The 40,527-nt window shown below is 70.8% G+C and carries 38 protein-coding genes, 3 tRNA genes and 3 pseudogenes; 19 read left to right on the plus strand and 25 right to left on the minus strand.

The features are described 5' to 3' along the window. Positions 1-121: 121 nt before the first annotated feature. From OTB16_RS36785 to OTB16_RS36810, 6 genes are all read right to left on the minus strand, one after another. The gene (locus OTB16_RS36785) at positions 122-466 is read right to left on the minus strand and encodes a rhodanese-like domain-containing protein (RefSeq protein WP_267726956.1); all 345 of its coding nucleotides are present in this window, start codon (positions 464-466) and stop codon (positions 122-124) included. Positions 467-607: 141 nt separating this feature from the next. Further along, positions 608-1,441: a J domain-containing protein gene (locus tag OTB16_RS36790; protein WP_267727002.1), complete on the minus strand. Its 834-nt coding sequence runs from the start codon at positions 1,439-1,441 to the stop codon at positions 608-610. Positions 1,442-1,632: 191 nt separating this feature from the next. Beyond that, entirely contained in the window at positions 1,633-3,033 is a 1,401-nt protein-coding gene (locus OTB16_RS36795) for a DUF2252 domain-containing protein (RefSeq protein ID WP_267726958.1), read from the minus strand. 114 nt (positions 3,034-3,147) lie between these two features. Next, positions 3,148-3,807 (minus strand): response regulator, encoded by a 660-nt coding sequence (locus OTB16_RS36800; RefSeq protein ID WP_269287785.1) that lies wholly within the window; start codon positions 3,805-3,807, stop codon positions 3,148-3,150. An 8-nt stretch (positions 3,808-3,815) separates the two neighbouring features. After that, a complete protein-coding gene (locus OTB16_RS36805; protein ID WP_267726960.1) occupies positions 3,816-5,489 on the minus strand; it encodes a sensor histidine kinase in 1,674 nt (557 codons plus the stop codon). Positions 5,490-5,683: 194 nt separating this feature from the next. Next, positions 5,684-5,766: transfer RNA gene (locus OTB16_RS36810), tRNA-Leu, on the minus strand. Between the two features lie 293 nt (positions 5,767-6,059). On the opposite strand from OTB16_RS36810, the gene OTB16_RS36815 reads away from it, so the two are divergent. The 6 genes from OTB16_RS36815 (at position 6,060) to pknB (ending at position 14,200) form a co-directional block, all read left to right on the plus strand. Further along, on the plus strand, positions 6,060-6,893 hold the full coding sequence (locus OTB16_RS36815; RefSeq protein ID WP_267726962.1) for an FhaA domain-containing protein: 834 nt from the start codon (positions 6,060-6,062) through the stop codon (positions 6,891-6,893). Between the two features lie 10 nt (positions 6,894-6,903). Then, complete coding sequence (locus OTB16_RS36820) at positions 6,904-7,404, plus strand: FHA domain-containing protein FhaB/FipA (RefSeq protein ID WP_267726964.1); 501 nt, start codon at positions 6,904-6,906, stop codon at positions 7,402-7,404. A 144-nt stretch (positions 7,405-7,548) separates the two neighbouring features. Next, positions 7,549-9,009, plus strand: coding sequence for a Stp1/IreP family PP2C-type Ser/Thr phosphatase (locus tag OTB16_RS36825; protein WP_267726965.1), 1,461 nt, complete (start codon positions 7,549-7,551; stop codon positions 9,007-9,009). A gap of 31 nt (positions 9,010-9,040) precedes the next feature. Then, complete coding sequence (locus OTB16_RS36830; RefSeq protein WP_267726967.1) at positions 9,041-10,465, plus strand: FtsW/RodA/SpoVE family cell cycle protein; 1,425 nt, start codon at positions 9,041-9,043, stop codon at positions 10,463-10,465. After that, positions 10,462-11,925, plus strand: a complete 1,464-nt coding sequence (locus OTB16_RS36835) for a peptidoglycan D,D-transpeptidase FtsI family protein (protein ID WP_267726968.1) — start codon at positions 10,462-10,464, stop codon at positions 11,923-11,925. The genes OTB16_RS36830 and OTB16_RS36835 overlap by 4 nt, the downstream gene beginning before the upstream one ends. 223 nt (positions 11,926-12,148) lie before the next feature. Further along, entirely contained in the window at positions 12,149-14,200 is a 2,052-nt protein-coding gene (pknB, locus tag OTB16_RS36840) for a Stk1 family PASTA domain-containing Ser/Thr kinase (RefSeq protein WP_267726969.1), read from the plus strand. A gap of 241 nt (positions 14,201-14,441) precedes the next feature. Here pknB and OTB16_RS36845 read toward each other — a convergent pair whose 3' ends face one another. From OTB16_RS36845 to OTB16_RS36870, 6 genes and pseudogenes are all read right to left on the minus strand, one after another. Then, positions 14,442-15,224, minus strand: a complete 783-nt coding sequence (locus OTB16_RS36845) for a class E sortase (RefSeq protein ID WP_420717876.1) — start codon at positions 15,222-15,224, stop codon at positions 14,442-14,444. 22 nt (positions 15,225-15,246) lie between these two features. Beyond that, positions 15,247-15,927: pseudogene (locus tag OTB16_RS36850) on the minus strand (class E sortase); the annotation flags it as partial. Between the two features lie 140 nt (positions 15,928-16,067). Then, positions 16,068-16,706, minus strand: coding sequence for an aminodeoxychorismate/anthranilate synthase component II (locus OTB16_RS36855; protein ID WP_267726970.1), 639 nt, complete (start codon positions 16,704-16,706; stop codon positions 16,068-16,070). Next, positions 16,703-16,903: a hypothetical protein gene (locus OTB16_RS36860; protein ID WP_267727009.1), complete on the minus strand. Its 201-nt coding sequence runs from the start codon at positions 16,901-16,903 to the stop codon at positions 16,703-16,705. The genes OTB16_RS36855 and OTB16_RS36860 overlap by 4 nt, the downstream gene beginning before the upstream one ends. 65 nt (positions 16,904-16,968) lie before the next feature. Then, a complete protein-coding gene (locus tag OTB16_RS36865) occupies positions 16,969-17,787 on the minus strand; it encodes a class E sortase (protein ID WP_267726971.1) in 819 nt (272 codons plus the stop codon). Next, on the minus strand, positions 17,759-18,532 hold the full coding sequence (locus OTB16_RS36870; protein WP_267726972.1) for a DUF881 domain-containing protein: 774 nt from the start codon (positions 18,530-18,532) through the stop codon (positions 17,759-17,761). The genes OTB16_RS36865 and OTB16_RS36870 overlap by 29 nt, the downstream gene beginning before the upstream one ends. A 91-nt stretch (positions 18,533-18,623) precedes the next feature. Here OTB16_RS36870 and crgA point away from each other — a divergent pair, with 91 nt between their 5' ends. Then, positions 18,624-18,878 (plus strand): cell division protein CrgA, encoded by a 255-nt coding sequence (crgA, locus tag OTB16_RS36875; RefSeq protein WP_267726974.1) that lies wholly within the window; start codon positions 18,624-18,626, stop codon positions 18,876-18,878. A gap of 115 nt (positions 18,879-18,993) precedes the next feature. Here crgA and OTB16_RS36880 read toward each other — a convergent pair whose 3' ends face one another. Further along, positions 18,994-19,866, minus strand: coding sequence for a rhomboid family intramembrane serine protease (locus tag OTB16_RS36880; RefSeq protein ID WP_267726976.1), 873 nt, complete (start codon positions 19,864-19,866; stop codon positions 18,994-18,996). Between the two features lie 179 nt (positions 19,867-20,045). Next, entirely contained in the window at positions 20,046-20,573 is a 528-nt protein-coding gene (locus OTB16_RS36885) for a peptidylprolyl isomerase (RefSeq protein ID WP_267726977.1), read from the minus strand. Between the two features lie 176 nt (positions 20,574-20,749). On the opposite strand from OTB16_RS36885, the gene OTB16_RS36890 reads away from it, so the two are divergent. Beyond that, entirely contained in the window at positions 20,750-21,448 is a 699-nt protein-coding gene (locus OTB16_RS36890; protein ID WP_267726978.1) for a DUF5324 family protein, read from the plus strand. A gap of 75 nt (positions 21,449-21,523) precedes the next feature. Here the strand turns inward: OTB16_RS36890 and OTB16_RS36895 are convergent, their stop codons facing one another. Together OTB16_RS36895 and OTB16_RS36900 are read right to left on the minus strand one after the other, a co-directional pair. Continuing rightward, the gene (locus tag OTB16_RS36895) at positions 21,524-22,078 is read right to left on the minus strand and encodes a LysM peptidoglycan-binding domain-containing protein (protein ID WP_267726980.1); all 555 of its coding nucleotides are present in this window, start codon (positions 22,076-22,078) and stop codon (positions 21,524-21,526) included. Positions 22,079-22,264: 186 nt separating this feature from the next. Then, a complete protein-coding gene (locus OTB16_RS36900) occupies positions 22,265-22,744 on the minus strand; it encodes a MarR family winged helix-turn-helix transcriptional regulator (RefSeq protein ID WP_267726981.1) in 480 nt (159 codons plus the stop codon). Positions 22,745-22,973: 229 nt separating this feature from the next. On the opposite strand from OTB16_RS36900, the gene OTB16_RS36905 reads away from it, so the two are divergent. From OTB16_RS36905 to OTB16_RS36915, 3 genes are all read left to right on the plus strand, one after another. Beyond that, the gene (locus tag OTB16_RS36905; protein WP_420717878.1) at positions 22,974-24,341 is read left to right on the plus strand and encodes a DHA2 family efflux MFS transporter permease subunit; all 1,368 of its coding nucleotides are present in this window, start codon (positions 22,974-22,976) and stop codon (positions 24,339-24,341) included. Between the two features lie 431 nt (positions 24,342-24,772). Beyond that, positions 24,773-25,342: a Uma2 family endonuclease gene (locus OTB16_RS36910; RefSeq protein WP_267727006.1), complete on the plus strand. Its 570-nt coding sequence runs from the start codon at positions 24,773-24,775 to the stop codon at positions 25,340-25,342. A gap of 613 nt (positions 25,343-25,955) precedes the next feature. Further along, the gene (locus tag OTB16_RS36915) at positions 25,956-26,405 is read left to right on the plus strand and encodes a Mu transposase domain-containing protein (protein WP_267726984.1); all 450 of its coding nucleotides are present in this window, start codon (positions 25,956-25,958) and stop codon (positions 26,403-26,405) included. A 248-nt stretch (positions 26,406-26,653) separates the two neighbouring features. Here OTB16_RS36915 and OTB16_RS36920 read toward each other — a convergent pair whose 3' ends face one another. Together OTB16_RS36920 and OTB16_RS36925 are read right to left on the minus strand one after the other, a co-directional pair. Next, positions 26,654-27,274, minus strand: coding sequence for a TIGR04282 family arsenosugar biosynthesis glycosyltransferase (locus OTB16_RS36920; RefSeq protein ID WP_267727007.1), 621 nt, complete (start codon positions 27,272-27,274; stop codon positions 26,654-26,656). Between the two features lie 5 nt (positions 27,275-27,279). After that, positions 27,280-28,014, minus strand: coding sequence for a glycosyltransferase family 2 protein (locus tag OTB16_RS36925; RefSeq protein WP_420717877.1), 735 nt, complete (start codon positions 28,012-28,014; stop codon positions 27,280-27,282). Positions 28,015-28,357: 343 nt separating this feature from the next. Here OTB16_RS36925 and OTB16_RS36930 point away from each other — a divergent pair, with 343 nt between their 5' ends. The 6 genes and pseudogenes from OTB16_RS36930 to OTB16_RS36955 all read left to right on the plus strand — a co-directional run. After that, a complete protein-coding gene (locus OTB16_RS36930) occupies positions 28,358-28,843 on the plus strand; it encodes a DoxX family protein (RefSeq protein WP_267726987.1) in 486 nt (161 codons plus the stop codon). Positions 28,844-28,861: 18 nt separating this feature from the next. Next, positions 28,862-29,263: an Rv1678 family membrane protein gene (locus OTB16_RS36935; protein ID WP_267726988.1), complete on the plus strand. Its 402-nt coding sequence runs from the start codon at positions 28,862-28,864 to the stop codon at positions 29,261-29,263. Beyond that, positions 29,260-30,384, plus strand: coding sequence for an Rv1679 family acyl-CoA dehydrogenase (gene fadE16 / locus OTB16_RS36940; protein WP_267726989.1), 1,125 nt, complete (start codon positions 29,260-29,262; stop codon positions 30,382-30,384). The genes OTB16_RS36935 and fadE16 overlap by 4 nt, the downstream gene beginning before the upstream one ends. A gap of 40 nt (positions 30,385-30,424) precedes the next feature. Continuing rightward, on the plus strand, positions 30,425-31,237 hold the full coding sequence (locus OTB16_RS36945) for an Rv1680 family SBP-like protein (protein ID WP_267726991.1): 813 nt from the start codon (positions 30,425-30,427) through the stop codon (positions 31,235-31,237). Then, positions 31,228-32,214 carry an Rv1681 family radical SAM protein gene (locus OTB16_RS36950; protein ID WP_267726992.1) on the plus strand — a complete coding sequence of 329 codons (987 nt, stop codon included), beginning with the start codon at positions 31,228-31,230 and terminating at the stop codon, positions 32,212-32,214. Before OTB16_RS36945 ends, OTB16_RS36950 begins: the two co-directional genes overlap by 10 nt. Further along, positions 32,192-32,543: pseudogene (locus OTB16_RS36955) on the plus strand (ISKra4 family transposase); the annotation flags it as partial. The gene OTB16_RS36950 and the pseudogene OTB16_RS36955, both read left to right, overlap by 23 nt. Before the next feature lie 318 nt (positions 32,544-32,861). Here the strand turns inward: OTB16_RS36955 and OTB16_RS36960 are convergent. After that, positions 32,862-32,934: transfer RNA gene (locus tag OTB16_RS36960), tRNA-Ala, on the minus strand. A 162-nt stretch (positions 32,935-33,096) separates the two neighbouring features. Here OTB16_RS36960 and OTB16_RS36965 point away from each other — a divergent pair. Both OTB16_RS36965 and OTB16_RS36970 read left to right on the plus strand, forming a co-directional pair. Further along, on the plus strand, positions 33,097-33,645 hold the full coding sequence (locus tag OTB16_RS36965) for a helix-turn-helix domain-containing protein (protein WP_267726993.1): 549 nt from the start codon (positions 33,097-33,099) through the stop codon (positions 33,643-33,645). A gap of 42 nt (positions 33,646-33,687) precedes the next feature. Beyond that, positions 33,688-35,025 carry a protein kinase domain-containing protein gene (locus tag OTB16_RS36970; RefSeq protein WP_267726995.1) on the plus strand — a complete coding sequence of 446 codons (1,338 nt, stop codon included), beginning with the start codon at positions 33,688-33,690 and terminating at the stop codon, positions 35,023-35,025. On the opposite strand, the gene OTB16_RS36975 is transcribed toward OTB16_RS36970, so the two are convergent. The 6 genes and pseudogenes from OTB16_RS36975 to OTB16_RS37000 all read right to left on the minus strand — a co-directional run. Then, positions 35,012-36,313: a hypothetical protein gene (locus OTB16_RS36975; RefSeq protein WP_267726996.1), complete on the minus strand. Its 1,302-nt coding sequence runs from the start codon at positions 36,311-36,313 to the stop codon at positions 35,012-35,014. The two genes, OTB16_RS36970 and OTB16_RS36975, sit on opposite strands and share 14 nt — an antisense overlap. A gap of 188 nt (positions 36,314-36,501) precedes the next feature. After that, a complete protein-coding gene (locus tag OTB16_RS36980; RefSeq protein WP_208809277.1) occupies positions 36,502-36,636 on the minus strand; it encodes a DLW-39 family protein in 135 nt (44 codons plus the stop codon). Between the two features lie 145 nt (positions 36,637-36,781). Next, a tRNA-Ile gene (locus OTB16_RS36985) sits at positions 36,782-36,855 on the minus strand. Positions 36,856-36,938: 83 nt separating this feature from the next. Continuing rightward, entirely contained in the window at positions 36,939-37,601 is a 663-nt protein-coding gene (locus OTB16_RS36990) for a DUF3566 domain-containing protein (RefSeq protein ID WP_267726999.1), read from the minus strand. Between the two features lie 3 nt (positions 37,602-37,604). Further along, positions 37,605-40,214, minus strand: coding sequence for a DNA gyrase subunit A (gene gyrA, locus OTB16_RS36995; protein ID WP_267727001.1), 2,610 nt, complete (start codon positions 40,212-40,214; stop codon positions 37,605-37,607). A gap of 40 nt (positions 40,215-40,254) precedes the next feature. Continuing rightward, positions 40,255-40,527 (minus strand): annotated as a pseudogene (locus OTB16_RS37000) (DNA topoisomerase IV subunit B); the annotation flags it as partial.

Below are 40,527 nucleotides of genomic sequence, written 5' to 3' on the forward strand. Positions count from 1 at the left end.
CCATCCACGACCCCACCCTCAACAGCGAACATGTTGCCATCGAGAGTGAGGCTGACAGAACCAGCATCCCGAACACCAACCGCCCGGTCACCCAGCCCGGCGAACGTTCGTGGACAACGCACTAGAGCACGAAGGCCGGGTTCCCGGTGTCCGTCACCATCGGGCGCCCGGCCCCGTCCCAGGCCTGCATCCCGCCGTCAATGTTGACGGCGTCGATGCCCTGGCGGACGAGGTACTGGGTGACCTGCGCGGAGCGCCCGCCCACGCGGCACATCACGTGCACGCGGGCACCGTCCGGGGCGGCCTCCGTAAGCTCGCCGAAACGGTTCACGAAGTCGCTCATCGGGATGTGCAGAGCGCCCTCGACGTGGCCGGCCGCCCATTCGTCGTCCTCGCGGACGTCGAGGACAAAGCCTTCGGAGGGCACCGCGGCGGCGTCCACCGAGGGAAGCGGTCCGAAGTTCATACGTCGCCTGCTCTCATCGCGGATGGGGATGGGAATGCCAACCTATCCGACCGGACCCCCCGCGCCCGCCGGTGCCGAGGCCCCCGCCGGAGCGGCGCCGGAACCCCACCGGCGACAAGCAGGGACGGCCCGCGGCGCCCCTCAGGGAGCGGCGAGACCGGCAAGCTCCGCCTCGCGCTCGGACACCTGCGCCAGCAGCTGTTCCGCGATCTCCTCAAGCAGCCGGTCCGGGTCCTCCGGGGCCATCCGGAGCATCGAGCCGATCGCGCTGTCCTCCAGGTCTTTGGCGACCAGCGACAGCAGCTCCTTGCGCCGCGAGAGCCACTCGAGCCGTGCGTACAGCTCCTCGCTCTCGCCCGGCACCGCCCGCTCGGGCGCCGGACCGGCCGCCCACTCCTCGGCCAGCTCGCGCAGCTGCTGCTCCTCGCCCCGCCCGTACGCGGCGTTCACCCGCGCGATGAACGCGTCCCGCCGCTCCCGCTCCACCTCGTCCTGGGCGAGGTCCGGGTGGGCCTGGCGAACCAGCTCGCGGTAGAGACGGCGCACCTCCTCCGAGGGACGCACCCGCTGCGGCGGCCGCACCGGCCGGTCGGTGAGCATCGCGCCGGCGTCGTCGGAGATCCCGTCGGAATCCATCCAGTCGTGGAACAGCTCGTCCACCCCCGGCATCGGCATCACCAGCGCGCGCGCCTCCCCGGCCCGCCGCAGGTCCTCCGGATCGCCGGTACGGGCCGCCTTCGCCTCGGCGATCAGCGCGTCCAGCTCGTCGAGCCGCGAGTACATCGGCCCGAGCTTCTGGTGGTGCAGGCGGGAGAAGTTCTCGACCTCCACCCGGAAGGTCTCCACCGCGATCTCGAACTCGATCAGGGCCTGCTCGGCGGCCCGCACGGCCCGCTCCAGGCGCGCCTCGGGACGGTCCGCGCCGGAATCACCGGAATCACCGGGGCCGCCGGACTCACCGGGGGCCGACGGCATGGGCTGCTCAGGCTGGTCGGTCTGTTCGGTCTGCTCGCTCACGCGGCCAGCCTACGGCCCGCCCGGCCGGGCGGTGTTTCACGTGAAACACCGCCCACCCCGCGAAGCCCCACCCCGCGAAACCCAACGACCCGAAGCCCCACCCCGCGAAGCCCCACCCCGTCGACCCCGCGCGGCGCGGCCCGCACCCGTCAGACCCCGGTCTCCGCCGCGATCCGCCCCGCCCGCACCGCCGCGACCAGGTCGGCATGGTCCGCCTCGGTCCGGTCGGCGTAGGCCACGGCGAAGGCGGCCACCGCCTCGTCCAGCTCCTCGTTCTTCCCGCAGTACCCGGCCAGCAGCCGCGGGTCGACGCTGTGCGCGTGGGCCCGCGCCAGGAGCGCCCCGGTCATCCGCCCGTAGTCGTCGAACTCCTCGGCGGCCAGCGCCGCCGGGTCCACACTGCCCTTGCGGTTGCGGAACTGCCGCACCTGGAAGGGCCGCCCCTCGACCGTGGTCCAGCCCAGCATGATGTCCGACACCACCTGCATCCGCTTCTGCCCGGTCACCACCCTGCGGCCTTCGTGCTCCTGCGGCGGGGCGGGGAAGCCCAGGGCCGGCAGGTGCGGCAGCAGGACCGAGGGCCGCGCCTCCTTCACCTGGAGCACCAGCGGTTCGCCCCGGTGGTCCATGAGCAGCACCACGTACGAACGCGTGCCGACGCTCCCGGTGCCCACCACCCGGAAGGCCACGTCGTGGATCGCGTACCGGGCCAGCAGCGGCAGCCGGTCGCCCGTCAGGGTCTCCAGGTACGGGCCCAGCGCGGCCGCGACGGCCGCCGCCTCCGCGTCCCCGACCCGGCGCAACACGGGCAGCGCGTCCACGAACCGGCAGCTGCCGTCCGCCGCGGCCGCGGTCGACTTCGCCGCGAACCGGGCGGAGGTGTTGTTGCGGGCCTTCTGCGACACCCGCTCCAGCGTCCCCAGCAGATCCCGGGCATCGGCGTGCGAGACCAGTTCCTCGTCCGCGATGGCGTTCCAGGCGTCCATGGCGGGCAGCTTGGCCAGCAGCCTCATGGTCCGCCGGTAGGCGCCCACGGTGTCCCGCGCCGCCGCCCGGCAGGTGTCCTCGTCGGCTCCGGCCACCCGGCCGGCCAGCACCAGCGAGGTCGCCAGCCGCTTCACGTCCCACTCCCACGGACCGAAGACGGTCTCGTCGAAGTCGTTCAGGTCGATGACCAGACGACCGTGAACGTCCCCGTACAGGCCGAAGTTCGCCGCGTGCGCGTCCCCGCAGATCTGTGCGCCGACTCCGGTGACCGGGCCTCCGGACAGGTCGTGCGCCATCAGCCCGGCCGCCCCGCGCAGGAACGCGAACGGGTTCGCGGCCATCCGCCCCACCCGTATGGGAGCCAGCTCGGCGACCCGGCCGGCGTTGGACTCCTCCACCGCCCGCACGGCGTCCGGGCGCCCGGCAGCCGCCTCGAAAGCGGCGTGCGCCGAGCGCGGCACCCGTCCGCGCAGTGCCTTGCCGTGCTCCTTCGGCGATCCGTCCGCCACCCTCGGCGCGAACCCCTCCACCTGCGGTATCCGCTGTCCCGCTGCCGCCGTCATGTGCGCCGCCCCACCAGTCCATTCGATCGCCAGAACGGGCTGACCGTACCGACAGCCCGGCGCCCCTGGCCAGCACGTCCAAGCCGACACCCCCGGCCGGGGCCGATCAGGCCCCTACAGCCCGGCGTCTCTGGCCAGCAGCGCCGCCTGCACCCGGTTCTCGCAGCCCAGCTTCGCCAGGATCCGGCTCACGTACGTCTTCACCGTGGCCTCGCTCATGTGCAGCCGCCGGCCTGCGTCCGCGTTCGACAGCCCCTCCCCGAGCAGCGCCAGCACCCCGCGTTCCCGTTCGCTCAGCTCCGCCACCTGGCGCCGGGCCTCCTCGCCCCGTACCGCCGCCCGCCCCGAGGACAGCTGGTCCACGACGTGCCGCGTCGCGCCCGGCGAGAGGTACGCGTCACCGGCCGCGGCCGCCCGCACCGCCCCGATCAGCTCGCCCGGCGCCGAGTCCTTCAGCAGGAACCCCGCGCCGCCCTGGCCCAGGGCCCGCAGCACGTTCTCCTTCTCCCCGAAGGTCGTCAGGATCAGCGCCCGCACCACCGGAACCGCCCGCTTCAGCTCGCCCAGCGCGGTCAGCCCGTCCATCACCGGCATCTGGATGTCCAGCAGCACCACGTCCGGCGCGTGCGCGCGGGCCAGGTCCACCGCCTCCCGCCCGTTCGACGCCTCCGCCACCACCTCGATGTCCGGAGCCGAGGTCAGGATCATCCTGATCCCGGCCCGGATCAACGGCTCGTCGTCCGCGATCACCACGCGGATCACTTCGGCTGTCACCCGAACTCCTACTGCTTGACCTGGTACGACTGCTTGTCGACGAGCTTGCCGTCCTTGAAGCAGAAGCGGAACGCGACGTCGGTGGTCAGATCCGGCGAATCCTCCGTCGACAGCAGCACCAGACAGTTCGACCCCTCCGGCCGCGGCGGCCCCTTCCGGTCCATGCCCCCGGTGAAGATGCTGTCCCCGTCGGGCAGCCGGTCGCGGACCGCCTGCTCCGTCTCGCCCAGCCGCACGGCGTCGTACTCGCCCCGGTCGATCATCGCGTTGTTCACCGACCCCACCAGCATCACCACACCCGCCACCAAGGCGATCAGCAGCACCACGACGGCCGCGGCCGTGATCCCGCAGCCCAGCGCTATGCCGCCGGTCCGGCTGTGGGCCCGTACGGCCAGCTCCCGGTCCACCACCGACCAGTCCATCGGGGAGTCGCCCTTCGGGCCCCCCACCAGGACCCCCTGCCCGAAGTCGTCGGCCACCTCCGCCACCCCGGCCGGCCCGGCACCGTACGGGAGCACTCCCGCGACCCGGAACCCGCCGCCCTCGACCGCGCCCGCGTGCACCATCCCGCCGACCAGCCGGGCCCGTTCGCGCAGCCCCGTCAGCCCCTGCCCACCGGACACGACCTCGCCGGCCCCCGGTCCGGCCGCGACGCCGTTGGCGATCTCCACCACCAGCGAGTCGTCCTCGTACCGCAGCTCCACCGCGATCGACGCGCCCGGAGCGTGCTTGTACGCGTTCGTCAGCGCCTCCTGCACGATCCGGTACGCCGCGTGGTCGCAGGCCGCGACGAGCTCCCTCGGCTGCCCCGACGTCGTCAGCCGTACGTCGGTCCCCGCGCCCCGCGCCGCCTCCACGACCCCCGCGATCCCGGCCACGCCGCGCGCCGGGGACTGCGCCTCCTCCAACGGCACCGGGGCCTCCACCCCGTCGCGCATGATGCCGACGACCTCGCGCAGCTCGTGCATCGCCGCCACCGAGGCCTGCCTCAGCACCCCCACCGCCTCGCGCTGTCGGTCGGTCAGCTTCGGATCGACCTCCAGCGCCCCGGTGTGCACCGAGATCAGCGCCAGCTGGTGGCCCAGGCTGTCGTGCATGTCCTGTGCGATCCGCTGCCGCTCCCGCAGCCTCGCCTGCCCCGCGACCATGGCCCGCTCCCGCAGCAGCTGCCCGTTGCGCTCCTGGAGTGCCCGCAGCAGCGTCCGGCGCTGGGACCAGTACCGGCTCGCCAGACCCGGCACCACCGTCGCCACGAGGAACATCAGCGTGGAAAAGACGATCACGAGCAGCGGCCGCATCCCGTCCCACTGGGACAGCACGCTGAAGCCGGCCGCGGCGAGGAAGGCGAGGGTGAAGGCGGCCAGCGCCCGGCCCACCCCGACGATCCGACGCCCCGCGGACCAGCCCAGCAGGATCGTGACCAGGAACACTCCGGGCAGCACGCCGCTCGCCGCCGAGCCGACGACGAGGGTGGTCCCGGGAAACCGCCGCCGCAGCAGGGTCAGCACCACGACGACCACGGCGCTCACCAGCATCCGGCGCCCGGAACCGTTGTCGAGTTCCTCGATGCCGAGCCCCAGCACGGCCAGGACACCGGCCAGCGCCAGGTCCCCGGCCAGCATCCGCCGGGTCCAGGGCTCCGGCCCCCTCAGCCGGTCCCAGCCGGCCCGCCTCTTCGCCATGACATCCACCCGACGACCCTAGACACCCCCGTCCGGCACCGACCGCCCTCTTTCGTCGCGGCCCCCACGACGAAAGTCTGAAGTCCGGCACGATGAAAGTCTGAAGTCCGGACAATGGGGGAAAGCAGTCCGAACGACGGGGGAAACACGAAACGGCCGCCACCGCTTTCGCGATGACGACCGTTTCGCCGATGTGGGCGAGGGGGGATTTGAACCCCCACGTCCCGAAGGACACTGGCACCTGAAGCCAGCGCGTCTGCCGTTCCGCCACTCGCCCGAGCAGCACTCCAGTGGATCTTCCCTTTCGGGCCGTTCCCCTGGCGACGTCGAAAGATTAGCACGTGGAACGGGGTGGATTCACATCCCTTTCCCGGGCCCCCGGGGCCCCGCCGGGGACGGCCCCTCCCGCACTCAGCCCCCGGTACGGGACACTGTCCCTGGCGCGCCCCTACGATCGCTTGTGAGGACCAACACTCGTCCACACAGGACCGATGGGGAACCAGCCGAATCCGCCACGCGTGGATACGATCAGTAAGCAGTACAGGGCGACAACGACGGAGGAGGTGCCCCATGGGAGTCCTGAAGCGGTTCGAGCAGCGACTCGAAGGTCTGGTGAACGGCACCTTCGCCAAAGTCTTCAAGTCCGAGGTCCAGCCGGTGGAGATCGCCGGCGCCCTCCAGCGGGAGTGCGACAACAACGCCACCATCTGGAACCGCGAGCGGACCGTCGTCCCCAACGATTTCATCGTGGAGCTCAGCGGCGGCGACTACGACCGCCTGAGCCCCTACTCGGGTCAGCTCGGCGACGAGCTCGCGGGCCTCGTCCGCGACTACGCCAAGCAGCAGCGCTACAGTTTCATGGGCCCCATCAAGGTCCAGCTGGAGAAGGCCGACGACCTCGACACCGGGCTCTACCGGGTCCGCAGTCGCACCCTCGCCTCCAGCACCTCGCAGCCGCAGGCCGCCCAGGGCGGCCCGGCAGCGCCCCAGAACCAGCAGCAGGGCGGCTACGGGTACCCCCCGGTCGCCGCCCCGCCCATGCCCGCGGGCCCGCCTCCGGGCGGCGCCGCAGGACGGCGGCCCGCCCCCGGCGGAGCCGCTCCCGCGCCCTCTCCGGGCGGCCCGCGACGGCACTGGATCGAGATCAACGGCACCCGCCACCAGATCTCGCGTCCCACGCTCGTACTCGGCCGAAGCACGGAAGCCGACGTGCGGATCGACGACCCCGGCGTCTCGCGCCGGCACTGTGAGATCCGGACCGGAACGCCCTCGACGATCCAGGATCTCGGGTCCACCAACGGCATCGTGGTGGACGGGCAGCACACCACCCGCGCTACGCTCCGCGACGGCTCGCGGATCGTCGTGGGCAGCACCACCATCATTTACCGGCAAGCCGAAGGGTGAAGCGGGGGCAATGTCAGAGCTGACCCTGACGGTCATGCGGTTGGGTTTCCTAGCCGTTCTGTGGCTGTTCGTCATCGTGGCCGTTCAGGTCATCCGCAGCGATCTCTTCGGTACGAGAGTGACGCAACGCGGCTCCCGCCGAGGCGGCGCGGCTGCCGGTGCCCCGCAGCAGGGGGGCCGCCAGGCGGCGCCACCTCAGCAGCGCCAGCGCCGTGGTGCGCCGACCAAACTCGTCGTCTCCGAGGGCACCCTCACGGGTACCACGGTGGCCCTCGCGGGCCAGACGATCACGCTGGGCCGCGCCCACGACTCGACGATCGTGCTGGACGACGACTACGCGTCCAGCCGTCATGCCAGGATCTACCCGGACCGTGACGGGCAGTGGATCGTCGAGGACCTCGGCTCCACCAACGGCACGTATCTCGACCGGAACCGGCTGACCACTCCGACGCCCATTCCGCCGGGAGCGCCGATCCGCATCGGCAAGACCGTCATCGAGCTGCGGAAGTAGTACGAGAATGAGCGAGCGGAGCGAGCGAGCCGCGGAGATCCGTCCCAGTGTGGAAACGGACCCGCGCGCGCTCCCGACCGGAGGGTGGGCAGTGTGGCTCGAGACCGGTTGTACCCGGAGGCAGCGTCGACAGGGCAGGTGCGCATGAGTCTGTCCCTGCGGTTCGCTGCCGGATCGCACAAGGGCATGATCCGCGAGGGGAACGAGGACTCCGGCTACGCCGGCCCCCGTCTCCTCGCGATCGCCGACGGCATGGGCGGCCAGGCCGCCGGCGAGGTCGCCAGCTCCGAGGTGATCTCGACCCTTGTGCAGCTCGACGACGACGTCCCGGGCTCCGACATCATCACCTCGCTCTCCACCGCCGTGCAGCGGGCCAACGACCAGCTGCGCGCGATGGTCGAGGAGGACCCCCAGCTCGAGGGCATGGGCACCACCCTGACCGCCCTGCTGTGGACCGGCCAGCGCCTCGGCCTCGTCCACGTCGGCGACTCCCGGGCCTACCTGCTGCGCGACGGCGTCCTCACGCAGATCACCCAGGACCACACCTGGGTGCAGCGTCTCGTCGACGAGGGCCGCATCACCGAGGAGGAGGCGACGACCCACCCGCAGCGCTCCCTCCTGATGCGCGCGCTCGGCAGCGGCGACATCGTCGAACCCGACCTCTCCATCCGCGAGGTCCGGGCCGGCGACCGCTACCTGATCTGCTCCGACGGGCTGTCCGGCGTGGTCTCCCACCAGACCCTGGAAGAGACCCTCGCCGACTACCACGGCCCCCGCGAGACCGTGCAGTCGCTGATCCAGCTCGCGCTGCGCGGCGGCGGTCCGGACAACATCACCTGCATCGTCGCCGACGTCCTCGACACCGACAGCGGCGACACGCTCGCCGCCCAGGTGAGCGACACCCCGGTCGTCGTCGGCGCGGTCGCCGAGAACCAGCACCAGCTCTTCGACGGCGGCAACGCCATGCACACCCCGGCCGGCCGCGCCTCCGGACTCGGCCGCCAGGCCCCCCCGCCCGCCGGCTCCTTCGGCCCGCCCGGCAGCGGCGAGGCCCCCGGCTACGGGTACGCGGACTCCGGCCAGGGCGGCGGCGGGTACGGCAGCTTCGGCGAAGCCGACGGCTACGACTCCGACTCCGGGTACGAGGACACGTACGACAAGCCCCGCAGGCGCCGCAGCAAAGGGCGCAAGTGGACCACCCGTACGCTGATGCTGCTGCTCGTCGCCGGAGTCATCGGCGGCGGCCTCTACGCCGGCTGGCGCTGGACGCAGACCCAGTACTACATCGGCGTCAAGGGCGACCACGTCGCGCTGTTCAAGGGCATCAGCCAGAAGCTCGGCCCGGTGGAGCTCTCCAAGGTGGAGACCGACCGGCCCGACATCGAACTGAAGTACCTGCCGCCCTTCAAGCTGAAGCTCGTCCAGGCCACCATCAGCGAGAGCAGCCTCGACGGCGCGCGCGAGAAGATCGACGACCTCGGTCTCCAGGTGTCCGCCTGCAAGAAGGACGAAGAGCGCCGCAACGCCGAGGCGCAGAACCAGACACCCGCCGCCGGCCTGACTCCCGCGGAGCAGCAGCTGGTCGGCCTGTGCGGAAAGCAGTAGACACACGCGGGCGCAGGGGGCCTGCCACACCATGAGCGTTGTCACCAACACGACCACCATCGGCGCCATCGAGCTGCCGAGCCGGCGGAACACCGAGCTGATGCTGCTCGGGTTCGCCGTGGTCATCCCGATGTTCGCCTACGCCAACGTGGGCCTCGCGATCAACGGCAAGCTGCCGCCCGGCATGCTGGTCTACGGCCTCGGCCTCGGCGCGCTCGCCGGGGTCGCGCACCTCGTCGTGCGCCGCTACGCGAAGTACGCCGATCCGCTGCTGCTGCCGCTGGCCACCCTGCTCAACGGACTCGGGCTCGTCTTCATCTGGCGCCTGGACCAGTCCGAGCGGCTGCAGAACCTCGCGAAGCGCTCCTTCGGCGCGTTCTCCCCCTCCGCGCCCAACCAGATGCTGTACACGGCCGTCGGCATCGCCCTGTTCGCCGCCGTCCTGCTGCTGCTCAAGGACCACCGCGTCCTGCAGCGGTTCACGTACATCTCGATGGCCGGCGCCCTGGTCCTGCTGATCCTGCCCGTCATCCCGGGTCTGGGCGCGGACGTCTTCGGCGCGAAGATCTGGATCAGCGTCGGCGGGTTCTCCATCCAGCCCGGCGAGTTCGCGAAGATCGTCATCGCGATCTTCTTCGCCGGCTACCTGATGGTGAAGCGCGACGCCCTGGCCCTGGCCAGCCGCCGCTTCATGGGCCTCTACCTGCCGCGCGGCCGCGACCTCGGCCCGATCCTGATGATCTGGGCGATGAGCCTGCTCGTCCTGATCTTCGAGAACGACCTCGGCACCTCGCTGCTCTTCTTCGGCATGTTCGTGATCATGCTGTACGTGGCCACCGAGCGCACCAGCTGGATCGTCATCGGCCTGCTGATGTCGGTGGGTGGCGCCGTCGTCGTCGCCTCCTTCGCCAGCCACGTCCAGGCCCGCGTCACCGCCTGGCTCGACCCCTTCGCCTGCTACACCACCTCGGGCGCCTGCGAGCAGGTCGGCCAGTCCCTGATGAGCTTCGGGTCCGGCGGTGTCCTCGGCACCGGCCTCGGGCAGGGCCACTCGGACCTGATCCTCTTCGCCGCGAACTCCGACTTCATCTTCTCCACCGTCGGAGAAGAGCTGGGCCTCGCCGGCGTGATGGCCTTCCTGCTGATCTACGGGCTCATCATCGAGCGGGGCGTCCGCACCGCCCTGGCCGCCCGCGACCCCTTCGGCAAGCTCTTCGCCATCGGACTGTCGGGCGCCTTCGCCATCCAGATCTTCGTCGTCGCCGGCGGGGTCATGGGCCTCATCCCCCTCACCGGCATGACGATGCCCTTCCTCGCGTCCGGCGGCTCCTCCGTCCTCGCCAACTGGGCCCTCATCGGGATCCTCATCCGGATCAGCGACACCGCACGCCGACCTGCCCCGGCTCCCGCTCCGTCCCCCGACTCCGAGATGACCCAGGTGGTCCGCCCGTCATGAACAAGCCCCTGCGCCGCATCTCTCTGTTCTGCGGGCTGCTCGTCCTCGCCCTGCTGATCCGGACCAACTGGCTTCAGTACGTGCAGGCCGAGGAGCTCAGCACGCGCAAGGAGAACCGCCGGGTCCAGATCGCCCAGTACGCGACCGAGCGCGGCAACATCATCGTGAAGGGCAAGCCGATCACCGGCTCGGTCGCGACGAACGGCAGCGACTTCGAGTTCAAGCGGACCTACGAGGAGGGGCCCCTGTGGGCCCCCGTGACGGGCTACGCCTCGCAGGCCTTCGGCGCCACCCAGCTCGAATCGCTCGAGGACGGCATCCTCACCGGCAACGACGACCGGCTCTTCTTCGACCGCACGGTCGGCATGTTCACCGGGGAGAAGAAGCAGGGCGGCAACGTCATCACGACGCTCAACCCCGACGCCCAGCGGGCCGCCTTCAAGCAGCTGGGCAAGAACAAGGGCGCGGTCGCGGCGATCGACCCGCGCACCGGCGCCATCCTCGCCCTGGTCTCCACCCCCTCGTACGACCCGTCGAGCTTCGCCGGCAACTCCAAGGACGACGAGAAGGCCTGGGTCTCGCTGAAGGACGCCGAGGACAAGAACCTCGTCAACCGCGCCCTGCGCGAGACCTACCCGCCCGGCTCCACCTTCAAGGTCGTCACCGCCGCCGCCGCCCTCGAGCACGGGGTCGTCACCGACATCAACGCGCCGACGGACACCCCGGAGCCGTACATCCTGCCGGGCACCAAGACGCCGATGGTCAACCACGCGAGCGGCTGCGAGAAGGCCCCGCTCAACGAGGCCATGCGCGTCTCCTGCAACTCCGTCTTCGCCAACCTCGGCAACAAGGTCACCCGCGACAAGATGGTGGAGACCGCGGAGAAGTTCGGCTTCAACAACGACAAGATCGACATCCCGGTCCGCGCCTTCGCCAGCGTCTACGACAAGAAGATGAGCCCGGACGGCAACGCCCTGAGCTCCATCGGGCAGTTCAACACCGCCGCGACCCCGCTCCAGATGGCCATGGTCACCGCCGCCATCGCCAACGACGGCAAGCTGATGAAGCCGTACATGGTGGACCAGCTGACCGCGCCCAACCTCGACCTCATCGAGAAGCACGACCCGCAGGAGATGAGCCGGCCCCTCTCCGCCGCCAACGCGCAGAAGGTCCGGGAGATGATGGTCAACGTCGTCGAGACCGGCACCGGCGCCCCGGCCAAGATCAACGGAACCACGGTCGGCGGCAAGACCGGCACCGCCCAGCACGGCGAGGGCAACAAGAAGCGCCCGTACGCCTGGTTCATCTCCTACGCCGAGAACCCGGACAAGAGCTCGCCCGTCGCCGTCGCCGTCGTCATCGAGGACAGCGGCGCGGACCGCGAGAACATCAGCGGCGGCGGCCTCGCCGCCCCGGTCGCCAAGGCCGTGATGGAAGCCGTGCTGAAGGGCCAGCGGTGAGCCGGTGCGAGCCGGACACGAACCGCGAACGGCGGGGCCCGCGGGGCCCCCACGGTGATCCGCGTCACTGAATCCGGGCGGATACGAGCGTACGGTACCGGTCCGGTATCAGCCTGTGGCCACGAACCGATCACCGACGATCGGCCGGTAGCCTTTGCGCGAACAGCACACCGCCGGACCACACACAGGTGCGGTCGGGACTGACGGAGAGGGCTGGAACGTTATGGAAGAGCCGCGGCGCCTCGGCGGCCGGTACGAGCTGAGCCACGTGCTCGGCCGTGGTGGCATGGCCGAGGTCTACCTCGCCCACGACACCCGGCTCGGCCGTACCGTCGCCGTCAAGACCCTGCGTGCCGACCTCGCCCGCGACCCGTCCTTCCAGGCCCGGTTCCGGCGCGAGGCCCAGTCGGCCGCGTCCCTGAACCACCCGGCGATCGTCGCCGTCTACGACACCGGCGAAGACTACGTCGACAACATCTCCATCCCGTACATCGTGATGGAGTACGTCGACGGGTCCACCCTGCGCGAGCTCCTGCACTCCGGCCGCAAGCTGCTGCCCGAGCGCACCCTGGAGATGTGCATCGGCATCCTCCAGGCGCTGGAGTACTCGCACCGCGCCGGCATCGTGCACCGCGACATCAAGCCCGCCAACGTGATGCTGACCCGCACCGGCCAGGTCAAGGTCATGGACTTCGGCATCGCGCGCGCCATGGGCGACTCCGGCATGACCATGACGCAGACCGCGGCGGTCATCGGCACGGCCCAGTACCTCTCGCCCGAGCAGGCCAAGGGCGAGCAGGTCGACGCGCGCTCCGACCTGTACTCGGCCGGCTGCCTGCTCTACGAACTCCTCAGCGTCCGGCCCCCGTTCGTCGGCGACTCCCCCGTGGCCGTCGCCTACCAGCACGTACGGGAAGAGCCCCAGCCACCCTCCAACTTCGACTCCGAGATCACGCCCGAGATGGACGCGATCGTGTTGAAGGCGCTGGTCAAGGACCCCGACTACCGCTACCAGTCCGCCGACGAGATGCGCGCGGACATCGAGGCCTGCCTCGACGGCCAGCCCGTCGCCGCCACCGCCTCGATGGGCGCGGGCGGCTACAGCTACCCCGACCAGGGCCACGGCTACGGCCACCAGGGCTACGACCAGCCCACCACCGCGTTGCGCTCCGCCGAACACGGGCAGACGGCGATGATGTCGCCCATGCCTCCGGGCGGGGGCGACGGCGGGTACGGGTACGGCGATCAGAGCGGCTACGACCAGGGCCCGAACCGCCGCCAGAAGAAGAGCAAGGCGTCCACGATCCTCCTCGTGGCGGCCGGCATCCTCGTCCTCGTCGGCGCGATCCTCATCGGCCGCTCCCTCTCGGGCGGCGGCGCCGACAACCGCCCCGCGGTGCCCAAGCTCGTCGGCCAGACGCTGGAGCAGGCGCAGAAGAGCGGCGCCAACGCCGGGGTCAAGGTCGAGAAGGGGGCCGACGAGCCCTGCGAGGGCCAGGCCAAGGGCAACGTCTGCTCGCAGAACCCGGAGGCCGGCTCCAAGGTCGACAAGGACTCCACGGTCACGGTGAAGATCTCCTCGGGCGCGCCCCCTGTGGCGGTGCCCGACGTGCTGCGGGTCCCGTTCGAGGAGGCGGAGACGGCGCTCAAGGCCAAGGGCTTCCAGGTCGAGCGCAAGACCCAGGAGTCCGACAGCACCCCGGGAGTCGTCCTCGAGCAGAACCCCAAGGCCGGCACCCAGGCCCAGAAGAACGACGTCATCACGCTGACGGTGGCCAAGGAGCAGTCCAAGGCCACGGTCCCGGACCTGCTGGGCAAGTCGCGGGAAGAGGCGGTCAAGCTCCTCACCGCCGCCAAGCTGAAGCTCGGCAGCACGACGGAGACCGAGTCACCCGGCGCCACCCCGAAGACGGTCATCGCGCAGCAGTTCGCGGCCGGCGAGGCGATCGATATCGGCAAGACGGTCAACATCACCGTCGCCAAGGCGGCGCAGACGGTGCAGGTGCCGAACCTGGCCGGCAAGACGGTCGACCAGGCCAAGGACGAGCTGAAGCGGGCCAATCTGGTGTTCGGCTCGGTCCTGTCGGGTCCGACCGACGACAAGGCGACGGTGATCCTCTCCGACCCGCCGGTGAACACCGCGCTCCCCAGCGGTTCCGCGGTCAACGTCCGCACCGTCCCGGGCCAGCAGGACGGCGGCAACAACGGCGGCGGTAACAACGGCAACAACGGCGGCGGTGGCGGCGGCTTCATCGGCGGTCTGGGCGGCCGCTAGCGACCAGCCGCGGGCCGTAGGCCCCGGCGCCGGTACGGAAAAGGTCCGGTTCCTCCTCAGGGAGGGGCCGGACCTTCGTCGTAGGGGCCTCCGTACGGGCCGTGGCGAGGCCGTGAAGGCGGCGTGGGGGCCTCCGGGCTCCCCGGTTCCTCCCTGGAGCCTCCCGGGTGCCCGTGAGGCTCCAGGGGCGCCCGGCGGGCACCGGGTCCGCGGCGGCCTCGGCCCGGGGCCGCCCGCTTCCTCAGCGCAGTTCCGCCGGGAGGCCGCGGTCGGCGTTCACCTTCTCCGTCCGGACCAGCTCGCCCCAGACGACGTAGCGGTACTTCGAGGTGTACACGGGCGTGCAGGTCGTCAGCGTGATGTAGCGGCCGGGTGCCGTGCGGCCCGACTCCTTCGGGACCGGGCTGATCACGTCCACGTTGTACTTCGAGGTCTGCCGCAGCTCCGCGAAGACCTTGTAGACGTACCAGGTGTCGCGCGTCTCGAAGACGATCGCGTCGCCGTCGCGGACCTTGTCGATGTTGTGGAACTTCGCCCCGTGGCCGTCCCGGTGCGCGGCGAGCGAGAAGTTCCCGGACGCGTCCCACGGCAGCGCCGACTTCACCGGTTCGGTGTAGTAGCCGGCCACGCCGTCGTTCAGTACGTCCGGCGCCGTGCCCCGTTTGACGAGCACCTCGCCGTTCTTCATCGCCGGCACGTGCAGGAAGCCGACGCCGCCCCCGGTGTCCAGCGCTCCCGGCTCCGCGGGCTCGGAGGGGCCGGGCGCGGGGGGAGCGAGCCACTGCTGGCGGATCTCGTCGCCCCGCACCGACGCCTGCCGGTCCGCGAGCACGTTCGTCCACCACAGGGAGTACGCGACGAACAGGCCCAGCACCAGGCCCACGGTGATCAGGAGTTCGCCCAGCAGGCTCAGGAAACCGGCGAGGACACTGCGGCGCCCGGCCGGCCGGCCGGTGTCGCAAGAGGCGTCGTGGGGGGCGGCGGCAGCGTCGGCAGGACGGCGGCGGTGGCTGGAAGGTGACACTGCGGATTCGTCCTTCGGGCGGCTACGAGCTGGTCAGCGCGGGTGGCGGGCCCTCGCTGCGGGGACGTTCTCCGGTCATCCTGCCCCATACGATCATCCGGTAGGTGCTGGTGAACTCCGGGGTGCAGGTGGTCAGCGTGATGTACCGGCCGGGAGAAGTGAACCCCGAGCCCTCCGGCACCGGCTTCAGCACCGCGACGTTCGTCGGCGGGGTCTGCGCCAGCGCCGAGGTCATCTCGTACGTGTAATAGGCGTCCCGGGTCTCGACCACGACCGGATCGCTCGGCACCAGCCGGTTGATGTAGCGGAACGGCTCGCCGTGCGTGTTCCGGTGGCCCGCCACCGCGAAGTTGCCCCGCGCGTCCGAGGGCATCGCCGTCTTCAGCGAGCCCTCGCCGTAGTGCCCGACCATGCCCCGGTCCAGCACCTTCGGCTTGCTGATCCCCTCCGCCACCGGCACCCTCACGTCCAGCTTCGGGATGTGCAGGATGGCGAAGCCCTGTCCCGGCTCGAACGCCGACACCGCCGGGACGCCGGCCCCGGTCTCGGGCGCCCGTTCCCAGGTCTGCCGGAGCGAGCCGGCGGCGCCGTTCGCCGTCCGCTGCGCGAGGAGGTTCGTGTACCAGAGCTGGTAGGCGACGAACAGCAGCATCACCAGGCCCAGCGTGATGAACAGCTCGCCGCCCAGCCGGCTCGCGACGATCAGCGGACCGCCCGACGCCGGCCGCCTGCGCCGCCGTCCGCCGCGCCGCCGTGTCTGCCTCGCGGACCGTTTCGCCGCCTCCTGTGCGGCCCTGCGTCGCGCGGCCCGGCCCTCCGTGGGCGCGGACGGCGCGAGCGTGGTCACGCGACGGCCTTGCCCACCACCGGGGCCAGCCCCACCGACCGCTCCACGGCGCCGGCGTCACCGCAGCGCACCAGCCAGTTCGCGAGCATCCGGTGCCCCCACTCGGTCAGCACCGACTCGGGGTGGAACTGCACGCCTTCCACGTCGTGCTCCCGGTGGCGCAGGCCCATGATGATCCCGTCCTCCGTTCGCGCCGTGACCTCCAGCGTGTCCGGGAGGGTCAGGGGCTCGGCGGCCAGCGAGTGGTAGCGGGTCGCGGTGAACGGCGACGGCAGCCCCTCGAACACCCCGAGGCCCTCGTGCACCACGGGCGAGGTCTTGCCGTGCAGCAGCTCCGGAGCCCGGTCCACGACCCCGCCGTACGCGACCGCCATCGACTGCATGCCCAGGCAGACGCCGAAGACCGGAACACCGGTGTCAGCGCAGTGCCGGACCATGTCGACGCAGATCCCGGCCTCCTCGGGGGTGCCCGGGCCGGGGGACAGCAGGACGCCGTCGAATCCGTCCTGCGCGTGCTTGAGGGCTACCTCGTCGTTGCGCAGCACCTCGCATTCGGCGCCGAGCTGGTAGAGGTACTGGACCAGGTTGAAGACAAAGCTGTCGTAGTTGTCGACAACCAGAATGCGCGCGTTCACGGAGTCGCTCCCGATCCCTCGTCCACCGTCACGTCGTTGAACGGAAGGAGCGGCTCGGCCCACGGGAAGACGTACTGGAACAGCACGAACACCACCGCGAGGACCAGTACGAGCGAGATCAGCGCGCGTACCCACGCGTTTCCCGGCAGATGCCGCCAGACCCAGCCGTACATGCCGTCTGATTCCTTTTCGTCCACGATCGTTCCACGCACCGCGGAGGCGGTACGCGAACAGCCTAAAGGCAGCGGCCCGGCCGGGTGGGTCACCTCGGCAAACCCCCGGATCCCACCGGCCCGGACGTCCGGGTACCGGTCAGTTCGGCCCACACGACCAGCCGGTGGCTGTGGCCCCACTCGGGGTCGCAGGTCGTCAGCGTGAGGTACCGGCCGGGGACGGTGAAGGGCGACTTCCGGGGCACCGGGTCGACCACGGCGACGTCGGTCGGCAGGGTGCGGACGGGGCCGCCGCGGATCGTGTAGGTGTACGTCGCCGTCGCGTCCGTGAGGCTCACGGCGTCCCCGGGGCGCAGCGCGGGGAAGTCCTTGAAGGGGTCTCCGTACGTCCGGCGGTGCCCCGCGACCGAGAAGTTCCCGGTCTCGCCGAGACGGGCGGTGCCCGCGTAGTGGCCGAGGCCCTTCTTGAGGAGCTCGGTGCCGGTGCCCTCCAGGACGGGCTTGTTCCAGTCCGGCCCGAAACGGGGGATGGACATCTCGGCGAAGGGCCGTCCCGCGGGGTACGCGGCGGGCGGGCGCGGCTCGGCGGGCCCACCGGGGTTCACGGGCTTCCCGGACGCCGCCGGCTCACCGGGCCCGTCGGACGCCGGCGCCTCGGCGGGTTTCCCGGACGGGACCGCGCGCTCCGGCGCGGGCGCTCCCGCCGCCGCCCAGCCGCCGCGCAGCCGGGCCATCTCGCCGTCCATGGCCCGGTCGGCCTTCACCCCGGTCCAGAGCAGGACGTAGGCCACGAAGAGCACGATCAGCGTGCCCGCGGTCAGGCACAGCTCGCTCAGCGTCCGTACCACCAGGCGCAGGACGACATCGGCGCTGACCCGCTCAGGCAGTCGGTTCCACCGGCTTCGCATAGTGGAGGTCCACTGTGCCGGAGTAGCCGGGAAGTGTCAGCGCCTTGTGCTCGTCCACTTTCCAGCCGAGCCCGTACGCGTTCACGTACAGCTGGTAGTTCTGCAGCGCGGGGGAGGCCGCGAGCGCCTTGCGCAGCGCGCCCGGATCGCCGACCGCGGAGATCTTGTACGGGGGCGAGTACACGCGGCCCTGGAGGATCAGGGTGTTGCCCACGCAGCGCACCGCGCTGGTGGAGATGAGCCGCTGGTCCATGACCTGGATGCCCTGGGCGCCGCCCTGCCAGAGGGCGTTCACCACGGCCTGGAGGTCCTGCTGGTGGATCACCAGGTCGTTGGGCTGCGGTTCGGGCACGTTGGGGATGCGGGCGGTGGCGCCCGGCGGGGCGTCGTTGAGCGTGACGGTGAGGCCCTTGCCGGACAGCTCCTCGGTGCCGGAGGCCTTGCGCAGCGCGGCCATCCTGGCGTCCTCCGCCCGGGTCCTGCCGTCGTCGCGCTCGGCGAGGGTGTCCACCCGGCGGCGCACGGCTCCGGTGCTCTGTTCCAGCGCCGCGTTGTTCTGGCTGCGCTCCTGGATCAGGTCCGAGAGCCGCAGGAGCGAGGCATCGGTGCGGATGTTCGTACCCTTGGAAGTGTTGAAGCTGGTGACGAAGATCAGACCGGCCAGGGCGAAGACCGCGGCCGTCAGCAGCCGGACCGGCCTGGCCCGGCGACGGGGACCCGCGGAGGAGTCGTCGGAATTGCTCAACGTACCCTTCTCCTTCAACGTCACAGGTCCACTACGCTAACGGACGCCCGGGGCAGGCAAGGTCCCCAGCCCATCGACAGGAGAGCCCCTCGTGCCGAAGTCACGTATCCGCAAGAAGGACGACTACACGCCGCCGCCGGCGAGGCAGCCGCAGGCCATCAGGCTGACGAACCGCAGCTGGGTCGCCCCGGTCATGCTGGCCCTCTTCCTGATCGGACTCGCCTGGATCGTCGTCTTCTACGTGACCGAGACCCAGCTGCCGGTCGAGGCGCTGGGCAATTGGAACATCGTGGTCGGTTTCGGTTTCATCGCGGCGGGATTCGGCGTCTCCACTCAGTGGAAGTAGCACCTCTCGCCCCCCGAGGGAAGCTCTCCCCATGAGTTATCCACAGCGTCATCCACACCTGAGGAAAAGACAGAAGATCTGTGGATAACTCTGTGGAGAGTTGACGCCGGTGTGATCAGGTGAGTGCGGCCGTACGGACCAGAACGACCCCTGCGGCCAGCAGGAACACCACCACACAGGTCCCCCACTGGATGAGGGTGCGGCTCCTGCCCGCGGCGGGCAGGAGCATCCCCAGAGCCACCAGGGCACCGGTGACCAGGCCGCCCACGTGTGCCTGCCAGGACACCCGCAGGCTGCCGAACGACACGAAGCTCAGCAGCAGCATCAGCCCCACCATCACGAGCACCGGCCGCATCTCGTACCGCAGCCGCCGTGCCAGGACGACGGTCGCGCCGAGCAGGCCGAAGACGGCCCCGGACGCGCCGATGGTCGGTACGTTCGGCGCGGTCAGCAGATAGACGAGGGCGCTGCCGCCCAGGCCGGACAGCAGGTATACGGCGAGGTAGCGGGCCCGGCCGAGCGCCGCCTCCAGCGGGCCTCCGATCACCCACAGGGCGAGCATGTTGCCGATGACGTGCCACCACTCGGCGTGCAGGAACACCGAGGTCAACAAGCGGTGGTACTCGCCGCTGGAGACGCCCTGGACCGGCGCCCCGTAGTAGTCGGCGTACCGGCCGAGCAGCTCCAGCGGGCGGGCGGCCGACGGTACGGCCAGGCAGAAGAGGAACACCGCGGCGTTGAGGCCGATCAGGACCTTCGTGACCAGGTGGGGGTCCGCGGCGACCACCCCGCCGGCGATGGTGCGCGGCGCGTTCGCGGAGGACCGGTGTCCGGTGCCGGAACCGTCGCGCACGCACTCGGGGCACTGGAAGCCGACCGAGGCGCTGATCATGCACTCGGGGCAGATGGGGCGCTCGCAACGGGTGCAGCTGATCCCCGTGTCGCGGTCCGGGTGGCGGTAGCAGCCCGGCAGGCGGTCCGTGTCCATCGGTCCCCTCGGTCGGCGGGCGGGGCGCGGGGGGCGCCCCGCCGATCCGGTACGTGTATCCAGGACGGACGGGCGGGGCGGAAAGGTTCCCCGCGGGCGGGGGCCGCGCCCGGTCGGCACTCCCGATTCGGCGCTTCTCGACTCAGCGCTTGCGGGTCAGAGCTTCCGGTTCAGCGGACTCAGCGCTTCTCGATGACGACCGACTGGATGATCACGTCGTCCAGGGGGCGCTCGGTGCGCGGATTGGTGGCCAGCCCGGCGATGGTGTCCACGACCTGCTGGGAGGCCTTGTCGTTGATCTCGCCGAAGATGGTGTGCTTGCGCGTCAGCCACGCGGTGGGGGCGACGGTGACGAAGAACTGCGAGCCGTTGGTGGCCGGGCCGGCGTTGGCCATGGCCAGCAGGTAGGGCTTGGTGAAGGCCAGGTCCGGGTGGAACTCGTCGGCGAACTGGTAGCCCGGGCCGCCCGTGCCGTTGCCGAGGGGGTCACCGCCCTGGATCATGAAGCCGCTGATGACACGGTGGAAGACGGTGCCGTCGTACAGCGGGTCCGTGGTCTTCTGACCGTCGGTCGGCCGGGTCCACTCGCGGGCGCCCGTGGCGAGCTCGACGAAGTTCCTGACGGTCTTCGGAGCGAAGTTCGGCAGCAGCTCGATCTCGATGTCGCCGTGGGTCGTCTTCAGGGTGGCGTAGAGCTTCTCGGCCACTGATCTGCCTTCCTTAGTCATCACTGTCGGTCCAGATAGTCGCACGGAGCGCTGCGCCGCACAGAAAATCATCCACCCGTATGCCCTGTCACACATGCCCGTCGGCGTGATCGCAGGCATGATCCGACGAAGGGTGGAAAGGTGAACTGTGTCCGCCACCGAGGAGGAGGAATCCCGTGACCCGCAAGGACAGCGTGCGCCTGGCCGCCGAGAGCGCCAGGGAGACTGTGCGGCACGCGTCGGAAGTGGTGGCGCCGTACGCAGAAACCGCCAAGGATGCCGCGGTGCACTACGCGCATGAGGCGAACGAGCGGCTGGCGCCCAAGGTGTCCTACGCGGCCAACGAGGCCGCCAAGCAGGCACGTACGACGTATGACAACCATCTGCACCCCCGGCTCAAGTCGGCGCGCGCCCATGTGCCGCCGAACGTGGACCGGGCGGCGACGCGAGCCGTGAAGCAGACGCGCCGGGCCGCGCGACAGGCGGCCGACTACACGCAGCCGAAGTTCGAGAGCGCGCTCGCGGCGGCCACCCCGGTCGCCGAGGAGGCCGCCTCGCGGTCGACCGCCGCCTTCGCCGCGCTGCGCGGCCAGGTGTCGGCGAAGGAGGTGCAGCGGCTGGTGCGACGGCACGAGCGCCGGGCGCGCACCGGCCGGGTGCTGCGCGGTGTGGCCCTGGTCGGCCTGCTGGCCGGCGGTGCCTACGCGGCGTGGAAGTGGTGGGACCAGCAGTCGAACCCGGACTGGCTCGTGGAGCCGCCGGCGGCCACCGAGCTGTCGGCGCGCGATGCCGGGCCGGCGAGCTTCGACGACGAGCTGGCGGAGAAGGAGCGCGACGCGGACGCGGGGCCGACCGCCGAGGGGGAGCGTCCCTGACCCGCGGATCACCTGTAGGCCGAAGGGGCCCGCATCCTGTCGGATGCGGGCCCCTTCGGCGTGTGCCGGGCGGTGTCAGCCCGGCAGGGTGAGGACCATGCCCGGGCGGATGAGGTCGGGGTTGGAGCCGACAACGCCCTTGTTCACGGCGTACAGCTCGCGCCAGCGGCCCTCGTTGCCGAGTTCGCGGCGGGCGATCAGGGAGAGGGAGTCACCGGGCCGGACGGTGTACGTGCGCTTCTTCTTGGCCGCGGGCGCGGGCGCCGGCATGGGCGCCGCCGGAACGGCCTTGTGCGCCGCCGAGGCGGGCGACGGCGTGTGCGGCGCGCCGGGCCCCCGCGCGGGCGATACGGGGTGCGGCGGTACGGCGGCGGGCTTGGGGGCCACGGGGACTGCCTTGTGCGCGGCGGACGCCGGGGTCGGCGCCGCGGGCCTGGGCGGCGCGGCGGCCGCCATCCGCTCGGCGGCCGCGCGGGTGGCCGCGGCGGCGTCGGCCGCGGCGGCGTCGGCCGCGGAGCTCGCGGGAGGTGCGGCGGGCGCCGCCGCCCGCTGCTGGACCTGCTCCGTCACCTTCTCGGCGGCCTCCGGCTGCTTCTTCTTGTCGGACTTCAGGAAGTCGAAGAGTCCCATGTGTGTACGCCTCCGGCGTGGTGGTCCCCCCTGGGCGGTACGCCTCCCCCCACTGTCCGGCACCGGGATCCGGACGGCCGCACGACGGGGCCATCCGGGGGACACGCCGGGCGGGCCGCCCGGGGACCGGCGGGCCCGACGCACCGTCACCGGCGGGCCCGGCGCGCCGTCAGGCCCGGCGCACCGTCACTGGCGGGCCCGGCGCGCCGGTCGGGGGCTCTCGGACGGGGTGCCGAGATCGCCTTCGGCGAGCAGGCCGAGGACCCGCAGCAGGACGGCGCGGTCGGGGCCGGCAAGGGAGGCGAGGGCGTCGGCGTGCACCCGGTCGACGATCCGGGTGCTCTCGACGGCGACGGCTGCTCCCGCCTCCGTGACGGCGATGATCCGGGCCCGGCGGTCCGTGGCGGAAGGGCGGCGCTCGGCCAGTCCGGCCTTCTCCAGGGCGTCCACGGTGACGACCATCGTCGTCTTGTCCATGTCGCCGATCTCGGCGAGCTGTACCTGGGTGCGCTCCTCCTCCAGGGCGTGGACGAGGACGCAGTGCATGCGGGGGGTCAGCCCGATCTCATCGAGGGCCGCTGCCATGCGGGTGCGCAGCACGTGACTGGTGTGGTCGAGGAGAAAGGAGAGGTCGGGCTCGGTGCGGGCGGGGGCCATGGCGGTCATGACACCACTCTAAATCTTCGATCCGAAGAAAATCGTCTGCAACAAAACCATCTGCTACGGTCTCACCAGTCGCCCTCACTGACCGGAGAGACCGATGCCCGCCGCTCCCAGCCCCGCCCCCACCTCCGCCACCGACCCCGTCGGCGCCGCCGTTCACGGGTCCGCCCCGGCCATCGCCCCGCGGGGGCTGCGCTCCCGCTGGACCGCCCTCACCGTGCTCTCCACCGGCATGCTGATGACGATCCTCGACGGCAGCATCGTCACCGTGGCGATGCCGGCCATCCAGCACGATCTGGGCTTCACCTCCGCCGGCCTCAGCTGGGTGGTGAACGCCTACCTGATCGCCTTCGGCGGCCTGCTGCTCCTCGCCGGACGCCTCGGCGACCTGCTCGGCCGCAAGCGGATGTTCCTCGCCGGGACCACCGTCTTCACCGGAGCCTCGGTGCTCGCCGGATGCGCGTCCTCCCCGGGACTGCTGATAACCGCCCGGTTCCTCCAGGGACTCGGCAGCGCGATGGCCTCCGCCGTCGCCCTCGGCATCCTGATCACGCTGTTCACCACCCCCCGGGAGCGGGCCAGGGCGATCGCCGTCTTCTCCTTCACCGGAGCGGCCGGGGCCTCACTCGGCCAGGTGCTGGGCGGAGTCCTCACCGACGCCCTCGACTGGCACTGGATCTTCTTCATCAACCTGCCCATCGGGGTCGCCGCACTGCTCCTGGCGCTGCCCGCGCTTCCCGCCGACCGGGGCCTCGGGCTCCGGGCGGGCGCCGACGCCATCGGCGCCCTGCTCGTCACCTCCGGGCTGATGCTGGGCATCTACACCGTGGTCGAGGTGGAGCGGTACGGCTGGACCTCCGGGCGGACCCTCGGCCTCGGGGCCCTCTCCCTGGCCCTCCTCGCCGCGTTCACCGTGCGGCAGGCGAGGGCGCGTACTCCGCTCGTACCGCTGCGGATCTTCAGGTCCCGGACGGTGGTCGGCGCCAACCTCGTACAGATGCTGATGGTGGCCGCGCTGTTCGCCTTCCAGATCCTCGTGGCCCTCTACCTCCAGCGGGTGCTGGGCTACGGCGCCGGCGCCACCGGCCTGGCGATGCTCCCCGCCGCGCTGTCGATCGGCGCCGTCTCCCTCGGGGTCTCGGCCCGCCTGAACGCCCGGTTCGGGGAGCGGAACGTCCTGCTGGCCGGCCTCGTCCAGCTGCTCGCGGCCCTCGGCCTGCTGACCCGGCTGCCGGTCGACGCCGACTACGCCACCGACCTGCTGCCCGTAATGCTGCTGGCCGCCGGCTTCGGCCTGGCCCTGCCGGCCCTCACCACGCTGGGCATGTCCGGCGCCGACGCCGCCGACGCCGGACTCGCCTCGGGCCTGTTCAACACCACCCAGCAGATCGGCATGGCCCTTGGGGTGGCCGTCCTCTCCACCCTCGCCGCCTCCCGTACGGAGTCCCGGCAGGCAGCGGGCAGTTCTCCGGCGGAAGCCCTGACCAGCGGATACCACCTGGCCTTCGGCATCGGGGCAGCCCTGCTCCTGGCGGCGGTCGCCCTCGCCGCGACCCTCCTGCGCAGCGTTGTTTCACGTGAAACAACGGCCCGCGGGTAGCGGGACACCCCGCCGACCCCGCACACAAGAAACCCCTCTGGCCTGCGTTTCCGCAGGTCAGGTGGGTTTCCGCAGGGTGGAGCCTAGGAGATTCGAACCCGAAACGGGCGACGCTCCGACCTGCGATTTCACCAAGTCTTTGCGAGAGAATCGGACTTTCCCACCCGTTTCCGTCCCGCTCCATCCTGCTCGATCCCGCTGCCCCGACTCGGCGTGCCCACTGGTGGGCACACTCTGCGCATCGGTTGCACAAGCAACCCCACGACGCGCACGAACCACCTCAGCACTGCACTCTGACATCTTCCGTGCACTGTTCGCGCAAACTCTCACTCACCCCTTTACTCACGACAGATCGGAGCCGGATCGCGGTAGCCCACCACGATGCCCGTTCCCCGCCTAAGCTTGAGGCCAGGAGGTGCCCAGTGACGGTCATGGAACACCGGCCGCAGATGGCGGCCGAGGAGTTCGAGCGCATCGCCGCAGCTGCCGAGCGCGAGGGCGTCCGTATGGAGTTCATCCACGGCAGGCTGGGGGTCAAGGCCGTGCCCGACGGCGACCATGACGAGATCATCCGCTGGCTCATGCAGCGCTGCATGCAGCATCGTCCCGACCTGTGGCTCTACCCCGAACGCGGTCTGAAGATCCAGACCTACCGCAACGGCAACGCCAAGCCCGACGGCACCCTCGCCCCCGAAGGCACCTTCGCCGGCCAGGGCGAATGGGCCCACCCAGACCAGGTCCAGATGATCGTCGAAGTCACCTCCTACGACACCGACACCGACAAGCGCGACCGGGAGGAAAAGCCCGCCGCCTACGCCGAGACCGGCATCCCGGTATATCTGCTCATCGACCGCGACGCGTGCGAGACCCTCGTCTACAGCGAGCCCGACGCCGGCTCCTACACCAAGATTCTGCGCCGTCCCTTCGGCAAGACCATCGAACTGCCCACCCCCGTCGGCTTCACCCTGGACACCGAACCCCTCAAGGACTGGGTGCACTGACACCAGCGAGCGGCAGGGCCCGCATTACGGCCAAGATTCAGCGCGGCCCGAGAGAGCAGCTGAGGTCATAAAAGGTCGGCCCGCTCAGGGCGCGGAGGACTGGGCCGCAGGGATCAGCCATCCGAAGCTGCCCGCCTACCTCGGTCCGTCGGGCGCGAGCAGCTGGGGATCTCCAGAGGCACCGTGTTGCGGGCGCTGGCCTCGGACCGGCCGCCGGTCCTGGTCATCGTGTCGGGCTACTCGCGGGTGATCACCGGGCGGATGCTGCCTTCCCGGCAGAGCGGCGACCTGATCGACGGCCACTGGCGCCTGCTCGCCGACGGCTGGGGAGCGATCCCCAAGACACTCGTCTGGGACAACGAAGCCGGAATCGGCAAAGGCAAAACTGACCAGCGAGTTCGCCGCGTTCGCGGGCCTGCTCGCCGTCAAGGTCCACCTCTGCCGGCCCCGCGACCCGGAAGCGAAAGGCCTGGTCGAGCGGGCCAACGGCTACCTGGAGACGAGCTTCCTGCCCGGCCGCACGTTCACCGGCCCCGACGACTTCAACACCCAGCTGACCACCTGGCTCCAGATCGCCAACCGGCGCCAGCACAGGATCATCGGCGCCCGCCCGGTGGACCGCTGGGAGGCCGACCGCGCCGCGATGCTCACCGTCCCTCCCGTCACTCCACCGCACTGGTGGCGTTTCCACACCCGCATCGGCCGCGACCACTACATCCGCGTCGACACCAACGACTACTCCGTCCACCCCCGTGCCATCGGCAAGACGGTGATGGTCCGCGCGGACAACGAGGAGGTCACCGTCACCTGCGGCAACGAGGTCGTGGCCCGCCACACCCGCTGCTGGGCCAGGCACCAGAGCCTCACCGACCCCGAGCACGCCGCGGCGGCCAACATCCTGCGCGGCGAGGTGATCCACCAGCAGGCCGCCCGAGCGGCGAGTGCCAGGGCCGCGATGCTGGCCCCGGCAAGCCTCGGTATCGAGGTCGAGCAACGCGAACTGGGCACCTACGACCGTGTGTTCACCCTCATCGAGGGCGGCGCCGGGAAGGAGGACACCTGATGGCCCGCACCCCTGCCCAGACCACAAACACCGCCACCGACGCGGCCAAGGCGGACGGCCCAAGCGCCCGCACGGGCCGGCAGACCGCCGCCGACCTGGCCTTCCTCGCCCGCGCCATGAAGGCCCCGGCCCTGCTGGACGCCGCCGAACGCCTGGCCGAACGCGCCCAGGCCGGACCCACACCGAGTACCTCGTCGCCTGCCTGCAAGCGGCGGGAGGCTTCCAGCAGGCCGGGACGGCGGTGGCCATCACGGCCCGGCCTGCGTCAGCAGGGCCAGGGCGGTGGCGAAGCGTGTGTGCGGGGCGTGGGCCGCCACCGCCCGTGCGTCGGCGGCGGTGTCGATGTCACGCAGCACCGGCAGGTCCCGCACCTTCAGCCCGGCCTCGGTCAGCCGCTGGCGTTGTCGGGCGCCGGTGTCAGGGACGTCCATCGGTACCCCGCGCAGCAGTGCGGGATCGGGTTCGGCGAGGCCCAGGGCCCAGAAGCCGCCGTCCAGTGCCGGGCCGAACCATGCGTCGCAGCCCTGCCAGGCGTCCTCGGCCAGCGCGGGCGCGAGGACGGCGGGGGTGACCTGCGGGGTGTCCATGCCGATAAGCACGGCCGGACCGGTACAGAGTCCGAAGGCCGCGGCCAGCCGTTCGTCCAGGCTTCCATGCCCTTGTGGCAGGACCTCGATGCCGGGCGGCAGCCAGGTACCCGGCGAACCGTCGAGGACCAGCACACGCCGCTCGGCGGGGGCCGCGAGCATGGCTTCCAGGGAGTCGGTGAGCATCGCCTGGGCCAGGAGCGCCGCCTCCTGGGGCGTGTACGGAGGAGTGAGCCGGGTCTTCACCCGCCCGGGCACCGGTTCCTTGGCAAGGATGAGCATTGTGGTCACCGCGCACCCGCTCCACCCGGTGCCGGGACCGGCAGCTCCGAGAGCACTGAACGCATGTCGTGCACCGCCTGCCAGGTGCCCCGCCAGGTCCCGGTCACTTTCGACTTCCCGGCCCGCGGACGATGGGGGACATCGACTTCGCTGACACGCCAACCCGCGTCGGCCGCGCGCACGACCATCTGGAGCGGGTAGCCGCTGCGCCGGTCGGTGAGGCCAAGGCCCAGCAGCGGCTCACGCCAGCAGGCGCGCATGGGCCCCAGATCGTGCAGCCGTAGTCCGGTGCGCCGACGCACCATCCGGGACAGGGCCAGATTCCCGGCCCGCGCATGAACGGGCCAGGCCCCGCGTCCCTGCGGGCGACGCCGCCCCAGCACCAGGTCTGTCCTTCCGTCCGCCACTTCCTGCACGAACGAGGGAAGCAGCCCGGGATCCAGAGAGGCGTCACAGTCGCAGAAGCAGACGAACTCAGCCTCCGCCGCCAGCAGCCCCGCATGGCACGCGGCGCCGAACCCACGCTCCGGCTGGTACACGACCGTCGCGCCGAGCGCAGAGGCGACGGCGCCAGAGCCGTCTCTGGAGCCGTTGTCGACGACGATCGCCCGCCAGGTCGGAGGGATACGTTCCAGTACCCAGGGCAGGGCGCGGGCCTCGTCCAAACAGGGGAGGACGACGTCCACCGCCGTCGTAGTCGGGTCGGTCACGCCCTCACCGTATCCACCAGAACCAGACATTCGAGACGTAGTGCGAGAGGGGACGTCCAAGGAGAGCCGTCTGGCCGCCAGCGAGCCGGCGAGGCGCGGTCTGCGACGTCGATTGATACTGAGCCCATCCCCTCTCCGGAACACCGCGCGCCGGTACCGGGCGGTCTGCCGGGTTGCGCGTGCACAGTCCTGTGCCGTTCATGGTGTGTAAGGCTCCTGCGGCTTGCCGTGCCCGTCCTGGCGTGAGTGGATGGACGTACGGCAGATGATTCCTCAAATTCGTGAGCATGATCAGAGGTCGTTCCGCATGGCCGTCACCAACCGGTCCTCGCCCCCCGGCCCGGAGCCACTGGGCTCGTCTCGTCTCTCCCGTGTGCTCCTTGCCGTGTGCCGGGTCACGGTCGGTCTGCTGTGGATCCAGAACCTTTCCTGGAAGCACCCGCCGGGCTTCGGGAACAAGTCCGACCCTCCTCAGGACCTGTACGCCTGGACCCTCAAAGGGGTCGACAACGAGGTTTTCGCCCCGTGGGCGTGGCTGGTCGAGCATGTGATCATTCCGAATTTCGCGGTGTTCGCCTGGGGCGCCTTCGCGATCGAGGCATGCCTGGGCGCGTTCTTGCTGGTGGGCCTGGCCACCCGCCTCTGGGCGCTGGTCGGGCTGGTCCAGACGACCGCCATCACGTTCTCCGTGCTGAACACCCCGAACGAGTGGTTCTGGTCGTACTTCCTCATGTACGCCGTGCACCTGGCGCTGCTGGCCACCGCGGCGGGACGCGCCTACGGCGTGGACGGCGCCCTGCGCCCTCTGTGGCGGCAGCGGGGCGGCCGGCTGTCGCGGATCCTGCTCGCAGCGTCGTGAACCAAGGAAGGGATTCCCATGCAGACTCCGCGATCCGCCATCGGCCGGACGGCCGCCGGCCTGGGCGTGGGGGCGGCGGCGAGCAGCGTCCTGGCCTTCGCCGACGGCCCGCCGTGGGGGATCGTAAAGCTGGGAGGGACAGGGACGCTGGTGCTGCTGCTCCTGGCCGCCGCCGCCGTGACGGCGGGGCTTATGGGGGCGCGTCCGCTGATCGTCCTGGCCGGGGCGGGTTTCCTGGCGGCCGCCGTCCTGCAGCTGGTGCAGATCGGCTGGACCGGTGCGAACCTGCTCGGGGGCGACGGTTCCACCGTCGCCCTGCTGCTCGGTTTCGCCGTGGGCCTGCTCGCCCTCGGCCTCACCACAGCACCCGACGACCGTGATGCCCCCACTTCCTCCACGGGAAGGCACGATCCCGCATGAACGTCGACAGTCTGTTGCAGCCCGTCCTGGCCACCGCCACGGAACACGCGCCGGCCGTTGACACGGACGGCCGGTTCCCCGAAGAAGCGGTCGCAGCTCTGGGCGCGTCCGGCCTGCTGGGTCTGACGCTGCCGGAGGGGGAGGGCGGGCTGGGAGCCGGCCCGGAAGAGTTCGCCCACGTCACGGCCGAGCTGGCGGGCGCATGCGGATCGACGGCCATGGTCTACCTGATGCACATCAGTGGTGCCATGACGGTACTGGCCGCGGCACCGCCGGGGATGCCGGACCTGACGGGCGACCTGGCCACGGGCAGGGCACTGGCCACGCTGGCGTTCAGCGAACCCGGCTCCCGCTCGTACTTCTGGGCGCCGATCTCCCAGGCGAAACGCAATGGCGGCCAGGATGCGCGTTTCTCCGCCGACAAGAGCTGGGTGACCTCCGCCGGACACGCGCAGATGTACATCACATCCGTGCTCTCCGCCGACGAGCCCGGCACCGTCGACCTATACGCCATCGAAGCAGACGCCCCGGGCGTGTCCGTCACCGGTTCGTTCCACGGCCTGGGCCTGCGCGGCAACAGCTCCGCGCCGATGCGATTCAACATGACAGTCCCCGACACCCTGCGCCTCGGAGCTTCCGGCAGCGGGCTCACCCTGATGACCGAGACCGTCATGCCCTGGTTCAACCTCGGCAACGCCGCCGTCTCCCTCGGCCTGGCACGCGCCGCCCTGAACGCCGCCGTGCGGCACACCAGCGGCGCAACCCTCCAGCACACCGGCCAGAGGCTCGCCGAGCTGCCCACCATCCGCGCCCGCCTGGCCCGCATGTCGCTCCAGCTGGAAGCCGCACACGCCTACCTGCGTGCCGCGGCGGCCAGCATCGCCGCACCCGAAGAGCAGACCCCGCTGTACGTCCTCGGGGTCAAGGCACTGGCCAACGACACCGCCCTGACCGTCACCGACGACGCCATGCGGGTGTGCGGCGGCGCCGCGTTCTCCCAGCACCTGGCAATCGAACGCTTCTTCCGCGACGCCCGCGCCGGCCACGTCATGGCCCCCACCGCCGACGTCTTGTACGACTTCTACGGCAAGGCCATCACCGGCCAGCCGGTATTCGGCTGAACCGGACGCCCACCCGGCGCACCCGGCAAGGAGGCACCTAATGGAACCGCTGGTCGTCGGCGCGGTGGCCTACACCCCCAACGTGGTGCCCATCTGGGAAGGCATCCGCGACTACTACCGCACCGCCCCCGTCGAGATGGACTTCGTCCTCTTCTCCAACTACGGCCGTCAGGTCGACGCGCTCCTCTCCGGAACCATCGACATCGCCTGGAACACCAACCTGGCCTGGGTCCGCACCGTCCTCCAGTCCGGCGGCCGGGCCCGGGCGCTGGCCATGCGCGACACCGACCTCACCTTCCGCAGCCACCTCGTCTGCCGGGCCGGGGCCGGCCTGCACGGCCCCGGCGACCTCAAGGGCCGACGCCTCGCCCTGGGCAGCCGCGACTCCGCACAGGCCGCGATCCTGCCCCTGCACTACCTGCGTCGCGAAGGCATCACCGACGGGGACGTCCAACTCCTGCGCATCGATACCGACCTCGGGAAACACGGCGACACCGGAGGCAGCGAACTGGACGCTATCCGGGCCGTCCTCGACGGCGACGCCGACGCCGCCGCGATCGGCATCACCACCTGGGAATCCATCGGACGGAACGAACTGATGCCCGACGCCCTGGAAATGTTCTGGACCAGCCCCGCCTACTGCCACTGCAACTTCACCGCACTCGACACCCTCGACACGGCCCGCGCCGACGCTTGGACCACCCACCTCCTCGCCATGGACTGGAACAACCCCGAACACCGCAGAATTCTGGAACTGGAAGGCCTCACACGCTGGGTACGCCCCCAGCTCGACGGCTACACCGACCTCTTCCAAGCGGTCAAGGAACAGGAGATCGCACCCCGATGGCTGTGATCCTCGACCTCGTCGAGAAGCTCTCCGTCACGGCGGAAGGCGACACCATCACGCTCCCCATCACCACACCAGGCCAAGCCGCACTCGCCGCCTCCTGGTGCCAACGCACCGGCAACACCCTCATCACCGCCGACGCAACCAGCATCACCGTCCGCCGAGGCCGCCCACCGGACCCGATCACCGACCTGCCCCCGGCCCGCCGCCCCGGAGCACGTCTGTGGCTCTACACCAACTTCGACTGCAACCTCGCCTGCGACTACTGCTGCGCCCGATCCTCACCACAAACAGCCAGGCGGGCCCTGGGCGTGGACAGGGTGAAAGAGATCGCGAAAGCAGCCCCAGCAGCCGGAGTCCTGGAGATCCTGCTGACCGGCGGTGAACCGTTCATACTGCCCGACCTCGACCAGATCGTCACCGCATGCACCGCCGCGCTGCCCACCACCCTCCTCACCAACGGCATGCTCTTCCGCGGACACCGGCTTCAGATACTCCAGGCCATGCCCCGCGACCGACTCACCCTGCAGATCAGCCTCGACTCCGCCACCCCCGACCTGCACGACTCCCACCGCGGCAAAGGCACCTGGACGAAAGCAGTCGCCGGCATCCGCATCGCCCTCGGGGAGGGCTTCACCGTGCGGGTGGCCGCCACCCTCACCACCGACGGCCAGCACGAGGAGAGGGAACTGCGGTCCTTCCTCGATTCGCTCGGCATCACCCGCGAGAACCAGGTGGTCCGCCCCCTCGCCCACCAGGGCGTCGCCGACGAAGGTGTGGAACTCACGGTCCAAACCCTGATCCCGGAAGTAACCATCACCGCCGACGGCGTCTACTGGCACCCCGTCGGAGCCGACAACGCCGAACAGCTCGTCACCCGCGACATCTTCCCCCTCGACGCCGCCATCGAGCTCGTACGCGAGCAGTACCGCTCCCACCGGAACACGGCGGACTCCGCCGCCCGCGCCTTCCCCTGCGCATGAGCCAACAAGTCCACCCGATGGACGCGGCACCACCCGGCCGCCCCGTCCCGGGCCGAGCGCACGCCGCAAGTGGCTCACCGCTTCCCTGGCCCACCCGCCCGAGCGCGTGATCGCCGCCGCGTTCGACCGGGCCGCCGCCCGCGACCGGGAGCACCTACGCGACTGGGTGGTCCTGGTCGACGGCGCCCGCCACCAGCTCGGCCTGATCCAGGCCGAAGCCGACCGGCGCGAGATCGAGGTACACGTCCTGCTCGACTTCGTGCACGTGGCACGAGTACGTGTGCGGCGCGGCCCACTGCTTCCACAAGCCCGTCGACCGGGCGGCCGAAGCTTGTCCCCACTGATCCGGAGCCAAGAGCGGTCCGGCGGGGCGAGATCCTGCCAGGGCTGCAGCAGACACCCCACAGATCCTGCCGACAGAACGGCCTCCCCGCCCACGGCGATCATGTGCGCGACCAAGGCAAGGTCCTGCCCCGCAGGGCCCCGGGCTCTCCGAACCTAGGAGATCTGGGAGAGAGACCAAGTCGAGCAAACCCGTTGGGGGCCAAGGGCTGTACCACGATCAGCATGCACGGATGTGCCCACCGATGGGCACAAAAAATGCCCCCTGAAACTGCGTTTCCGCAGTTCAGAGGGCATTTCGGGGGTGGAGCCTAGGAGATTCGAACTCCTGACATCTGCCTTGCAAAGGCAGCGCTCTACCAACTGAGCTAAGGCCCCGCGCATGTGGACGCACCCGTCCCCCGTACGAGGAAGGGTTGTTCCGCAGAACAGAGTACCGGGTGTACCCCCTCATCTCGCAAAATGATAGGGACTCCCGCCCCGCGACCACTCTCCGTAAGATGCTCGCGAGGTTCGCACCAGCGAAGGGGAGTAGTAAGAGTGGACGCAGTACAACAAGAGGCCACGGCCAGAGCCAGAGAGCTTCAGCGCAGTTGGTACGGGGAGCCGCTCGGCGCGCTTTTCCGACGACTCATAGATGACCTCGGCTTGAACCAGGCCCGCCTCGCTGCCGTCCTCGGACTGTCGGCGCCCATGCTGTCCCAGCTGATGAGCGGCCAGCGCGCCAAGATCGGCAACCCTGCCGTGGTGCAGCGGGTCCAGGCTCTCCAGGACCTCGCCGGCCAGGTGTCCGACGGGAGCGTCAGCGCCGGGGAGGCCGCCGACCGGATGGACGAGATCAAGAAGACCCAGGGAGGCTCGGTCCTCAGCACCAGCGGCCAGACCGCGACCAACTCCGGCGCCCCCACCGTCAAACGGGTCGTCCGGGAGATCCAGTCACTGCTGCGCTCGGTCTCCGCGGCCGGCGACGTCATCGACGCCGCCGACACCCTCGCCCCCAGCCACCCGGAACTGGCAGAGTTCCTCCGGGTGTACGGCGCGGGCCGTACCGCGGACGCGGTGGCCCACTACGAGGCCCATCAGAACTGACGCGCACGGCAGCGGACGAGGGTGACGGGGGACGGGCACAGCGTGGGTGAGATCTTCGCCGGTCGGTACGAGCTGATCGATCCGATCGGGCGCGGTGGCGCGGGCGCCGTATGGCGGGCCTGGGACCACAGGCGTCGACGGTACGTCGCCGCGAAGGTCCTCCTGCAGAGCGACGCCCACACCCTCCTGCGCTTCGTGCGGGAACAGGCCCTGCGGATCGACCACCCCCACGTACTGGCGCCGGCCAGCTGGGCGGCCGACGACGACAAGGTCCTCTTCACGATGGACCTGGTCGGCGGCGGCTCCCTCGCCCACGTGATCGGCGACTACGGACCGCTCCCGCCCCGCTTCGTGTGCACGCTGCTCGACCAGCTCCTGTCCGGGCTGGCGGCCGTGCACGCGGAGGGTGTCGTGCACCGCGACATCAAACCGGCCAACATCCTGATGGAGGCCACCGGAACCGGGCGGCCGCACCTGCGGCTGTCCGACTTCGGCATCTCCATGCGCAAGGGCGAGCCCCGGCTGACCGAGACCAACTACGTCGTCGGCACGCCCGGCTACTTCGCACCCGAGCAACTGATGGCCGCCGAGCCCGACTTCCCGGCCGACCTCTTCGCCGTCGGACTGGTGGCCCTGTACCTGCTTCAGGGGCGCAAGCCCGACTCCCAGGGCCTGGTGGAGCACTTCCTCGCCCACGGCACCCCCGGCGCCCCCGAAGGCGTTCCCGCACCGCTCTGGGACGTCCTCTCCTCCCTCCTCCAGCCGGACCCCCACAGCCGGTTCCGGACGGCCACGGGGGCACGCAAGGCCCTCGCCGAGGCCGTCGAGCTCCTCCCGCCGCCGGGCCCCGACGAGGAACCGGTGGAGGTGTTCGACCAACTCGGCCCGATCCCCGCCGGTTTCGGCCCCCAGGGGCCCCTGAGCACCCCCGCCGCGCCCCCCGGGGGACCCGCGGTCACCGCCGCCCCGCCGGACGGTCACACGGCCGTTCCCGGGGCAACTCCCGGCGCCTTCTCCCCCTCGTCCCGCACCGCGCCGCAGGCCGCCCCCGCCGATCCGCGCGGCACCGCCCGGACGGTGGCCGCAGCCACGGCCGCCGCCGTACCGCCCGCGGTGGGGGCCACCGCCGCCCCGTACCCGGCCTTCCCCGCCCGGGCGTCCGACCCCTCGGAAACCGGGAGCTTCCACCTGCCGCCCCCGGCCCCGCACGCGACACCCGCCCCCGCCCCGCACCCGACACCCGCCGTGCCACCGGCACCCGCCGCCCCGGCGATCCGCACCGGCCGCGTCGCCCCGCCCCCGGCCAGGGTGACGGCCGGCATCCTCCTCGCGGCGCTGCTCTGCTTCGCGGTCGGCGTCTGGGCCGTCATCCAGCAGTAGCGCCCCGGCTGCCCCGGCCCCGCCGGGCGAGCAGCACCCAGCCTCCCAGGACGAGCAGCAGCAGCGTCCCGGTGCCGAAGCCCGTCCCGGCCACCAGCCGCATCGCCGAACGGTTCGCGGCGGCCTCGCTCGCCTCGGGCGCGGTCAGCCCGTCCCGGGCCGCCGCCCGGTCCGCGGCCCCGACCCCGAACCCGCCCGCGGCCAGGTCCTCCCGGTAGGCGGGCGCCTTCCCCGGGCTGCCGATGACGTCCGTCCGCAGGGTCAGCGGCACGGACGCGGCGTCCTGCGTGAACTCGGCGACCTTGCCGCCCATGGTGACGCTGACGTAGTACCAGCCGGCGATCCTCACCGCCTGGACGTCCCGGTCGCCGGAGAAGCGGTTCTCGTAGGCGACGGGCGGGGTCTTCTCCAGCGTGACCCCGGCCTGCTTGCCGTCGTACGAGCCGCTCTCGTCCGAGACCAGGGCCCGGTACGGGCTGTACAGCGCGACGGTGAGCCCGTTCGAGGCGGAGCCGTACTCCTTCGTCATCCGTGCCGCGGCCAGCTCGGCGCCGACGCCCAGCTGTTGCCCCCAGTCGAGCGGGACCCGGTAGTACCGGGTCTGCCCGGGCCGCAGCTCGTCGCGCCACACCCCGGCCGTCAGGGCCCGGGCGTCGTTGAAGCCGGTGCCGCCGGTCCGGGGCACCGGCTCGGTGCCGGGCAGCGAAGGCGTCCCGGAGGGCCAGGCGCCGGGCGCCGCGGTGGGACCGCCCGCGCCGGTGCCGGGCTCGCGCTGGACCCGGAGCTCCAGGGGCCAGGGACTCTGGTCGGAGCCCTTCGCGGCGGTCCGGGTGACCTTCGCGTAGTAGACCCCGGCCGGCGCGCAGTCGTCGTCCTCGGCGCCCCGCCGGACGCCCGCGGCGCTGAGCGGCACCGCGTCGTATCCGAAGGCGGCCCGGCCGGTGCCACCGGGGCAGGACCGCCCGGCGGTGGTCATGACCTCCACCTCGATGCCGTCGCTGTAGCCGACCTTGGCGCCGGCCCCGGGCCGGACCACCGCGGAGACGTACACGTCGGACCGGTCCTGCTCCAGGACGAGCCGGTAGACCCGCTCCCCGGGCGCGAGGGTGTCCGCGTACGTGTGACCGGCCTCCAGCAGCGGGGCGTCCGCGGTGGAGGGTTTGCCCTCCACCGCGCTGGCGCCCTCGGCGGCCCGGTACGTCGGCACGGGCTGCGGAGCCGCCTCCTCGGCGTACGCCGCCGCCGGCGCACCGGCCGCGAGGCCCAGGGCCGCCGCTCCCGCGAGCACGGTCCTCCGTACCCGCGGCACCCCGCCCAACCGGCCCGCCCCGACCGCCCGACGTACCCGACCCATCACGCCCACCCCGAGTTTGCTACCGCAAGCCAAATCTTTGCATAACGCAATTTTTCGTCACAGAACAGCACAAAGCCCCGGCTGCAGCGGCGGCCGGGGCTTCATGGGATCAACCTTGGGTCTCACACACCGGAACCAGAGGGCACGGAGTCAGTTGCCTCCGTCCACAGGTCCTGCTCGGCGCGGTCCGCCTGGATCTGGCGGTACACGAGGAGCCCGCCAATGGCGGCCAGTGCGACCAGGAGCAGCTTCTTCACCGCGCGACCTCGTCTTTCGTTGACGTAGGGGACTTCTGGCGCCCAACAATACACACCGACCGATACCGATCGGTGACCTGGCAACCCACCAACTGGCCCAACGACAAAGACCCCCAGGCCTTGGGCCTGGGGGTCTTCGACACTGTGGGGCTAACAGGATTTGAACCTGTGGCCTCATCCTTATCAGGGATGCGCTCTAACCAACTGAGCTATAGCCCCATCCGCGCCGCGCGCTGACTCCTGAAGATTAGCGCACAGACGCGGTAGCTCCAAAATCGGTTCTGACCGCGCGTCTGCGCAGGTCACTCGTCCTCGGCGAGCGTCAGCTCGACACCGCCGACGAAGCCCGCGGACAGGTTGTAGATGAAGGAGCCCAGCGTCGCCAGCGCGGTCGCGAGGACCACGTTGATGACCGCGATCACCGACGTGAAGACCAGCACGCGCGGCAGCGACAGGAACGACTGGAGGTCGAAGCCGTTGCTCTCGTTCGAGCCGGTCGCCTCGCTGATCGTGCCGCCGACGGTCGAGAAGACGCCCATCGCGTCCATGACCATCCACAGCACCACCGCGGCGACGATCGTGCAGATGCCCAGCGCGATCGACAGCAGGAAGCTGACCTTCATCACCGACCACGGGTCGGCCTTGGCCACCCGCAGTCGCGCCTTGCGCGTCCTCGGAGCCGTACGCGACCCCGTACGCGGCGCGCGCTGCGCGGCCGCGCCCCCGCCGCCCCGCGCCGCCCCCTGGCCGGGGGGCGCCGCGTAGGCCTGCGGCGGCTGGTAGGGCTGTGCGGGCCGCTCCTGTCCCGTGCCGGCGCTGGTACCCGTACCGGTACCGGCGCCCGCCCCGGCCTTGGACTGCGGTCCTCGGGTGTCCGTCACGGTTCCCCCCTGGGAGTCCGCGGCGGGGCCACGGGCACCGTTCGCTCCAGTCTTGGCCGGTCCGGCGCCCGTGGCTCCACTCACGACTTACTCCTCGTGCTCCCCGGCCGGAGGCTGCGTGCCCCCGGCGGCCTCGGCGGCCTGTCCGTCGGCTGCCTCGGTCTCGATCTCTGTCTCGATCTCGTCGACCTCGTCAGCTTCCTGACCGGCCTCGGCGTTACGAGCGATGCCCACCACGGCATCGCGCTTCCCCAGGTTGATCAGCTGGACACCCATGGTGTCACGGCCGGTCTCCCTGACTTCGTTGACGCGCGTACGAATCACACCACCGCTGAGCGTGATGGCGAGAATCTCGTCCGTTTCGTCCACAACGAGCGCTCCTACGAGCGACCCGCGGTCCTCCACGATCTTCGCGGCCTTGATGCCCAGACCGCCACGGCCCTGGACGCGATACTCGTCGACCGGCGTGCGCTTGGCGTAGCCCCCGTCGGTCGCTGTGAACACGAACGTACCGGGCCGGACCACGCTCATGGAGAGCAGCTCGTCCCCGCCCCGGAAACTCATGCCCTTCACACCCGAGGTCGCGCGGCCCATCGGGCGCAGCGCGTCGTCGGTCGCCGTGAAGCGGATCGACTGCGCCTTCCTGCTGATGAGCAGCAGGTCGTCGTCGGCGGACACCAGCTCCGCGCCGATCAGCTCGTCGTCGCTGCCGTCCTCCGTCTCGCGGAGGTTGATCGCGATCACGCCACCCGAACGGGGCGAGTCGTAGTCCTTGAGCGCCGTCTTCTTCACGAGGCCGCCCTTGGTGGCCAGGATCAGGTAGGGCGCCGCCTCGTAGTCGCGGATCGCGAGGATCTGGGCGATCTTCTCGTCCGGCTGGAAGGCCAGCAGGTTCGCCACGTGCTGCCCGCGGGCGTCGCGGCCGGCGTCCGGCAGCTCGTACGCCTTGGAGCGGTAGACGCGGCCCTTGTTCGTGAAGAACAGCAGCCAGTGGTGCGTGGTCGAGACGAAGAAGTGGTCGACCAGGTCGTCCTGCTTCAGCTTCGTGCCGCGCACGCCCTTGCCGCCGCGCTTCTGCGAGCGGTAGTCCTCGGTCTTGGTCCGCTTGACGTAACCGCCGTGCGTGATCGTGACGACGATGTCCTCTTCGGCGATCAGGTCCTCCATGGACATGTCGCCGTCGAAGGGAACCAGCTTGGAACGCCGGTCGTCGCCGAACTTCTCGACGATCGCGGCCAGTTCCTCGCTGACGATGGTGCGCTGGCGCGACTCCGAGGCCAGGATCGCGTTGTACTCGTTGATCTTGGCCTGGAGCTCGTCGTGCTCGGCGACGATCTTCTGCCGCTCCAGGGCCGCCAGGCGGCGGAGCTGCATCTCCAGGATCGCGTTCGCCTGGATCTCGTCGATCGACAGCAGGCCCATCAGGCCCTCGCGCGCGATCTCGACGGTGTTGCTGCGCCGGATCAGCGCGATGACCTCGTCGATCGCGTCCAGCGCCTTGAGCAGGCCGCGCAGGATGTGCGCCCGCTCCTCCGCCTTGCGCAGGCGGAACTTCGTGCGCCGGACGATGACCTCGATCTGGTGCGTCACCCAGTGGCGGATGAACGCGTCGATCGACAGCGTGCGCGGCACGCCGTCCACCAGTGCCAGCATGTTGGCGCCGAAGTTCGTCTGCAGGTCGGTGTGCTTGTACAGGTTGTTCAGCACGACCTTGGCGACGGCGTCGCGCTTGAGGACGATCACCAGGCGCTGGCCGGTCCGCGAGGACGTCTCGTCGCGGACGTCGGCGATGCCGCCGACCTTGCCGTCCTTGACGAGGTCCGCGATCTTCTGCGCGAGGTTGTCGGGGTTGGTCTGGTACGGGAGCTCCGTGACCACCAGGCACTGGCGGTTCTGGATCTCCTCGACCTCCACCACCGCGCGCATCGTGATGGAGCCGCGCCCGGTCCGGTACGCCTCCTCGATGCCCTTGCGGCCCACGACCAGGGCGCCCGAGGGGAAGTCCGGGCCCTTGATGCGCTCGATGAGCGCGTCCTGGAGCTCCTCGTGCGAGGCCTCCGGGTGCTCCAGCGCCCACTGGGCACCTGACGCGACCTCGCGGAGGTTGTGCGGCGGGATGTTGGTGGCCATGCCGACCGCGATGCCGGCGCTGCCGTTGACCAGCAGGTTGGGGAACCGCGCCGGCAGGACGGTGGGCTCCTGGTTGCGGCCGTCGTAGTTGTCCGTGAAGTCGACGGTCTCCTCGTCGATGTCCCGGAGCATCTCCATGGCCAGCGGCATCAGCTTGCACTCGGTGTAGCGCATCGCGGCCGCCGGGTCGTTGCCCGGGGAGCCGAAGTTGCCGTTGCTGTCCACCAGCGGCATCCGCAGCGACCACGGCTGGGCCAGGCGGACCAGCGCGTCGTAGATCGAGGAGTCGCCGTGCGGGTGGTAGGTGCCCATCACGTCGCCGACGACGCGGGCGCACTTGTAGAAGCCCTTCTCGGGCCGGTAGCCGCCGTCGTACATCGCGTACAGCACGCGGCGGTGGACCGGCTTGAGGCCGTCCCGCACGTCCGGCAGGGCGCGCGAGACGATGACGGACATGGCGTAGTCGAGGTAGGAGCGCTGCATCTCCGTCTCGAGCCCGACGGGCTCGATACGCATGACGGGCTCCTCCGCGGAGTTCTCCGCGGTGGGGGTGGTTTCGTCGGCCATTGCTGGTCAGAGGTCCTTTCAGGCAGTCAGCTGAGCCGACTCAGATGTCGAGGAAGCGGACGTCCTTGGCGTTGCGCTGGATGAAGGAACGCCGGGCTTCGACGTCCTCACCCATCAGCACCGAGAACAGGTCGTCGGCCTGTGCGGCGTCGTCCAGGGTGACCTGGCCCAGTACGCGGTGGTCGACGTCCATGGTGGTGATGCGCAGTTCCTCGGCGTTCATCTCGCCCAGACCCTTGAAGCGCTGGATGGAGTCTTCCCGGATCCGCTTGCCGTTGTGCTTGCCGAGTTCGACCAGGGCGTCGCGTTCGCG

Source organism: Streptomyces antarcticus (assembly GCF_026627255.1).
GTDB lineage: Bacteria > Actinomycetota > Actinomycetes > Streptomycetales > Streptomycetaceae > Streptomyces > Streptomyces antarcticus.

What these genes read in the sequence shown, in the direction of transcription:
- OTB16_RS36820 (WP_267726964.1), top strand. Translation starts at nt 6,904, where the DNA reads ATGTCAGAGCTGACCCTGACGGTCATGCGGTTGGGTTTCCTAGCCGTT.
- OTB16_RS36830 (WP_267726967.1), top strand. Translation starts at nt 9,041, where the DNA reads ATGAGCGTTGTCACCAACACGACCACCATCGGCGCCATCGAGCTGCCG.
- OTB16_RS36900 (WP_267726981.1), bottom strand. Translation starts at nt 22,744, where the DNA reads ATGACCGCCATGGCCCCCGCCCGCACCGAGCCCGACCTCTCCTTTCTC.
- OTB16_RS36825 (WP_267726965.1), top strand. Translation starts at nt 7,549, where the DNA reads ATGAGTCTGTCCCTGCGGTTCGCTGCCGGATCGCACAAGGGCATGATC.
- OTB16_RS36835 (WP_267726968.1), top strand. Translation starts at nt 10,462, where the DNA reads ATGAACAAGCCCCTGCGCCGCATCTCTCTGTTCTGCGGGCTGCTCGTC.
- OTB16_RS36785 (WP_267726956.1), bottom strand. Translation starts at nt 466, where the DNA reads ATGAACTTCGGACCGCTTCCCTCGGTGGACGCCGCCGCGGTGCCCTCC.
- OTB16_RS36880 (WP_267726976.1), bottom strand. Translation starts at nt 19,866, where the DNA reads ATGGACACGGACCGCCTGCCGGGCTGCTACCGCCACCCGGACCGCGAC.
- OTB16_RS36795 (WP_267726958.1), bottom strand. Translation starts at nt 3,033, where the DNA reads ATGACGGCGGCAGCGGGACAGCGGATACCGCAGGTGGAGGGGTTCGCG.
- OTB16_RS36805 (WP_267726960.1), bottom strand. Translation starts at nt 5,489, where the DNA reads ATGGCGAAGAGGCGGGCCGGCTGGGACCGGCTGAGGGGGCCGGAGCCC.
- OTB16_RS36910 (WP_267727006.1), top strand. Translation starts at nt 24,773, where the DNA reads ATGGAACACCGGCCGCAGATGGCGGCCGAGGAGTTCGAGCGCATCGCC.
- OTB16_RS36895 (WP_267726980.1), bottom strand. Translation starts at nt 22,078, where the DNA reads ATGGGACTCTTCGACTTCCTGAAGTCCGACAAGAAGAAGCAGCCGGAG.
- OTB16_RS36865 (WP_267726971.1), bottom strand. Translation starts at nt 17,787, where the DNA reads ATGCGAAGCCGGTGGAACCGACTGCCTGAGCGGGTCAGCGCCGATGTC.
- OTB16_RS36905 (WP_420717878.1), top strand. Translation starts at nt 22,974, where the DNA reads ATGCTGATGACGATCCTCGACGGCAGCATCGTCACCGTGGCGATGCCG.
- OTB16_RS36945 (WP_267726991.1), top strand. Translation starts at nt 30,425, where the DNA reads ATGGAACCGCTGGTCGTCGGCGCGGTGGCCTACACCCCCAACGTGGTG.
- OTB16_RS36815 (WP_267726962.1), top strand. Translation starts at nt 6,060, where the DNA reads ATGGGAGTCCTGAAGCGGTTCGAGCAGCGACTCGAAGGTCTGGTGAAC.
- gyrA (WP_267727001.1), bottom strand. Translation starts at nt 40,214, where the DNA reads ATGGCCGACGAAACCACCCCCACCGCGGAGAACTCCGCGGAGGAGCCC.
- OTB16_RS36790 (WP_267727002.1), bottom strand. Translation starts at nt 1,441, where the DNA reads ATGCCGTCGGCCCCCGGTGAGTCCGGCGGCCCCGGTGATTCCGGTGAT.
- OTB16_RS36950 (WP_267726992.1), top strand. Translation starts at nt 31,228, where the DNA reads ATGGCTGTGATCCTCGACCTCGTCGAGAAGCTCTCCGTCACGGCGGAA.
- fadE16 (WP_267726989.1), top strand. Translation starts at nt 29,260, where the DNA reads ATGAACGTCGACAGTCTGTTGCAGCCCGTCCTGGCCACCGCCACGGAA.
- OTB16_RS36920 (WP_267727007.1), bottom strand. Translation starts at nt 27,274, where the DNA reads ATGCTCATCCTTGCCAAGGAACCGGTGCCCGGGCGGGTGAAGACCCGG.
- pknB (WP_267726969.1), top strand. Translation starts at nt 12,149, where the DNA reads ATGGAAGAGCCGCGGCGCCTCGGCGGCCGGTACGAGCTGAGCCACGTG.
- OTB16_RS36935 (WP_267726988.1), top strand. Translation starts at nt 28,862, where the DNA reads ATGCAGACTCCGCGATCCGCCATCGGCCGGACGGCCGCCGGCCTGGGC.
- OTB16_RS36925 (WP_420717877.1), bottom strand. Translation starts at nt 28,014, where the DNA reads ATGTCTGGTTCTGGTGGATACGGTGAGGGCGTGACCGACCCGACTACG.